This is a genomic window from Sneathiella sp., assembly GCF_029233945.1.
Lineage (GTDB): Bacteria > Pseudomonadota > Alphaproteobacteria > Sneathiellales > Sneathiellaceae > Sneathiella.
This window is the reverse complement of record NZ_JARGOQ010000007.1, coordinates 16,684-59,618: the sequence shown is the minus strand read 5'-3', so window position 1 is coordinate 59,618 and position 42,935 is coordinate 16,684. Positions and strand designations below refer to the sequence as shown.

General features: G+C 53.5%; 46 protein-coding genes. 10 read left to right on the top strand and 36 right to left on the bottom strand.

All coding sequences use genetic code 11. The features are described 5' to 3' along the window. From P1U71_RS03975 to ffh, 12 genes are all read right to left on the bottom strand, one after another. A partial coding sequence (locus P1U71_RS03975) for a MaoC family dehydratase (protein WP_301104256.1) occupies positions 1-854 on the bottom strand: 854 nt, incomplete at its 3' end. A 14-nt stretch (positions 855-868) separates the two neighbouring features. After that, positions 869-1,744: a CoA ester lyase gene (locus P1U71_RS03970; RefSeq protein WP_301104255.1), complete on the bottom strand. Its 876-nt coding sequence runs from the start codon at positions 1,742-1,744 to the stop codon at positions 869-871. 141 nt (positions 1,745-1,885) lie between these two features. Then, the gene (locus tag P1U71_RS03965; protein ID WP_301104254.1) at positions 1,886-3,190 is read right to left on the bottom strand and encodes a right-handed parallel beta-helix repeat-containing protein; all 1,305 of its coding nucleotides are present in this window, start codon (positions 3,188-3,190) and stop codon (positions 1,886-1,888) included. Positions 3,191-3,330: 140 nt separating this feature from the next. Then, a complete protein-coding gene (locus P1U71_RS03960; RefSeq protein WP_301104253.1) occupies positions 3,331-4,353 on the bottom strand; it encodes an aspartate-semialdehyde dehydrogenase in 1,023 nt (340 codons plus the stop codon). Between the two features lie 70 nt (positions 4,354-4,423). Further along, entirely contained in the window at positions 4,424-5,536 is a 1,113-nt protein-coding gene (leuB, locus tag P1U71_RS03955; protein ID WP_301104252.1) for a 3-isopropylmalate dehydrogenase, read from the bottom strand. A gap of 32 nt (positions 5,537-5,568) precedes the next feature. Further along, positions 5,569-6,174: a 3-isopropylmalate dehydratase small subunit gene (gene leuD / locus P1U71_RS03950; RefSeq protein WP_301104251.1), complete on the bottom strand. Its 606-nt coding sequence runs from the start codon at positions 6,172-6,174 to the stop codon at positions 5,569-5,571. Between the two features lie 12 nt (positions 6,175-6,186). Further along, positions 6,187-7,593, bottom strand: coding sequence for a 3-isopropylmalate dehydratase large subunit (leuC, locus tag P1U71_RS03945; RefSeq protein WP_301104250.1), 1,407 nt, complete (start codon positions 7,591-7,593; stop codon positions 6,187-6,189). Between the two features lie 67 nt (positions 7,594-7,660). Then, positions 7,661-8,047, bottom strand: a complete 387-nt coding sequence (gene rplS, locus P1U71_RS03940; protein WP_301104249.1) for a 50S ribosomal protein L19 — start codon at positions 8,045-8,047, stop codon at positions 7,661-7,663. A 16-nt stretch (positions 8,048-8,063) separates the two neighbouring features. Beyond that, positions 8,064-8,765: a tRNA (guanosine(37)-N1)-methyltransferase TrmD gene (gene trmD, locus P1U71_RS03935; protein WP_301104248.1), complete on the bottom strand. Its 702-nt coding sequence runs from the start codon at positions 8,763-8,765 to the stop codon at positions 8,064-8,066. Between the two features lie 31 nt (positions 8,766-8,796). After that, entirely contained in the window at positions 8,797-9,351 is a 555-nt protein-coding gene (rimM, locus tag P1U71_RS03930) for a ribosome maturation factor RimM (protein ID WP_301104247.1), read from the bottom strand. A 12-nt stretch (positions 9,352-9,363) separates the two neighbouring features. Next, the gene (gene rpsP, locus P1U71_RS17985) at positions 9,364-9,855 is read right to left on the bottom strand and encodes a 30S ribosomal protein S16 (RefSeq protein ID WP_367281113.1); all 492 of its coding nucleotides are present in this window, start codon (positions 9,853-9,855) and stop codon (positions 9,364-9,366) included. 34 nt (positions 9,856-9,889) lie between these two features. Beyond that, positions 9,890-11,251: a signal recognition particle protein gene (gene ffh / locus P1U71_RS03920; RefSeq protein ID WP_301104246.1), complete on the bottom strand. Its 1,362-nt coding sequence runs from the start codon at positions 11,249-11,251 to the stop codon at positions 9,890-9,892. A gap of 238 nt (positions 11,252-11,489) precedes the next feature. Here ffh and dapF point away from each other — a divergent pair, with 238 nt between their 5' ends. The 5 genes from dapF to P1U71_RS03895 are packed head-to-tail and all read left to right on the top strand — an operon-like array spanning position 11,490 to position 15,984. After that, on the top strand, positions 11,490-12,329 hold the full coding sequence (gene dapF / locus P1U71_RS03915; protein ID WP_301104245.1) for a diaminopimelate epimerase: 840 nt from the start codon (positions 11,490-11,492) through the stop codon (positions 12,327-12,329). Next, positions 12,329-13,606, top strand: coding sequence for a tRNA (N(6)-L-threonylcarbamoyladenosine(37)-C(2))-methylthiotransferase MtaB (gene mtaB, locus P1U71_RS03910; protein ID WP_301104244.1), 1,278 nt, complete (start codon positions 12,329-12,331; stop codon positions 13,604-13,606). The genes dapF and mtaB overlap by 1 nt, the downstream gene beginning before the upstream one ends. Then, a complete protein-coding gene (gene ftsY / locus P1U71_RS03905) occupies positions 13,603-14,544 on the top strand; it encodes a signal recognition particle-docking protein FtsY (RefSeq protein ID WP_301104243.1) in 942 nt (313 codons plus the stop codon). Before mtaB ends, ftsY begins: the two co-directional genes overlap by 4 nt. A 16-nt stretch (positions 14,545-14,560) precedes the next feature. Further along, the gene (locus P1U71_RS03900; protein ID WP_301104242.1) at positions 14,561-15,139 is read left to right on the top strand and encodes a septation protein A; all 579 of its coding nucleotides are present in this window, start codon (positions 14,561-14,563) and stop codon (positions 15,137-15,139) included. After that, positions 15,136-15,984, top strand: a complete 849-nt coding sequence (locus P1U71_RS03895) for a DUF3445 domain-containing protein (protein ID WP_301104241.1) — start codon at positions 15,136-15,138, stop codon at positions 15,982-15,984. The genes P1U71_RS03900 and P1U71_RS03895 overlap by 4 nt, the downstream gene beginning before the upstream one ends. Here P1U71_RS03895 and P1U71_RS03890 read toward each other — a convergent pair. The 11 genes from P1U71_RS03890 to ccmA all read right to left on the bottom strand — a co-directional run bounded on the left by P1U71_RS03890 (position 15,981) and on the right by ccmA (position 24,576). Beyond that, positions 15,981-16,739 carry a DUF4197 domain-containing protein gene (locus tag P1U71_RS03890; protein ID WP_301104240.1) on the bottom strand — a complete coding sequence of 253 codons (759 nt, stop codon included), beginning with the start codon at positions 16,737-16,739 and terminating at the stop codon, positions 15,981-15,983. The genes P1U71_RS03895 and P1U71_RS03890 overlap by 4 nt on opposite strands. Positions 16,740-16,763: 24 nt before the next feature. Continuing rightward, positions 16,764-17,327 (bottom strand): NUDIX hydrolase, encoded by a 564-nt coding sequence (locus tag P1U71_RS03885; RefSeq protein WP_301104239.1) that lies wholly within the window; start codon positions 17,325-17,327, stop codon positions 16,764-16,766. Positions 17,328-17,363: 36 nt separating this feature from the next. Next, on the bottom strand, positions 17,364-18,752 hold the full coding sequence (gene ccmI, locus P1U71_RS03880; protein WP_301104238.1) for a c-type cytochrome biogenesis protein CcmI: 1,389 nt from the start codon (positions 18,750-18,752) through the stop codon (positions 17,364-17,366). After that, entirely contained in the window at positions 18,749-19,246 is a 498-nt protein-coding gene (locus tag P1U71_RS03875; RefSeq protein WP_301104237.1) for a cytochrome c-type biogenesis protein, read from the bottom strand. Before P1U71_RS03875 ends, ccmI begins: the two co-directional genes overlap by 4 nt. Next, positions 19,243-19,776, bottom strand: coding sequence for a DsbE family thiol:disulfide interchange protein (locus tag P1U71_RS03870; protein WP_301104236.1), 534 nt, complete (start codon positions 19,774-19,776; stop codon positions 19,243-19,245). The genes P1U71_RS03875 and P1U71_RS03870 overlap by 4 nt, the downstream gene beginning before the upstream one ends. Positions 19,777-19,780: 4 nt before the next feature. Continuing rightward, a complete protein-coding gene (locus P1U71_RS03865; RefSeq protein WP_367281117.1) occupies positions 19,781-21,778 on the bottom strand; it encodes a heme lyase CcmF/NrfE family subunit in 1,998 nt (665 codons plus the stop codon). Further along, positions 21,778-22,218, bottom strand: coding sequence for a cytochrome c maturation protein CcmE (gene ccmE, locus P1U71_RS03860; protein ID WP_301104234.1), 441 nt, complete (start codon positions 22,216-22,218; stop codon positions 21,778-21,780). The genes P1U71_RS03865 and ccmE overlap by 1 nt, the downstream gene beginning before the upstream one ends. Beyond that, complete coding sequence (gene ccmD / locus P1U71_RS03855; protein ID WP_301104233.1) at positions 22,215-22,427, bottom strand: heme exporter protein CcmD; 213 nt, start codon at positions 22,425-22,427, stop codon at positions 22,215-22,217. Before ccmD ends, ccmE begins: the two co-directional genes overlap by 4 nt. A gap of 114 nt (positions 22,428-22,541) precedes the next feature. Further along, the gene (locus P1U71_RS03850) at positions 22,542-23,276 is read right to left on the bottom strand and encodes a heme ABC transporter permease (RefSeq protein WP_301104232.1); all 735 of its coding nucleotides are present in this window, start codon (positions 23,274-23,276) and stop codon (positions 22,542-22,544) included. 26 nt (positions 23,277-23,302) lie between these two features. Continuing rightward, positions 23,303-23,968 (bottom strand): heme exporter protein CcmB, encoded by a 666-nt coding sequence (gene ccmB / locus P1U71_RS03845; protein WP_301104231.1) that lies wholly within the window; start codon positions 23,966-23,968, stop codon positions 23,303-23,305. Then, positions 23,965-24,576 (bottom strand): heme ABC exporter ATP-binding protein CcmA, encoded by a 612-nt coding sequence (ccmA, locus tag P1U71_RS03840; RefSeq protein WP_301104230.1) that lies wholly within the window; start codon positions 24,574-24,576, stop codon positions 23,965-23,967. Before ccmA ends, ccmB begins: the two co-directional genes overlap by 4 nt. A gap of 263 nt (positions 24,577-24,839) precedes the next feature. On the opposite strand from ccmA, the gene acnA reads away from it, so the two are divergent. The 3 genes from acnA (at position 24,840) to P1U71_RS03825 (ending at position 29,264) form a co-directional block, all read left to right on the top strand. Beyond that, positions 24,840-27,533 (top strand): aconitate hydratase AcnA, encoded by a 2,694-nt coding sequence (gene acnA, locus P1U71_RS03835; protein WP_301104229.1) that lies wholly within the window; start codon positions 24,840-24,842, stop codon positions 27,531-27,533. 119 nt (positions 27,534-27,652) lie between these two features. Then, entirely contained in the window at positions 27,653-28,387 is a 735-nt protein-coding gene (locus P1U71_RS03830; protein WP_301104228.1) for a thioredoxin family protein, read from the top strand. Positions 28,388-28,454: 67 nt separating this feature from the next. Beyond that, entirely contained in the window at positions 28,455-29,264 is an 810-nt protein-coding gene (locus tag P1U71_RS03825; RefSeq protein WP_301104227.1) for an NUDIX hydrolase, read from the top strand. Here the strand turns inward: P1U71_RS03825 and P1U71_RS03820 are convergent, their stop codons facing one another. From P1U71_RS03820 to htpG, 3 genes are all read right to left on the bottom strand, one after another. Next, complete coding sequence (locus tag P1U71_RS03820) at positions 29,265-29,591, bottom strand: hypothetical protein (RefSeq protein ID WP_301104226.1); 327 nt, start codon at positions 29,589-29,591, stop codon at positions 29,265-29,267. Next, positions 29,581-30,684: a hypothetical protein gene (locus P1U71_RS03815; RefSeq protein ID WP_301104225.1), complete on the bottom strand. Its 1,104-nt coding sequence runs from the start codon at positions 30,682-30,684 to the stop codon at positions 29,581-29,583. Before P1U71_RS03815 ends, P1U71_RS03820 begins: the two co-directional genes overlap by 11 nt. Before the next feature lie 141 nt (positions 30,685-30,825). After that, positions 30,826-32,703: a molecular chaperone HtpG gene (gene htpG, locus P1U71_RS03810; protein ID WP_301104224.1), complete on the bottom strand. Its 1,878-nt coding sequence runs from the start codon at positions 32,701-32,703 to the stop codon at positions 30,826-30,828. Between the two features lie 326 nt (positions 32,704-33,029). Here htpG and P1U71_RS03805 point away from each other — a divergent pair, with 326 nt between their 5' ends. Next, entirely contained in the window at positions 33,030-33,758 is a 729-nt protein-coding gene (locus P1U71_RS03805; protein WP_301104223.1) for a UTRA domain-containing protein, read from the top strand. Positions 33,759-33,783: 25 nt separating this feature from the next. Here the strand turns inward: P1U71_RS03805 and P1U71_RS03800 are convergent, their stop codons facing one another. Next, complete coding sequence (locus tag P1U71_RS03800; protein WP_301104222.1) at positions 33,784-35,286, bottom strand: AAA family ATPase; 1,503 nt, start codon at positions 35,284-35,286, stop codon at positions 33,784-33,786. Positions 35,287-35,562: 276 nt separating this feature from the next. On the opposite strand from P1U71_RS03800, the gene P1U71_RS03795 reads away from it, so the two are divergent. Then, positions 35,563-36,096, top strand: a complete 534-nt coding sequence (locus P1U71_RS03795; RefSeq protein WP_301104221.1) for a hypothetical protein — start codon at positions 35,563-35,565, stop codon at positions 36,094-36,096. Between the two features lie 6 nt (positions 36,097-36,102). On the opposite strand, the gene P1U71_RS03790 is transcribed toward P1U71_RS03795, so the two are convergent. The 9 genes from P1U71_RS03790 to P1U71_RS03750 form a co-directional block, all read right to left on the bottom strand. After that, on the bottom strand, positions 36,103-36,465 hold the full coding sequence (locus P1U71_RS03790; RefSeq protein ID WP_301104220.1) for a hypothetical protein: 363 nt from the start codon (positions 36,463-36,465) through the stop codon (positions 36,103-36,105). Positions 36,466-36,551: 86 nt separating this feature from the next. Continuing rightward, entirely contained in the window at positions 36,552-37,709 is a 1,158-nt protein-coding gene (locus P1U71_RS03785; RefSeq protein WP_301104219.1) for a M14-type cytosolic carboxypeptidase, read from the bottom strand. A 90-nt stretch (positions 37,710-37,799) separates the two neighbouring features. After that, complete coding sequence (locus P1U71_RS03780) at positions 37,800-38,771, bottom strand: zinc transporter ZntB (protein WP_301104218.1); 972 nt, start codon at positions 38,769-38,771, stop codon at positions 37,800-37,802. Next, positions 38,768-39,730, bottom strand: a complete 963-nt coding sequence (locus P1U71_RS03775; protein WP_301104217.1) for a mechanosensitive ion channel domain-containing protein — start codon at positions 39,728-39,730, stop codon at positions 38,768-38,770. The genes P1U71_RS03780 and P1U71_RS03775 overlap by 4 nt, the downstream gene beginning before the upstream one ends. 101 nt (positions 39,731-39,831) lie before the next feature. Further along, positions 39,832-40,227 carry a type II toxin-antitoxin system MqsA family antitoxin gene (locus P1U71_RS03770; protein ID WP_301104216.1) on the bottom strand — a complete coding sequence of 132 codons (396 nt, stop codon included), beginning with the start codon at positions 40,225-40,227 and terminating at the stop codon, positions 39,832-39,834. A 119-nt stretch (positions 40,228-40,346) separates the two neighbouring features. Next, a complete protein-coding gene (gene ureG, locus P1U71_RS03765) occupies positions 40,347-40,961 on the bottom strand; it encodes an urease accessory protein UreG (RefSeq protein ID WP_301104215.1) in 615 nt (204 codons plus the stop codon). Next, positions 40,958-41,641: an urease accessory protein UreF gene (locus P1U71_RS03760; protein WP_301104214.1), complete on the bottom strand. Its 684-nt coding sequence runs from the start codon at positions 41,639-41,641 to the stop codon at positions 40,958-40,960. The genes ureG and P1U71_RS03760 overlap by 4 nt, the downstream gene beginning before the upstream one ends. Further along, positions 41,634-42,107, bottom strand: coding sequence for an urease accessory protein UreE (gene ureE, locus P1U71_RS03755; protein WP_301104213.1), 474 nt, complete (start codon positions 42,105-42,107; stop codon positions 41,634-41,636). The genes P1U71_RS03760 and ureE overlap by 8 nt, the downstream gene beginning before the upstream one ends. A gap of 3 nt (positions 42,108-42,110) precedes the next feature. Next, positions 42,111-42,935, bottom strand: an 825-nt coding sequence (locus tag P1U71_RS03750; protein ID WP_301104212.1) for an urease subunit alpha, incomplete at its 5' end; no start/stop codon positions are given.

The following is a 42,935-nucleotide window of genomic DNA, read 5'->3' as shown; positions in this document are numbered from 1 at the left end:
CCGGCAAATGTCGGAGCCGTATGGGACCCGCCATTGATCGCCCCGATAAGCTGGGCATTGCCAAGGCCATTGAAGGAGAGTGCGCGCGCGAGGCTGATGATATGACCACCATAGATCAAGCGACGACCAAAACGGTCATTCTGCATCTGATGCTGGTTAAAATGGACCTTGGCGGTGTTCTGATACAGCCGGGTCGCCATCATATGCTCGGCTTCCTCGATCGTCATGCCGTCCACGTGATCAATCTTCTCGCCAACTTCGTAATCCTCGAAATAATGAGGAGACCCGGCAAGCGTCGCATCATAGCCGGAGAAATCAATCCCCTGCGGCAGGGAAATCTGCACGGGATCCACACGATCCGGCAACTCCGGTACAACGGCTTCCGGTGCGGGTGCATTTTCATCCTTTTTGCGGACCATAACCCAGCGGACATAATCAAGAACGATGGCGCCCATCTGGTTGGTTCCAGTGGAACGGACATAGACGACACCCGTTTTACCGTTTGAGTTTTCCTTAAGGCCAATCACCGTTGAACTTGTCCTGACCGTATCGCCCGGGAAAACCGGCGCCTTGAACTGCACATCCGCATAGCCGAGATTCGCAACGGCATTCAGGGAGACATCGGGAACCGTTTTGCCGAAGACGATATGAAAAACCAGAAGATCGTCAATCGGTGCGGCCTCAAGGCCACATTCCATGGCAAAGCTGTCCGCCGATTGCAACGCAAAGCGCCCGCCATAAAGCGCGGTATAGAGAGAGACATCCCCTTCGGTAATGGTCCGCGGTGTTGCATGATCGAGCACCTGTCCGATCTTGAAATCTTCGAAGTAATTTCCGGGATTGGTTTTGCTCATCAAATTCCCTCTCCTTACTCGGCCGCGGCCGCAATGGCATCGGCCATGGCGACCTTTGCTTTTGCAATTTCAACATGGAGGTTTTCGACAAGCTTGCCGTCGACCAGAACAACGCCCTTGCCTTCTTTCTCGGCGGCTTCAAACGCCTCAATAACTTTTCGGGAATGCGCCACCTCTTCTTCCGAAGGAGCGAACACCTCATTCGTCGGGGCGAGCTGTTTCGGATGGATCAGGGTCTTCCCATCGAAGCCGAGTTCCAGCCCCTGCACACAGGAGCCGTGGAATCCATCCTCATCCGCGAGGTCGAGATAAACACCATCCAGAACGGTAAGGCCATAGGCACGCCCCGCAAGCAAGCAAAGGCCAAGAGAGGTAATAACAGGTAGGCGCATCGGTGTATGCTGTGCCTGAAGATCCTTCACAAGATCGGAGGTGCCCATAACGAAGCAGTCAACACGCGGGCTTGCGGAAGCGATTTCTTCTGCTTTCAGAATACCGAGCGGCGTTTCCATCATGCACCAGATTGTCGTTGTCTCCGGCGCGCCAGCCTCCATCATGATTTTTTCGAGCATCTGGACTTGCGCGGCGCTTTCAACTTTGGGAAGCAGGATCGCATCGGGGCCCGCTTTGGCTGCCGCGATAATGTCATCCTTCCCCCACGGGGTATCAAGTCCGTTGACCCGAATGATGATTTCGCGATTGCCGTAGTCACCCGAGGCCGCGTTAGCGCAGACGATTTCGCGGGCGTCTGCCTTCGCGTCCGGCGCAACCGCATCTTCAAGATCAAGGATTAGCGCATCTGCGACAAGTGTCTTTGCTTTTTCCTGGGCGCGGGCGTTAGAACCCGGCATATAAAGAACCGAACGGCGGGGGCGAATGTTTTTTGTCATTGTTAGTCCCTCGGGCGCGACGCCCTATTCAAATAACTTCAGCAAATTAAGAGATGCGGGGCGCATCATAAAGGGTTTTTATTGCGACGCAACAACAAGGGACAAAAATGCTTGCGTTTCACATGCCGATGGATCGATGCTTCATTGCTGCAACTCCACGGCACCCACATCCAGTCCCTTTCCTGACGGCCGCGGGTTGCCGAAATAATCAACCGTCATCTCCGGATCCGGCTCTCCATTGTCGATGGCCTCACTATCCTCGGGCAGACGAAGATCTCCATCATCGATATCAACAAACACATCATCAAGGTCGTCAATTTCTATATTGCCGAAACGCTCAACGCCCTCCCCTTCGATTTTTATCTCATTCGCGACGTTATTGGCAACAAGGCTGGCATCTTCCGGATCGCCTTCTGAGACAGAGATGATTGTGATTGTGGCTGGGCCCGGCGGGAAATAGTCGATATCCATCACCGTGTTGTTCTTTATCCGGACATTCCGCGCGCCGAAAACCGATATTCCATGCCAGTTATCGACAGCGATAATATTATTCTCAATAGTCCAGTCTTCATAGACACCATCAAAAAGCCCAATCCCCTCCAGCTTACAGACGTAGGGCTGATAAAAATCCTCAAAATTCAGGATCAGGTTACGGCGAAAGGTCACATCTTTTATCACGCCGGTTCCGGGACGCCCGTCCGCGCCAGTTGACCATGACTGAAATCCGTCTGAATGATTTGAGTTTACCTGATAGCAGTTCTTTACGACATTTTCCTCGAATAAGCTGTGATCGCCCAGCCCGCGCAAGCCATCACCGGAGAAATTCTTCACCTCATTCCGTGCGACAATGCTATGCTTACCGAGCGTCGAAATCCCGAAATTTACATTCCTGATCTTGTTATTGCGAATGTCCGCATGTTCCGCCTCAGAAAATATGCCATCCAGCGCCTTCTCATTCCAGTCATCGGTGGACCAGTCAGAAATATCTTCAACCGTATAAATGGTGAAGCTGTCTATGTTGATATGATGGGAATTCTTGTCGATACGGACATGATATCTTTCGTCCGGCTCTCGAAATCCTTCCGACGTCACCGTGAAGCCCGTTAGAGCCCAATTGGCACTCCCCTTGATCTCAACATTCTCGAATGTCGCCTGCTGATCGTCGGAGACAACGACCGATGTCATTTCGGACATTTCCCTGTTCTGAATGACAAGGCGGCCATAATCTCCGCCTTCCAGCATCACCCGATCTCCGGCTTTAACAATATCATCGTCTAGAATCGATTGCAGGCTTTTCCAGGGCGACTCCTTGCTGCCGTCAGCTCCATTTACAGGGGCTTGCGGATTAACAAAAATATCCCGCGCCATTGCCGGAGAGATTACCGCCAGCATTGCCGCCAGACAGATAAGAAGTGATGCGGAGAATTTCAGAGTATGTGCCGTCATAACGACCTCCGGAGATTGCAAACAGCCGACCGGCTGTTCTTATATCCTGAAAGACTATGACAACGGCTAAAAATGAACAAGCCAGCCTGACGCTTATTTTAATTGCGTCAGGCTGGCTTGATTAAATGTCTTTGGAGCGACTAGGCCGCTTTTTTCAAATATTCGCGCCCAACCAGTTCCGCAATCTGAACTGTGTTAAGCGCCGCGCCCTTACGAAGGTTATCCGAAACACACCAAAGGTTGATGCCATTCTCAATTGTCGCATCGTCGCGAATACGCGAGATAAAGGTAGCGTAGTCACCGACACATTCGACGGGTGTTACATAACCATTTTCTTCGGGGTTATCGACAACCATAATGCCCGGAGACTCACGCAGGATTTCCCGCGCGCGATCCGCGCTCAACTCGTTCTCAAACTCGATATTAACAGCTTCGGCATGACCGACGAATGTCGGCACGCGCACGCAAGTAGCCGTAAGCTTGATCTTCGGGTCGACGATCTTCTTGGTCTCGACCATCATCTTCCATTCTTCCTTGGTGTAACGGTCGTCCATGAAGACATCAATATGCGGGATCACGTTAAAGGCGATCTGCTTGGTGAATTTTGATGGTGTCGGCGTATCGTTTACATAGATGCCCTTGGTCTGGGTGAACAATTCATCCATCCCCTCATTCCCCGCACCCGAAGTCGACTGATAGGTAGAAACCACGACGCGCTTGATCGTTGCTACGTCATGCAACGGCTTCAACGCCACAACAAGCTGCGCGGTCGAGCAGTTCGGGTTCGCGATAATGTTCTTCCGGGTATAACCAGCGGCATCCTGTGGATTTACTTCCGGGACAACCAGCGGCACATCCGGATCCATCCGGAAATGCGAGGAATTGTCGATGACAATCGCACCTTGCGCGGCCGCAATCGGAGCGTATTTTGCAGATACAGTTCCGCCTGCGGAAAAGAGAGCAAAATCTATCCCTGTGAAATTAAAATCATCCAGTGCCTTCACCTTCAGCGTCTTATCACCAAAGGAGACCTCGCGCCCGACAGAACGTTTTGAGGCGAGCGCGATAACTTCCGTCACCGGAAATTGTCTTTCATGCAAAATATTCAGCATTTCGCGGCCCACATTCCCGGTGGCACCGACAACCGCAACTCTGTATCCCATGATCTTAATCTCTTCTATTTCCCGGCATCTCCGCACCGGGGGTTAAATCAATCGCGCAATATATCAGGAATTAGCCGTTTGCCTTGTCCAACTCACGGATAATAGCGTCGCCCATTTCCGTGGTCGACACCTGCGTCATGCCCGCTGACATGATATCGCCAGTGCGAATACCACTTGCAAGCACTTTTTGCACTGCCGCTTCCACAAGATCCGCTTCACTGCCCATATCGAAGCTATAGCGCAACGCCATGGCATAAGAGAGGATGGTCGCGATGGGGTTCGCGATATTCTGGCCCGCAATATCCGGGGCTGACCCATGGACTGGCTCATAAAGCGCTTTGCGGCGTCCCGTCTCATCGACATCGCCTAAGGAAGCCGACGGCAGCATACCAAGGGAACCGGTCAACATTGCCGCACAGTCGGAGAGAATATCACCGAACAGGTTGTCGGTAACGATCACATCAAACTGTTTTGGCTTGCGGACAAGCTCCATCGCCGCCGCATCCGCATACATATGGCTGAGCTCGACTTCCGGGAATTCCGTTTCGCCAATTTTCGTGACTTCCTCGCGCCAGAGAACGCCTGATTCCATAACATTGGCTTTCTCGCTGGAGCATACGCGGTTATCACGCTTCTTCGCCAGTTCAAAGGCGACACGCGCAACACGGTGAATTTCCGGCGTCGTGTAGACTTGCGTATTCACGCCCCGACGGATACCGTTCCCGAGATCCTCAATCCCGCGTGGCTCCCCGAAATAAACGCCGCCGGTGAGCTCACGAATGATCATGATGTCGAGACCGCTTACCAGTTCCGGCTTCAGGCTGGATGCATCCACCAGCGCATCAAAACAGACCGCCGGACGGAGGTTCGCGAAAAGCTCCAGATCCTTGCGAAGGCGCAAAAGGCCGCGCTCCGGCTTGATTGAAAAATCGAGATTATCCCATTTCGGCCCGCCAACTGCGCCGAGCAGGACCGCATCCACATTCTGCGCTTTCTCAACGACTTCATCCGTAACCGGAATGCCGTGCTTGTCGATAGATGAACCGCCGACGAGATCTTCGTCAACATCGAAGGAAACAGCGCGGTTATCTTCCATCCAGTTTACGATGCGGCGCACTTCGCCCATGGCTTCCGGGCCGATGCCGTCGCCGGGCAGGATCAACAGGGATTTATTTGATGTCATAACAATTCACTCTCTAATTACCGGAACTCAGATTACAGCCAGGGCTGCTGCATTTTGCGGGTTTCTTCATATTCCGCGACCTTGTCTTCCTTCTTCAGGGTAAGGCCAATTTCATCAAGCCCCGTCAACAGGCAATGCTTGTTGAATTGGTCAATCTCAAAATGAATGACACCGCCGTCTGGTCCCCGGATTTCCTGAGCCTCCAGATCAATAGATATGGTCGCATTGGCACCGCGCTCCGCATCTTCCATCAATTTACTGAGATCTTCTGGCGATACTTCAATTGGCAAAATTCCATTGCGGAAGCAGTTATTGTGGAAGATATCGGCAAAGCTTGTTGAAATCACACAACGGATCCCGAAATCGAGCAACGCCCAAGGCGCATGCTCCCGACTCGACCCACAGCCGAAATTATCGCCCGCCACAAGGATTTCGGCGTTGCGATAGGCTGGCTGATTAAGGACAAAATCCTCTACTTCAGTACCATCATCATTATAGCGCATTTCAGCAAACAGGTTTTTTCCGAGGCCTTTGCGCTGAATGGTTTTCAAATACTGCTTGGGAATGATCATATCGGTATCAATATTGACCAAAGGCATGGGCGCGGCGACCGCTGTCAGCTTATTGAATTTTTCCATTTTCTTTTTCCCTTAATCCAATTCCCGCACGTCCGTCAGATGTCCGGTCACTGCGGCGGCGGCGGCCATCGCCGGGCTTACCAGATGGGTCCGTCCGCCCTGTCCCTGACGCCCCTCAAAGTTTCGGTTGGAGGTCGACGCACAACGATCCCCCGGCGCCAGCTTGTCCGGGTTCATGGCCAGGCACATGGAGCAGCCCGGCTGACGCCATTCAAATCCAGCGGCCTCGAATATCTTGTCGAGCCCTTCATCTTCTGCCTGAATTTTGACCAGTCCGGATCCCGGCACAATGATCGCATTCACCGTGGATTTGACTTTCTTGCCTTCGATGATCTTCGCAACGGCGCGCAAGTCCTCGATCCGGCCATTGGTGCAGGAGCCGATAAAAACATGGTCGACTTCGATATCGGAAAGCTTCATGCCCGCCGTCAGGCCCATATATTTAAGCGCCCGTTCCGCAGCTCCGCGCTTGCCTTCATCGGCAAAATCACTTGGCGCAGGGACTGAGCCAGTAATTGGCAACGCATCTTCTGGGCTGGTCCCCCAGGTCACATAGGGAATCAATTCACTCGCATCGAGTTCGACTTCGGTGTCAAATTTTGCACCTTCGTCAGAGTTCAGCGTCTTCCAGTACGCGACGGCCTGTTCGAACGCGCCGGCCTTCGGGGCGTAAGGACGACCCTTGATATAGTCGAAAGTGGTTTCGTCCGGCGCAATCAGGCCGGCGCGCGCGCCCGCCTCGATCGTCATATTACAGAGCGTCATCCGCCCTTCCATGGAAAGGGCACGGATTGCATCCCCCGCATATTCAATAACATGGCCTGTGCCACCGGCCGTTCCGATTTTGCCAATAATGGCAAGGGCAACATCTTTCGCCGTCACTCCGGGAGGGAGGTCGCCATGCACGGTCACCCGCATGTTTTTGGCTTTTTCCTGAACCAAGGTCTGGGTCGCCAATACATGCTCAACCTCGGAGGTTCCGATGCCATGCGCCAGAGAGCCAAACGCCCCATGGGTTGAGGTATGAGAATCACCACATACGATCGTCATGCCCGGCAGGGTCAACCCCTGCTCCGGCCCGATGATGTGGACAATTCCGCGCCGGTCATCGGTCATGGAGAAATAGGGAACGCCGAATTCCGCAGTATTGGCCTCAAGCGTGTCCACCTGAAGCTTGCTTTCGGGGTCGGTAATTCCCTTTTCGATATCCTTGGTCGGGACGTTATGGTCGGCAACCGCGAAGGTCGCGTCGGGGCGACGAACTTTCCGCCCCGCGATCCGCAATCCTTCAAAGGCCTGCGGACTGGTTACTTCATGAACAAGATGACGGTCGATGTATAAAATATAGGCTTCGTCTTCCAGTTGATCGACAACGTGACTATCCCAGATTTTATCGTACAAGGTTCTAGGGGTTCCCATTTTCTATCCTCGCAAATCGTCAGTTTTTCTTATTCATTCATTTCCCGCAGGCGCGCCAATCGGCCGACTATTCGCCGCTCTTGTTCCCGTAGCGGTCTTCACGACGTTCGCGGATACGAGCCTTCTTACCACGCAGTTCGCGCAGGTAATAAAGCTTCGCCCGGCGGACAACGCCCTGACGGATCACTTCAATATGGTCAATACGCGGGGAATAGAGCGGAAAAATACGCTCAACGCCTTCGCCGTAGGAAATTTTCCGAACCGTGAAGTTCGCATTGATGCCGCCGCCATTGCGGGCAATGCAGACACCTTCAAAGGCCTGGATACGCTCACGCGTGCCTTCAACAACCTTTACATGCACCCGGAGAGTATCTCCTGCACGAAACTCAGGCACAGGACGTTCTGCTGTGAGTTTCTCGATTTGCTCTTGCTCTAGCTTTTCAACCGTATTCATGGCTTTCACCCTTTTATCAAAAATTACGCTTCCGACGGTCCCACAGGTCCCGCCTTCGTTCCTTGGTCAACTCTTCAGACTGGCGTTTTCGCCATTCCTTGATTTTCTCATGATGCCCCGACAGCAGAACTTCCGGGACTTCCCGGTCTTCCCAGACCGGTGGGCGGGTGTAATGGGGATATTCCAATAACCCGTCCGCAAAACTTTCTTCCTCCAGCGACTCGCTGTTCCCGGTCACACCGGGCAGCAGGCGAACCACCGCATCCAATAGCGCCAGCGCCGCAATCTCGCCGCCGGACAGAATGAAGTCGCCAAGGCTGACTTCTTCCACATTGCGGGTTTCCAATACCCGCTGATCGACCCCTTCGAAGCGACCGCATACCATAATAGCCCCCGGGCCCTCCGCCAGCTCCCGAACAAAAGCCTGATCGATGACCCGGCCACGGGGACTGAAATAGATCACCCGCTTAACTTCCTCAGACGTAGCAAGAGCCGCATCAATCGCGGGCCCCAGCACATCCGGCCGTATCACCATTCCGGCGCCGCCACCAAAAGGACTGTCATCAACATTGCGATGCTTGCCGATGGCAAAATCGCGAATGTTCCTGACCGTCAGGTCCCAGGCTTTCTCTTCAAGTCCCTTGCCCGCCAGACTTAAGCCCAGCGGCCCCGGAAACATCTCCGGGAAAAGGCTTAAAATATGAGCGGTCCAAACCATCCGCTATTCCCTTTTCCCATCTCGATCCGCGTTACGGCTTCGCCGCACTCTCCGGGTTTTCCGGAACTTCAAAGAAGTCCTCACCTAACTCAACCACGACCCGGCCGCCTGAAACATCCACCTCCGGCACCATCTCGACGGTGAAGGGAACCAAGACCGCAGCCTTCTCGCCTTTTCCCTCCGGTACAATCTCCAGCATATCCCCTGCGCCAAAATCATGCAGGCGCAGAATGGTGCCGAACTTCGTTCCGTCCTGAAAGAATACCGGCAAACCGATCAGGTCCGCATGGTAGTATTCTTCCGCTTCCTCTGTTTCGGGCAATCTGTCCCGCGACACATAAAGCTCCGTCCCTTTCAGGGCCTCGGCCGCGTTGCGATCTGATATACCCTTAATCCGCGCCACCGGCAAACCTTTGCTTAGGCCAACGACCTTCAGAGTGAAGGCCGTTTTTCCCGACGCATCCATCAAAGGGCCATAGGCAGCTACATCCTCCGGGTTTTCAGTGAAGCTTTTGATCTTCACTTCACCCTTGATGCCCTTGGCCCCGACGATGACGCCCATCAGCAGCATTCCGACCTCAGGCACGGGAGTACGTCCTTAGGCCTCAGCCTTCTGATCCGCATCCTCAGCAGGAGTCTCTTCAGCAGCGGCTTCCTCAACTGGAGCTTCTTCCGCTTCTGCAGCTGGCTCTTCTGCCGGCGCTTCCTCTTCAGCAGGCGCGGCCGCAGCTTCCGCCTCAGCTTCCTTAGCTGCCTGACGTGCCTCTTCCTGCTCCTTCAACCGTTCCTGTGCCTTGGCTTTTGGCTTGGCTTTTTCCGGGTTGTTGCGAACCGGCTTTTCACCGAGACCTGCGCTCGCCATCAAATGGGCCACACGATCCGTTGCTTTCGCGCCATTGCCGATCCAGTGCTGGATACGCTCCCCGTTCAGGGACACGCGGTTTTCATCATCCTTCGGGAGCATCGGGTTGTAGGTGCCCAGACGCTCGATATACCGTCCATCACGGGGGCTGCTGGCTTCTGCAACAACAACGCGATAGAAGGGACGCTTTTTCGCGCCCTGACGAGTAAGGCGAATTTTAAGTGCCATATTACGCTCTTTCCTTTAACAAACTCAATTTCGATTAAAACTTCATTCCTGGCGGCAAAAGCCCCTGCATGCCTCCGCGTGCAATGCCTTTTTTGCCAAGCTTCTTCACTTTTTTCATCATGCCTGCCATCTGCTTATGCTGTTTGAGCAGACGGTTGACATCCTGAACTGACATGCCCGATCCCGCCGCAATACGTTTCTTGCGGGAGGCGGCAATAATTTGCGGGTTGCGCCGTTCCTTCGGCGTCATCGACTGGATCATCGCTTCCTGACGGACCAGCAACTTGTCATCAAGATTGGCGCTGTCCAGCTGTTTCTTCATCTTGCCAACACCGGGCAGCATACCAACAAGGCTGCTCATGCCACCCATTTTACGCATCTGACGCAGCTGGCTCGCCAGATCATCAAGGTCAAACATGCCCTTCTGCATCTTAAGGGCAAGTTTTTCGGCCTCGTCCTTCTCGATTGTCTCGGCAGCCTTTTCGACCAGCGAGACAATATCGCCCATGCCAAGAATACGATTGGCAATACGGTCCGGGTGGAAAGCCTCCAACTCATCCAGCTTTTCGCCGGTACCTAGGAGCTTAATCGGGCAGCCCGTGACTTCGCGCATGGACAGGGCCGCACCGCCGCGCCCGTCACCATCAATCCGGGTCATGACAATACCAGTGACATCAACGCGCGATTTGAACTGCTCGGCCACATTGACCGCATCCTGACCGGTCAGGCTGTCAACAACCAGCAAGGTTTCCGTCGGACGACTTTCCTTATGGACGGCGTCCATCTCCGCCATCAGGGATTCGTCTACATGTAACCGGCCCGCGGTATCGAGCAAGACCACATCGATGCCCTGCAGCTTCGCCGACTGAACGGCGCGCTTCGCGATATCGACCGGCATTTGCCCTTCGATGATCGGCAGGGTCGCGATATTCGTCTGCTCACCCAGAATCTTGAGCTGTTCCTGAGCGGCCGGGCGACGCACGTCGAGAGAGGCCATCATGACCTTCTTGCCCTGCTTCTCCGTCAGCCATTTAGCGATTTTCGCGGTCGAGGTTGTTTTACCGGAACCTTGCAGGCCGACCATCATATAGACAACCGGCGGAACCGCGACGAGGTTAAGCTCCTGCTGTTCCGATCCCAGCATTTCGATCAGCTGGTCATGGACAACCTTGATCACCATCTGCGCCGGGTTGACGGACTTCAGAACTTCCGTACCCACCGCTCTGGTCTTGACGCGTTTGACAAAGCTTTTGACAACGGGCAGCGCAACATCCGCCTCAAGGAGAGCAACGCGGACTTCGCGCAATGCTTCCGTGACGTCTGCTTCCGTGAGTGCGCCGCGCTTGGTCAACCGCCCAAGTACATCACCCAGTCTGCCTGTCAAACTTTCAAACATTCGGCCTTAAACCCGTTCAAAACCCTAATTCTGACAACCGAACCAAACAACGCAAAAAACGCCAGGGCGCGAAACTCGCGGGCTGGCGGATACCGGTTACGGCACTTCTATGTTGCGACTCGGTTGTCGTGATTGGCCGGAATTAGCCATAGACCCCGTCATAAGTCAAGCAGAACTCACCAATCCACAGTGATAAATATGCTGGACCGGACGCGCCGAAACGCCTATATCGCGGGTTATGGAACAGATACCGTTCATAAAGATGCATGGCCTTGGCAATGATTTCGTCATTATTGACGGACGCACAGCGCTGCCCGATCTCCCAGGACCAGCGTTCCGTGCCATTGCGGACAGGCATCGGGGCGTGGGTTACGACCAGTTAATCGTTATGGAACCGACGGCGAATAATGCTGACATCTTTATGCGTATCTATAACGCCGATGGCAGCGAGGCAGAGGCTTGCGGCAACGCGACCCGCTGCGTTGCCCATCTCCTCATGGAGGAGGCGGATAAGAATGCCGTCACAATAGAGACGCGAGCAGGATTTCTTGCTGGAACAACGGAAGACCGCCAGCATATCGTGATCGATATGGGAGTTCCGAAACTGAGCTGGAACGACATCCCCCTCTCCCGGGAGGAGGATACGGAACATATCAACCTCACCATTGGGCCGCTCAGTGATCCGGTTGGCGTGAACATGGGCAACCCCCATGCGATCTTCTTTGTCGAAGACGCCGAAGCTGTTGACCTTGAAAAATGGGGTCCCCTTGCAGAGACAGACCCTCTCTTTCCCGAGAAAGCCAATATCAGCGTTGCCAGTAAATTGGCCAATGGTGATATCCGCTTGCGTGTTTGGGAACGCGGTGTTGGCATCACGCTCGCCTGCGGATCCGCAGCCTGCGCCACTATGGTGGCCGCAAATCTAAGAGGCGTAACAGGAAAAGAAGCAACATTGCGCCTGAACGGTGGCCCGCTCAATATGCGGATCGGCGACAATGGGCATGTTTTCATGGGCGGCCCTATTGCGACATCCTATCACGGCGTGCTTGGCCCGGATCTTTTAAAAGGGGCAGCGTGATGGGTGAGATCAAGCCGCTTGCTGCGCCCGAAATTATCACCTTCGGTTGCCGCCTGAATACATATGAATCCGAAGTAATGCGCGGACATGCGATGTCGGCGGGACTGACCAATGCGGTCATCATCAATAGCTGTGCCGTTACGAACGAAGCAGAACGCCAGGCCCGGCAGGCTGTCCGTAAAGCCCGACGGGAGCATCCCGGCGCCAAGATCATCGTTACCGGCTGTGCCGCGCAAACCAAGCCCGAGCAATTCGCCAATATGGCAGAGGTTGACCAGATTCTCGGCAATATGGAGAAGCTGGAGCCGCAATCCTTCGGTCTGGAGCAGGCGGAGCGGATGCAGGTCAATGACATCATGTCAGCCGAGGAGACGGCGGGGCATCTTATCGAAGGATTCGATGGCCGTGCCCGTGCGTTTCTGCAAATTCAGAATGGCTGCAACCATCGCTGCACCTTCTGCATCATTCCTTATGGTCGCGGGAACAGCCGTTCCGTGCCGATGGGTGCAATTGTCGATCAGGCCCGCTCCCTCACCGGGAATGGCTATAAGGAATTTGTCCTGACCGGCGTGGATATCACCGCCTATGGGGAGGATTTGCCAGGCACCCCAACTCTCGGTCAGATGTGCCGCCGTCTTCTCGCCGCCGTGCCAGAAATGGAGCGGCTTCGCCTCTCCTCCCTCGATCCGGTGGAAGTGGATGATGATCTCTGGCGATTGATCGAGACGGAACCGCGCCTGATGCCGCACCTGCATATCAGCCTCCAGGCAGGCGATGATATGGTCCTGAAAAGGATGAAACGGCGGCATCTTCGCGACGACGTCTATACTTTCGTTGAAAAGGCCCGACGGCTCCGCCCGGATGTTGTCTTTGGCGCGGATATCATCGCGGGATTCCCGACCGAAACAGACGAGATGGCGGCCAACAGCCTCAAGCTGATTGAGGAATGTGACATCGCCTATATGCATGTGTTCCCCTATTCGGCCCGTCCCGGTACACCGGCCGCGAAGATGCCGCAGATTCCGGGAGACATCCGGAAAGCGCGCGCCGCTGATCTTCGGGCCGCTGGCGACCTTAACCTTGCGCGCTTCCTGAAAAGCCTCGTCGGGACTGAGCAATCCGTCCTCGTTGAGAATGAAACAACGGGCCGGACGAGCCATTATGCGCCGGTTGAACTTGAGTTCACGGCAATCGGCGGTGAGATCATTCCCGTCCGAATAACCGGAACAGACGGCAAAAAAGTCTTTGCAGCACCTGCCGAGAATAAAGGCCAATGAGCGAAACAAAAGAGAAAAAAGGCTGGTTCAGTCGCCTGCGGGACGGGCTTAAACGTTCCTCTTCCGCGATTTCCGGTGGGATCACCGATATCTTTACCAAGCGCAAGCTCGACGATGATGTCATCGAGGAGCTGGAGGAACTTCTTATCAGCGCTGACCTTGGTGTGGCAACATCCGCACGGATTGCCGCCAATATTGCAAAAACCCGCTATGACAAGGAAATCGCACCGGAGGAAATCCGCGCGGCGCTTGCGGAGGAAGTCACCGCAATCCTTGATCCGGTGGCGGCTCCCTTCCTTCTTGATGAGAACTGCAAGCCTCACGTCGTTTTGGTGGTCGGGGTCAATGGCTCAGGCAAGACAACGACGATCGGCAAGTTCGCCAAGCAATATCGAGCGGCAGGCAAGAAAGTGGTTCTCGCCGCGGGGGATACCTTCCGCGCGGCAGCGGTGGAGCAGCTTCAAATCTGGGGACAGCGCACAGGGTGCGACGTGGTCACCACGAAGGTGGGCGGCGATGCGGCTGGCCTCGCCTTCAGCGCACTTGAAAAAGCAAAAGCCGATGGGGCGGACCTGCTTCTGATCGATACAGCCGGGCGGCTCCAGAATAAATCCGACCTGATGGCCGAACTTGAAAAAATTCTTCGGGTCATAAAAAAGCTCGAACCCGACGCGCCGCATTCCTGTCTTCTCGTGCTGGATGCCACAACGGGCCAGAATGCTTTGAACCAGGTGGAGATTTTCGGCAAGGTCTGTAACGTCACCGGTCTGGTGATGACAAAACTGGACGGGACGGCGCGGGGCGGCGTACTAGTCGCAATCGCCGATAAATTTGGCCTGCCTGTTCATGCCATTGGCGTTGGCGAAAGCGAAGATGATCTGCAGCCCTTCGCCGCGAATGAATTCGCCCGCGCCCTCTCAGGCGCCGGGGACATCTAAGAAGGACCATATCAAGATGGCGACGACTGAAAGAGCAATGCCGAAGGGACTAAAACCAGCGACGGAATTGGGGCCGATACTGGTTTTCTTCGCCGCCTATTATTTCGGCGATCTCTTCGTTGCGACAGGCGCCATCATGATCACCACGTTGATCGCCCTCGCCGTATCCTACTACTACACCCGGAGCCTCCCCATGATGCCGCTGGTCACTGCGGTTGTCGTGATGGTTTTCGGCGGGCTGACGCTTTACCTGAACGACGAAACCTTCATCAAGATGAAACCGACGATCATTTACGCCATTTTCTCCATCATCCTGTTCGCCGGGCTGATTCTTGGAAAGTCCTTTGTCAAAGTCCTGTTCGATAATTTCTGGGATCTTGATGATGACGGCTGGAAAAAACTGACCATACGCCTCGCCGCCTTTTTTCTTCTCATGGCTGTCGCCAACGAAATCATCTGGCGCAGCTTTTCGACGGAACTTTGGGTAAATATCAAGGTATTCGGCTTTACCGCGGCAACCTTCCTCTTTTTCGTCGCGCAGGTCCCCATGATCACACGACATATGAATCAGGATAAACCCGATACAGACGCATGACAGCCCGCTATTTCCCTCTCGATGGCACGGATTTCCGCCTGACCATGGGATTGCAGGCCTTGAGAAACCGATCCTTTCTCGATATCGATAGCCAATATGTGCAGGATATTACGGAAAAGCACCGCCTGCTGAATGACCATCGCGATCATGTTTTTGCTGAGACCGACGGTACAGACGCAGCACAACAGCATATATACCATCTGATTTCCGGCGAACTCACCAAGCATCATTCCGAAACTCCGCAACCAGAAAAATCAGACGGAGAAGCAAGCCCGCTTGTCCGGGCCGCCTTAATTGTTCAGGAAGATCTCGTCCTGATGCGCGAGGCGCCCGATGGCTATATCCTGGCTGCCGCCTGTGTTTGCTTCCCGACCGGTTGGAACCTTGTAGAGAAAATCGGCCGTCCCATGCAAACCATCCACCAGCCCGTGCCCGGATTGAATGACCGACTGGGAAGCCCGATTGACCGATTTTTCCGAAACCTGAGGCCCGGCAAGAAGGTGGAGCGATTTAACTGGGGGCTCTATGACAGCAATGTCCTGTTTCAGCCCGGCTGGTGGCGTCACGACCGGGCCGTCGATACCTCAATAACATCAAAAAATATTGGCGATAAGATATTCTTCCGCGTGGAAAGGCAAACCTTGCAACGTCTTGAAGACAGCATGGATATCCTCTTCACAATTCGTATTTTCAACAACAGCCTTGCGGAAATATGCATGGACCTCAGTCGCGCCGAACGGCTGCTCCATGGACTTCAAACCATGGGTCCGGACATGCGCGGTTATAAATCGCTACCCCGTTATCAGGCGCTGATCATGGATTATCTGGAACGGACGCTCGCCTAGTTTCCAAACACCGTCGTCAGAATTTCCGTTGTCCGCTTGACCGGATCATTGCGTATGGCCGCCTCTTCCTGTGCAATATAATAAAACAGACCCTCCAGCGCCATTTCCGTCGCATGGCCGGTCAGATCTGACTTGATATCCGGCACGAGCGGATAGGTTTTATATTGCGACACAAGATTATCATAGGCGGTCATCGCGCCGACATCCTGCAATGACTGTTCGATAATCGGGCGAACCGTCTCCGTCAGGTCCGCGGTGGAGACTTTGCGAAAATACTGGGTTGCCGCATCATCTGGCCCGTTATATATCCCTTGCGCATCTTCAAGCGTCATGTCGGAAATGGCAGTATAGATGATTTCCTTGGTCTTTGGGGCCGCGGCTTCCGCCCCCCGATTGAGCCGCTCTTCCAACTCATCCGCCATGCCGGAGAGACCAAACTTCTTCAGCAATGACTGAGCCTGCTGCATTTTTTCGGGCAGCGGGATATGGATCGCCGGATCGCCATTGTATCCATCCGTTGTGCCAATCTGGCCAACCACCGTTTCTGTGCCGACCCGGAGAGCCTCCTTCAGCCCCTCGACAATTTGACCAGTTGACAGATCGCTCACCCCACTGCTGCCGGATCCACCGGACGAGGACGAAGTCGTATCGGTAATCGTCTTTTGCAGCTTATCGAGCAAGCCCGCCTGCGAACTCGCCGTACCGGCAAGCACCAGCGCGGCTCCAATTGCAGCCACTGTCAATATCTTGTTCATAATATAATTCCTCAAATGAGCCTGTTAGCGCCGCAAAATTTCGTATGATTTATCAAGCATCTCCCCGGACGCATTGGCGAAGGGAGCGAAATATTCCATATCTTTTATCTGTTGATACTGATGTAGGGCCCAATAGACCGTAGGAAAAGCAAGATCGTTCCAGGGAATATCCTCCCATTCGAAAAGATGCACTTCCAGCGATTCCGGTCCGGCGGAAAATTCCGGCTTATCGAGCACCGCACGATACATGATCTGCACCTGGCTGATATGGGTCACACTATAAACCGCGAGAAGGTCACGGATGCGGATATTGGCATTTGCCTCCTCGAACGCTTCCCGGGTTGCGCCATCCGCCGTGGTCTCGTTCTGCTCCAGAAAGCCCGCGGGCAAAGTCCAAAAATCTTTGCGCGGATTGATCGCCCGTTTGCAGAGCAGAAACTTATCTTCAAATGTAACAACGGACCCCACGACTACCTTTGGATTATCATAATGTACCCAGCCGCAATCGGTGCAGACATGTCGTTCCATATTATCGCCTGCGGGGACCTTCCGCTCAAATGCATAATCGTCGGGATTTGTGGACGTCACGGGTTATTTCTTTCCATCCGTTAAAGGATAACGGTATCAATTTTTATCCGCACCGGAAAGGCTCTTTATCGCCTCCGTCGCGGCTGTGTTCACGGCACTTCCCAGTTCCGTCACGGCCTGAAGCCGGGTCCAGAGCTTGATAGCCTCCCCATTATTCCCGCCCGCTGCTTCGGCAACCCCTAGATACCAGAGAGCTTGAGGATGATCGGGATTTCGATCAAGGACTATCCGGTATAGTTCAATAGCAGAAGTAGGTGGCACTCCGGCATTGCCTGCCGCCTGAACGTGAGAGAGCGCCTCCGCCTGAAGAGCCGCAAAATCGTCCGGTTTCAACGCGCGAGCTCGGGCGTAGGCATTTGCTGATTCTTCATATTTCTGCAATGTGCCATAGGCTTGGCCAAGTCGCATGAGGCCCTCATAATCCGGGGTTTCCTCCATGCGCACAGCCAAGCCCGCCACCATGGAATTGATCATCTCCTGGCGTTCTTCCGCTGACATATTCGCGGCAGCGGCAATATCCTCGGAACTTGGCCCCGCCGGTTCGGAGGATGTTGTTTTTCGCTCGATCAGATCGCCAATATCCGTGCCGGTTTCTTCTGCCGTCTGCTCAATACGGCGCGCGAGAACCGGCATGAAGGGGGCATCTGCCGGGCTTTCTTCATAGAGTGCGATCCAGTTTTTGAGTGCGCCAGACAGATCCCCCGCTTGCGCATCGCGAAGCGCCAGATAATAGCGGGCACCCGGGTTATCAGGATCGATCGCATCTGCCTGCTCGAACGCTTTTTCTGCCGCCGACGTAATTACCCCTTCCGCCGCGAAATAGTAATTTTCACCCGCGCCAATAAAAAGCTCCGCCGAGTTTGGCGCGAGCAGGGTCGCCTTCATATAGGTCTCTGCGGCCTCATCATATCGCTCCAGCCGGCTTAACGTCCGGGCAAGCAGGACCCAGCCATCCAAATTATCCGGTTGCGCCTTCAGCGCATCGACAAGCCGTTGGATCAGGGAAGCAACATCCTGTGTCTCAAGTGCCGTTCTCTCCGCCTCTATATCCCGCGCCGCCAAAGGTCGTGCGGGGGAGTCTGGAGAGCCCATATCTACATAGAGCGCAATGGAAATCGCCGGAATTGCAATGATAAGAATGACGGCAATCTGCCAGCTGGTCTTCTGTCCCGAAGACTGGGCGGCCTTTCCGCTCTGCCGCTCCATGCGAAGCATGCGCCGCTTGATTTCTGTCTCCATCGCCTCGGCCTCGGCCTTGCCGACAACACCGCGCGCCACATCGGAGCCAAGTTCATCTAGTTGCTGTCTATAGACTTCCAGTTCTTGATCCGCATGAGCGCGGGTTTGTCGCCCCGTCCGGACAAATGGCCAGACGAGCACAGCCACTACCACAAACAGGATTATCGAAAACACAATCCAGATCATGAATTCTTTCCGGGTTTGTCCGGCTTTAACAGCTGCTCAATCTCCACCTCTTCCTTAGCGGACAATCTGGCAGTGCTTTCTCCTTCAACACTCCGACTGCGATTTCGAAGGAAGACAATCATCGCGAAGGCGCCAAAAAGGAAAATCGCTGCGGGGCCAAGCCAAAGGAAAAGGGTGGTCATCTTGAACGGCGGGTTAAGCAGAACCCAGTCGCCATAGCGTTCAACCAGATAACTGCGCACTTGATCATCCGTATCGCCAAGAGATATCCGTTCCCTCACGATCTGCCGAAGGTCTTTCGCAAGGTCCGCGTTGCTGTCGAGGATAGACTGGTTCTGGCATACCAGGCAGCGGATTTCGCCAGAGATTTCACGCGCCCGTGCCTCCTGTGCCGGATCATCAAGTTTTTCCTCGATGAAAACGGATGCAGCGGAGAGAACAATAAATGGCGCGAGCAATAAGGCCAGCGCCAGCGGGCGAAAAATTGATGTCACGATCCCGCCCCGTTTAACAGCGGCCGGATACGGGCATCGAACATATCCTCGCTGACCGGCCCAATAATCTTATCGAGGATTTTACCGTCTGGGCTGATAACGAAGGTTTCCGGAACGCCATAAACGCCAAAATCGATACCGACGCGGCCCTTCAGGTCCACGCCGGTCCGTTTGTAGGGATTGCCATGACGCGCGAGCCATTGGGCCGCAGCGTCCGGCGTATCCTTATAGTTGAGGCCATAGATATCAACCGTATCCTGCGCCTTCAGCTTCATAAAAAATGGATGCTCCGCCATGCAGGCAACACACCATGACGCAAAGACGTTCAGCAAAACAACCTTGCCTGTTGCAAGATCGCTTTGCGCCAATCCCGGCCCGTAGCCCGGCACCGGCTCCAATGCGAATTCCGGCGCGGGCTTATTGATCAGTTCGGTGGGAATTTCCGTAGGGTTCAGGTTGAAAAGCGCATACCACATCACGACAGCGATGCCGGCAAAGGCCAGGACAGGGGTCAGAAACCGGAACCGCATCATTCTATCCTTTCACGCCGGACAAATCCGTCGCAACAGCTTTCTGCTGACGAGTCCGTCTCGGTGCCCCAAGGCGCAACCGCCGATCGCTCAAGCTCAATGCCCCACCGAAGAACATGACGAAGGAACCAATCCATATCCAGGAAATGAAAGGCTTGTGATATATGCGGACAGCATAGCCACCAGTTCCATCTTCCTCACCGATGACGACATAAAGATCCGCGCTCAGCATCGGACGGATGGCCGCCTCGGTCGTTTCCATGGGAGGTGTGGTATAGCGCCGCTGTTCCGGATAGAGATAATCACCCTTGTTACTGCCCGTCGAGGCAAGGAAAGTGCCACGGACAGCTTCATAATTGGGTCCGGCAATCGTCTCCGCACCATCAAAGCGGAAATCATATCCCCCGACGGAGACAATTTCCCCCGGTCGCATAACCCCGAGATGCTCCGTCTGCCAGGTTTCCGACGCCGTTATCCCCAGAACAACCAGGGCGACACCGATATGCGCGACGGTCATGCCATGGGCACTTCTGGGAACTTGTTTCATACGTCGCCAACTGCTCGACAGAGGCCCTCGAAAGAGCTTTATTCTATCCGACCATTCCAGCAGCGATCCAATCAAAAGCCAGGCGAAAAGACCCATTCCAACGAACGCCATTACCGGCGCATCCGTCTGCTGCCACCAGATAAATCCGACCAGCAAAAGCGACAAAAAAAGCCCGAATTTAAGCCTAGAAATCACACCAGCAAGATCTCCCCGCTTCCATGCGAGGAAGGGACCGAACGCCATGGCGATAACGAGCGGAATGGCGAGGGGAAGGAAGGTTGCCTCGAAATAGGGCGGCCCCACAGAAACCTTGGCACCAGTGAAGGCATCCAGAAAAATCGGGTACAGCGTTCCCAGCAAGATTGTCGCCGTCGCAGTGGAAAGCAGCAGATTATTGAGAACCAGAGCCCCCTCCCGGCTGATCGGAGCGAAAAGGCCTCCGCCCTTCATCTGCGGAGCGCGAATCCCATAAAGCAGCAGCGACCCACCAATCACAACGATCAAAAAGATCAGGATAAAGACACCGCGCGCCGGGTCGGAGGCAAAGGCATGCACCGAATTGAGCACGCCAGAACGCACAAGGAAGGTGCCGAGAAGACTTAAACTAAAGGCGATAATCGCAAGCAGTATCGTCCAATTTTTGAGAGCATCACGCTTTTCTACAACAATGGCAGAGTGCAGCAGAGCCGTCGCTGCAAGCCACGGCATGAAGGATGCATTCTCAACCGGGTCCCAGAACCACCAGCCGCCCCAGCCGAGCTCATAATAGGCCCACCAAGACCCGAGAGCGATACCTACGGTAAGAAAACCCCAGGCCGCAAGCGTCCAGGGGCGCACCCAACGCGCCCAGGCAGGATCGACTTTTCCTTCAATCAGCGCCGCAATGGCAAATGAGAAAGTCACCGACAGACCGACATAGCCGAGATACAGAAACGGCGGATGAAAGGCAAGACCGGGGTCCTGCAACAACGGGTTAAGCCCACTCCCGTCCAGCGGCGCGGGATCAAGCCGTTCAAACGGGTTGGAGGTAAACAGGATGAACATCAAAAAGCCAACGCCGACAAGCCCCTGAATGGACAGGACGCGAGCTTTCAATGTATCCGGCAAGTTGCGCCCGAAAACTGCAACGGCCAGACCGAACAGCGCCAGAATTAGACTCCAGAGCAGGAGCGATCCTTCATGATTTCCCCAAACACCGCTTATCTTGTAAAGCATGGGTTTAAGGGAATGGGAATTGTTTGCCACATTGAGAATTGAAAAATCGCTGGTGACGTACCCGACTGTGAGACAGATAAAGGCAGCGGTGACAGCCAGAAACTGAACAAGCGCCGCATTACTCGCAAATCGCATCATGGGTTGGCTATTCTGCGCCGCGCCGATGAGCGGAAAGACACCCTGAAAGATCGCGGTTATCAGCGCCAGGATAAGAACGAACTGACCAATTTCCGCAACCATCAGCCGCCCCCCTTCGGCTTCCATTGCCCGGCTTTCTTGAGCGCGTCCGCTACTTCCGGCGGCATATAATTTTCATCATGCTTGGCAAGAACATTTGTTGCGATGAACACACCCTCCTCATTAAAGGAACCTTCCGTAACCACGCCCTGCCCCTCACGGAACAAATCCGGCAGCAGCCCTTCAAAAGAAACGGGGACGGCCTCGCTTAGATCAGTAACCTTAAAGCGGATGAGGACACCGTTTTTCTCGACACTGCCCTCCTCCACCAGCCCGCCAAGGCGGAAGTTACGGCCAGGCTCGATTGGTTTCTCGACAAGATCGGAGGGACTTCTGAAGAATACGAGGCTGTCCTCAAATGAGGTCAGGACGAGCGCCGCAGCGATGCCGAGAACACACATCCCCGCAAGGACGAAATATAGTCGCCGTTTCTTGCGGGTCATGGCAGGCTTTCTCCTGTTGAGGCAGAAACCCTTCGCCCGCCTTGTTTTTGACGGCGGCCCTCAATCACGGCAAGCTTCTGCTCTACTGCTTTCAGGCGGCGGCGGCTTGAGATATAAAGAGCCAGCAGCACAAGAGCGGAAATAGCAAAGCACGACCAGATAAACAGCCCGTATCCGCCCATATCAAAATATGTTGCAACCTGATCCAATATGATCCTCAAAGTCTTTTATTTGCGGCGAATATAGTTGTTTTCCGCCAAAAATACATAACGGAACGGTCATTCTGCGTCACAATGCCGCGATCCGTTAGACGCGCTCATTTCCTAACTCTCCCTGAGTTCCGCAATCTGGAGAACACGCAGGCGGCGCTTAAGAATTTCGGCCTTCACCCGGATAATCAGCACCATGACGAAAAAGGCCGTATAGGCAAGCCCCATGACCAGCAGCGGAATAAGGATGGTGGTGTGAATTTTCGGGCCATCCATCGTCGCCACGCTGGCGGGCTGATGCAAGGTATTCCACCAATCGACCGAGAAACGGATGATCGGGATATTGATCACCCCGACCAGCGCGAGAATGGCCGCCGCCTTGGCGGCCTTGGCCGGATCGTCAAAACTTTCCCAGATTGCCATATAGCCCAGATACAGGAACAAAAGGATCAGCATGCTTGTCAGCCGTGCATCCCAGACCCAGAAAGTCCCCCACATCGGCTGCCCCCAAAGCGACCCCGTCACCAAGGCGAGAAAAGTAAAACAGGCTCCAATCGGCGCCGCTGCCTTCGCCGTCAGGTCCGCAACCGGATGCTTCCAGATTAGACCCACTGCCGAGCTGACGGCCATCAGGGTATAGATCATCAACGCCATCCACGCCGCTGGAACATGAACGAACATGATGCGAACCGTATCCCCCTGCTGGTAATCCGGCGGCGCAACGAACAGGCTGAGATATAGCCCGCCGAGCAGCAAAATTACGGTCAACCAGACACTCCACGGGTAAATCGCCGACGTGATTGCCAGAAACCGCTTGGGGTTGGCATACTTATGTAAATCGATGGCCATGACTTCAATCAGTTCCTAAATGTTCCTCACGACAGAGACAGCCTCAATCCGGCTGCGGCCGCCAGCGGTCCAACAACCAGCGCCCCCAGCGACACGCCGCCAAGCAGCAAAAGATGGGGCGCCGCCGATAGCTGGGCGATTGAGGCATCCACAGCGGCAACACCAAAAATCAATACCGGAATATATAGCGGAAGTATCAAAAGTGACAACAAAACACCACCGCGCCGCATTCCAACAGTAAGCGCGGCGCCCACCGCTCCGATCAGGCTCAAGGTCGGCGTTCCGACCAGCAAAGCGCCTGTCAGGGCGACAATACTGTCACCCGGGAGGTTAAGGGAGAGGCCCAGAACCGGCGCAATCACGATAAGCGGCAGAACCGACGTCAGCCAATGTGCAATAACCTTGGCAAGTACCAGCATTTCCGTTGGCATCGGCCCGATGATCAGAAGATCAAGCGAGCCATCCTCGAAATCGGCCTGAAACATCCGATCTAGCGTCAGGAGGCAGGCAAGCAACGCCGCGACCCAGAGCACACCGGGGCCGATCCGGGCCAGCACGGCAAGCTCCGGGCCGACACCGAGAGGAAACAGGACGACAACAATCACGAAAAAGGAAAGGCTGAGCGTAATGGCACTTCCCTGGCGGAAAGCGAGCCGGATATCACGACCAATAAGCTGGAAAAAGCGGCTCATAAGGCTGTCTCATCAAGATTGAGGATATTCACCGGCTCCAACTCAATATCCTGATGAGTCGCAAACAGAGCCATGCCTCCCTCCGCCAAATGTCGGCGAAGTCTTTCCCTGAACAGAGCAATATACTGCTGATCCAGTGCACTTAGAGGCTCGTCCAGTATCCAGAGCTTTGCAGGCGACGCCACAAGCCGCGCAAGGTTAGTTCGTTTTTTCTGTCCTTGAGAAAGCATACCCGCCGGCATATCCGCCAGTGCCTGAAGCTCGAACTGTTCCAGCGCAAAATCAACATTGGGGCTTCCGTGGAAGCTGGCCCAGAACTCGATATTCTCGCGAACTGTGAACGCATGCTTCAAGGCATCCAGATGACCGAGATAATGATACTCGCCGATATAAATATCATCGTCCTTGAAAATATCCTCTCCCTGCCATTCAACATGCCCGCTTAAGGGCGAGAGCAGCCGGGCGCATATTCGGAGCAGTGATGATTTTCCGGCACCGTTCCGGCCCTTGACCCATATCGCCTCGCCGGGAGACAACGAAAAGGAAACGTCCTTAAAAATCAGCTGGTCGGCCCGCTGGCAGGCAAGATTTTGGGCGACGAAACTCATTTTGGCGGTATCTCACTCCAAAGAGACAGGGAACAGGGCATCAGCCTGTTTCCCTGACTACAGCATGAAAGTCGGATTCGCAAATAATAGAGCCTTCTTTTGCGGGCCAATCGCGCATCACATACAAGATAATGATGCCTGAAACGCCGGTTCCGCAGCTTTGTACTTGAGAATTTTTCAAATTTAAGGCACATAACGCACATTATGAACCGGTGCCGCAAATCCGGCATTGCCCGTTCCCCCTACCTTCAAGGAGCGATACGTTGACGACAACTGGTCACGACAGCCTTAACATTCGCCGCACACTCGATGTCGATGGCGACAAATACGACTATTACAGCATCCCGGAAGCCGAAAAAGCCGGTCTCGGCGATGTTTCCCGCCTTCCCTTTTCCCTGAAAGTCCTGCTTGAAAATCTGCTGCGCCACGAAGATGGCCGCACCGTCACGTCAGAAGATGTGAACGCAATGGCAGGATGGCTGAAAGACCGCAAGGCGGATCGTGAAATCGCCTATCGCCCGGCCCGCGTCCTGATGCAGGATTTCACGGGTGTGCCAGCCGTTGTCGATCTTGCCGCAATGCGTGACGCCATGGTGTCCCTCGGCGGGGATCCAGAAAAGATCAACCCGCTGGCGCAATGTGATCTCGTGATTGACCATTCCGTGATGGTCGACAAATTCGGTACCGCAGCCTCCTTCGGCCAGAACGTGGAGCTGGAAATGGAGCGGAACGGCGAACGCTATGCGTTTCTTCGCTGGGGTCAGAAAGCCTTTAACAATTTCCGTGTTGTGCCTCCCGGAACCGGCATCTGCCATCAGGTCAATCTTGAGTATCTCGCGCAGACAGTCTGGACTACAAATGACCAGAACGGTGCCGAAGTCGCGTATCCGGATACATTGGTCGGCACAGATAGTCACACGACTATGGTCAACGGCCTGGCCGTGCTTGGCTGGGGCGTTGGCGGGATCGAGGCCGAGGCCGTTATGCTTGGCCAGCCGATTTCCATGTTGATCCCCGAAGTTGTCGGTTTCAAACTGACTGGCAAACTGAAAGAAGGGACGACGGCGACCGACCTCGTTCTGACAGTGACCCAAATGCTCCGCGCGCAGGGCGTTGTCGGCAAGTTCGTTGAATTCTATGGTCCCGGCATCGCCGAACTAGGCCTCGCTGACCGGGCAACCATTTCCAACATGGCACCGGAATATGGCGCAACATGCGGCTTCTTCCCAATCGACGCCGAAACCATCAATTATCTCAACTTCACCGCACGCGATCCAAAACGGGTCAAGCTGGTCGAAGCCTACGCCAAGGCACAAGGCATGTGGCGTGACAATGACACGCCGGACCCTGAATTCACTGCGACGCTGGAACTTGATATTTCAACGGTTGAGCCAAGCCTTGCCGGTCCAAAGCGGCCGCAGGATCGCGTTTTGTTAGCAGACGCAGCCAACGCCTTCCAGGGCGCCCTGCCGGAACTGGCCGGAACAAGCAGCGATCTGGATAAACTGATCCAAGTAGCAGGCGAGGAATACAAAATCGGCCATGGTAACGTCATCATCGCGGCGATCACGTCCTGCACTAATACTTCCAATCCGAATGTGATGCTGGCCGCCGGTCTGGTCGCACGTAATGCGCTCGCAAAAGGCTTGACTGTTAAGCCATGGGTGAAAACATCTCTCGCCCCGGGTTCAAAAGTGGTCACGGATTATCTTGAAAAGGCAGGCCTTCAGGATGATCTGGATGCACTCGGGTTTAACTTGGTCGGCTACGGCTGCACGACCTGTATCGGTAACTCCGGTCCCGTGGCTCCGGCAATTGCCGATGCCATTGCCGAGGGCGAGCTTGTCGCCTGTTCGGTTCTTTCCGGAAACCGTAACTTCGAAGGCCGGGTCAGCCCGCAGGCAAAGGCAAACTATCTGGCGTCTCCGCCACTGGTTGTTGCCTATGCAATCGCGGGATCGCTCAATATCGATATCACCAAAGATGCGCTGGGCAATGACAAGGACGGCAATCCGGTTTACCTGAAGGATATCTGGCCAAGCAACGCGGAAGTGATTGAAACGGTCCGCAAAGCCGTCGCGCGCGATATGTTTGTAACCCAATATGCGGATGTTTTCTCAGGTGACGACACCTGGAAATCGATTAAGACTGCGGAAGGTCAGACCTATACATGGGATAGCACCTCGACCTATGTTCAGCATCCACCTTATTTCGAAGGGATGCAGAAGGAGCCGGGCGCGTTCGAGGATATCAATGGCGCGCGCGTTCTCGCACTTCTCGGTGATTCGGTCACGACAGACCATATCTCGCCCGCAGGCGCTATCAAGGCCGACGGCCCGGCCGGGGAATATCTGAAATCGCATCAGGTCGCGCAGAAGGACTTCAACTCCTATGGGTCGCGACGTGGCAACGATCAGGTCATGACCCGCGGTACCTTTGCCAATATCCGGCTTCGCAACGAAGTAGCACCCGGCACCGAAGGCGGTGTCACCAGGCATATGCCGGATGGGACGCAGATGTGGATCTATGATGCGGCTGAGAAATACCGCGAAGAAGGTACGCCACTGGTGGTCTTTGCCGGTAAGGAATATGGTACCGGCTCCAGTCGTGACTGGGCTGCCAAGGGTACTCTCCTCCTCGGGATCAAGGCCGTCATCGCCGAAAGTTTTGAACGCATTCACCGATCCAACCTCGTTGGCATGGGCATTCTGCCTCTCCAGTTCCCGGAAGGCGTTACCCGCAAGACACTCAATCTCGATGGCAGCGAAGTGGTTGATCTTGTCGGCATTGAAGGCGGCATCACACCGCGTATGACTGTCGCTTGCAAGATCACGCGCTCCGACGGCTCATCGCAGGAAATCGACCTGCTTTGCCGTATCGATACGCTCGATGAGGTCGAATATTACCGCCACGATGGTATCTTGCAGTATGTGTTGAGAAATCTGTCAGCAAGTTAATATCCAGATAGCAAGCGGATGTAGGAAACGGCGGTTCGAAAGAGCCGCCGTTTTTTGTTCACCTCCCTCTCACTCACAGGTGATTTGTCTGTGATGGCGGAATAAGCTATCTAGGAACTATGAAAAGAAATCGCCTCGCCATACTGGCTGTAAGCTGTCTCTCTGCCGTCATGATGATTGTCGGCGCCCAGTCGGCCAGCGCCCAGAGTGCACATCAACCCTCTACCGTGGTTGAGCTCTATACCTCGCAGGGGTGCAGCTCCTGCCCTCCTGCGGATGAACTGCTTGGCGATCTCATCAAGGATGAGAAGGTAATGGGCCTCTCCTTTGCCGTAACCTATTGGGATTATATCGGCTGGAAGGACATATTCGGCAGCGCTGCCAACGACGACCGCCAAGTTGAATATCGTGGGCGTTTTAATTCACGCTATGTGTATACGCCACAAATGGTTGTTGGCGGGAAAGCCCATGTCGTCGGCTCAGACCGGAGCAGTGTGAACGCGTTAATCGAAAAGCACACGGATCACGCAAAAAACCTTCCGCTTGAATGGGCATTTAACGGCGATATACTCGATGTGAACCTGCCGGCGGGATCCGGCGCCGCTACCATTTGGCTCGTTGATATTGACCGCATAAAAGATGTGGATATCCGGCGGGGCGAAAATACAGGCCGAATCATTACCTATCATAATGTGGTACGCAAAATCCGATCCCTCGGGGAATGGTCGGGCGACGCAAAAACCATTTCTCTAGACCTCAATGAGATGCGGACAGAAGGCAGAGATGGCTGCGCATTGATCATCCAGCAGGAGGGTTATGGCCCCATTCTCGCGGCGTTGGAAGTAATGCTGTAAAAGCATTTAGTTGATACTCCCGTCACTCTCGGGCACAATGTTCGAAAAAGAACAAGAATGGTGCTCTATGACTGACAAAAATGTTCCCCTCAAACCTGCCGCGACGGTCTTGCTGGTCCGGGACTGTGAAAAGATAAACGATAAAATCGAAGTCTTCATGGTAGTCCGGCATCACCAGATCGATTTTGCCTCCGGCGCCCTGGTCTTTCCAGGCGGCAAGGTAGATGAAGGTGATATGGACCCGGCACTGCTCGATCACTTGCCTGAAAGTGAGCGAGGGGAAGATCCTTTACGCGACTTTAAAATTGCCTCAATCCGCGAAAGTTTTGAAGAAGCCAACATCCTTCTTGCGCGCAATCGGGAGACGGGTGCCCTTGTCACCCATGACCGGCTGGAAGCCCTTGCCGCGAAATACCGAATGCCTCTCCAGAATGGTGAGTTGCCAATCCTGGATATGGTGAGAGCCGAAAATCTGGAACTTGCGACCGATCTTATGGGTCATTTTGCGCACTGGATTACACCAACGCATATGCCAAAGCGCTTCGATACCCATTTCTTTATCGCCAAGGCTCCGCCACATCAGCTCGCGGCGCATGACGGCGAAGAATCTGTGGATTCTGTCTGGGTTGGTCCCCAGGAAATTATGGAAGAGGCCGATAAGGGAAATTACACGGTGATCTTTCCAACCCGCATGAATGTGGAAGCTTTGAGCAAGTTCGACTCCAGTGAAGACGCTGTTGCAAATGCGCATGGAACAGACACCTTCACGGTACTTCCTGAGATGGAATTGACGGACGAAGGAAAGTTTCTCCTTATCCCGAAGGAGGCCGGGTACAGCGTCACCCGCCGACGCATTGATGAGATTATGGATAAATAGCTACATAAGCAGGGACAGCGCAATACTGACACCCTTGGCAAGCGTCGAGAAGAGAGCATGGTCTCGTGCCTCTCTCGCCGAGACCCAGTTCGACAGATCAGCAAGTTCCGCTTTACAATCTTGGAATTCAGTGGTGACCGCCGCATAATTTCCATCGCGATCCGCAATCTGCTTCGCCTGAAGCGCCTGTATCTCGCCATATATGGCGGCTTTCGACCTTTCAAGATTCACAAGCTGCGTGGCAGGAAGACCAGAAACATCCTGGACATTCAGTGCCGACTGCGCCTTTTCCAGCTGCGCGAGCGCGTCTTTATAGCTATTTGTCATCACTTTCTCCGCTTGCCGTTTGGGGGAAGGTCATCGATTTAAAATCCCGGCTCGTCGTCGGGCTGCCGGAGAGGGGCGCCAATGCGGCTTGAACGGTCGCCATCGTTTCCAGGAGCCCGCGCAGTTTTCCGTGAAAGAGGAGAGAACTGACCGTTGCACTAACGGGCGGGCTGCTTGATTTCCCCGCATCTTGCAGGGTGACTTCAAGTGTCTCATGCGCCTTGACCATGGCGATAAGGGTGGTCTGCGTTTCATTAAGCAGCTTATCCATGCTTTGACCGAGCTTCTGTATGGAAACAAGGCGCTCAATCGCGGCATTTCGCTCAGTGGCGGTATCCTTGCCTTGTGCCTTCATGTAACTCAGCTTGTCTTTCCAGATGTTCGTATCGAAACTGATTGCGTTACTCACGATCGATCGAAGTCCACCTTTGCAAAGGCGCAAGCTGGACATATCGGCATCAAGGTTGTTCTTGGGGTATGTATAGCTGCATTTGCTGGATTGATCAGATACGGCCCCCATATCGAAATAAAGAAGAACTGCCATTTTTTTTAATGCCGTCCCTCCCTTTTCAACAATGGGCAGCAACCTTTTATCGCGCTCAGGCAGGATAAACAGCTTGTCAAAGAGGCTAAGGTCATTCACCAGCTGGTTTGACTCCAGCAAAGAAAGGGAATGCGTAAGATTGAAACTCTCCGCGCTTACCAGCTTCAAGTTCTCTGCGGTTCCAGCCAGCTCAGCATATTCAGAGGAGAGTGATTTGCCCGAGGCAACCGCTGCCAGCGTCTCTACATACCCATTTAGCCCAGATAAGAGACTCTGACGCGCAGCGATGTCGGAGGCATTGAATAAGGGCTTTAGATCAGTATCGGGATTTCCGCCAAGCTCAAGCTGAAACCTTAAATTATCCGTAAAGCCAATCGTATTGACCTCCTCGGCAAGCGAAAATTCCTTGGTAATAATAGCGGAAAGGGCAACAACACTGCGGGAAAAATCGCCAACCTCTTCAGTCAGGAGCATGTCATCGACAATGCTGCAGGCAGAAAAGCCGGACAGAAAGCCAATGAGGACAAAGATTTGGAGCAACCGCTGCATGTGCCAACACGATAGTTATTGGTTCGGATTACAGCTTATTTGTATATTGAGTGTATTAATTACAATATAAAATACTTTAAGTTGTGTATCAAAGCGAAAATCATTTCACTCTCAGGATGGAGGCTTTCGCCTCCTACTCCATTAGTTGGAAATACTGTTCGCCATGAAATCGGCCATGCGCTTCGAGAAGGCAACCGGGTCGGCGACGGGATCTCCCTCTACGATATGCGCCTGATCGAGAAGGAGCAGAGCCGCGTCATTCACGGCGTCTGAGGCGCCATTTTTCTGCGCATTTGCCGCCAGCTTCTTGATCAGCGGATGCTTGGGGTTCAATTCCAGAATGCGCAAGTTCTCAGCCGCGCCGAACTGCTTGTGCGCTTTGAGCAGTTTTTCCAGATGGATATCCATATCCCCATCGTCGGCGACAAGGCAGACAGGGCTTCCGGTTAGACGGGCGGAGACCCTGACGTCCTTCACCTTGCTTTCAAGCACGGTTTTGAACAAAGCAATCAGGCTATCCATCTCTCCATCCGGCGTTTTCTCAGCCTCTTCGCTTTTTGCTTCTGCATCCGCGACCTTGTCGAGGTCCGCCGCGCCCCGGGTTACAGACTTGAAAAGCTTTCCATCAAACTCGGTCATCTTGCTCAGCCAGAAGCTGTCCACGGCGTCGGCGAGCAACAGGACTTCAATGCCCTTGGCCGCAAAACCTTCCAGCTGAGGGCTCGATTTCAGTGCTTCGAGGTCTTCACCGGTGATGTAATAGATCGCGTCCTGACCGTCCTTCATCCGACCGAGGTAATCGGTAAGGTTAGTGCGTTCCTCTTGTCCAGTACTGTTGAACAGCGACATCTTGAGAATACGCTCCCCATTGACGGTATCCTCATAAATTCCCTCTTTCAGAACCGCACCGAAGTTATCCCAGAATTTGGCGAAATTCTCTCTATCCTTGGTCGATTTCCTTTCAAGCTCGCCAAGAACTTTCTTGATCAACCCGCTGCGGATTTTCTGCAGGACCGGATTATGCTGCAACATCTCGCGGCTGACATTGAGCGGCAGATCTTCGGAATCCACAACGCCGCGCAAGAACCTAAGATATGCCGGGATAAGCTCTTCGCAGTCATCAGTAATAAAGACACGCTTTACATAGAGCTTAAGCTGCGACTTCCGCTCGGGATTGAATAAATCAAACGGCGGCTGCTCCGGTACAAACAGGAGCATCGTATATTCGATACGTCCTTCGGCCCGGCTGTGTATCGTCAGCCAGGGCGTATCGAATGCCTGTCCGACATGGTGATAAAATTCGGTATATTGCTCCGGCGTGATCTCTGATTTCTGGCGTGTCCATAAGGCGCTCGCGCTATTAAGCGTTTCGTCCTCCTCACCTTCCGTGGTGGATTTCAACACGACCGGAATTGCGATGTGATCCGCATATGTCTTGATAATCCGGCGAAGGCGAGCAACCTCCAAATATTCTTTTGCCTCTTTACGCATGTGCAAGACAATTTTTGTACCGCGCTTTTCCTTTGTGCCAGACTCAACCGCGAACGATCCATGCCCTTCGGAAGACCAGACCGTTGCCGTCTCTTCCCCGGCACGGCGACTGGTCACCGTCACTTTGTCCGCCACCATAAAGGCCGAATAGAAACCGACACCAAACTGGCCGATCAGGGTCACATCCTTTGCGGCATCGCCGGTCAACTGTTCCGAAAACCGGGAAGTGCCCGAACGAGCAATCGTGCCCAAATTCTCGATCATGTCCTGCTCAGACATGCCGATACCATTGTCCTCAATCGTCAGGGTTCCGGCTTTGTCATCTATCGAAATGGTGATTTCGAATTCCGGATCATTTTTTGTGAGTTCCGGTTGGGTCAAAGCTTCATAACGGAGCCTGTCGCAGGCATCGGAAGCGTTAGAGACAAGCTCTCTTAGGAAAATTTCCTTTTCACTGTAGAGGGAATGCGTCACAATATCCAAAAGCTTGGCGACTTCCGCCTGAAATTCGTGCATTTGCTCTGTCATCTACGTCTCGTACCTCAAAAAAAATTTCCTCTGCCGTCTATATGACCAATGAGACAAATTCATTCAAGGTATAAAAGGAGGATTTTATCAGGCTGGAAGTGAAGTCGGCCCACCCCGAGGGGCGCAGAAAATCGGGGCAGGCCATTCACAGATCAACAACATATTTGCGTAGATGGAGGTGATCAGTACCCAATCATATATTTAATTGGAACGATCGTTCAAGTATTATTTTTGAATTTTTTTCGTGATGGCCAAGTCGTGAATTCACATCCGGGCGAGATGTGACGTCCTCCTGTATATGCTAACAGAGAAGACGGACTTCGCCGATGCCCCATTTTAAGTCGCAAAAAGATGACCGCCCCTATTCCCCGCCCAAGCCACTGTATGAACAGGTCAAATCCTATGTGTTGAAGAATATGGAGTCCGGGGAATGGCCCGCCTATTTCCAGCTTCCCTCCGAACATACTTTGGTGCGGGAGATGGGAATTTCCCGCATGACGATACACCGCGCCCTTCGCGAGCTAACGCAAGCCGGTTATCTGGAGCGCATTCAAGGCGTCGGCACATTCGTTGCCGCCCCGAAAAAACAACCCAAAACGCTGGAACTTCGGGAAATCGAGGACGTTATTAGCGGTCACGGCGGGCGCCATCAGTGCGATGTTCACTTCCTGCAAGAGGAGCCCATCGAGAAAGACGCAGCCGCATTGATGGCCATGACACCGGGCAAGGGCGTCTATCGGTCCTATTTTGTGCATCGTGATAACGGATTACCGGTCATGCTGGAAGACAGATATGTAAGCCCGCAATTCATGCCGGAATATCTGGAGATGGAGTTTACGCATATGACGGCTGATACTCACCTGAGCCGTAAGTTCGCGCTGCTTTCCCATTCACATGTGATCCAGGCCGCTGTATCCAATGCCGAGATCAACCATTTTCTTGAGCTGGAGGCCACCACTGCCTGCATCGTCATAAACCGCAAGAGTTGGCTGGGTGAAGATGTTGTTTCCGCTGCCCGTCTCGTTTTTCCGGGCAACAGAATTCAACTCACGTAAAAAATTTATGTGTCCGCGAACCTGATCAGACGGCCGCAACGACCGGTTTGGATTGGTCTCTGTTCGCCGATTTCGCAGCCGTTTTCCCGGCCCCTTTTGCGGAGGAAGTATAAAGATTTTTAAGCGCGTCAACGACGAGTTCTTTATCAATATAGGGATCCGAGCCCTGATACTTACAGGCAGAGATAATCTGGTCCACGATAAATTTCGGTTGATAGCAGGCCAGATCGAAACTGTTATTCACCTGCAGTTCCTCGATGACGGTATCAAGGATCTCTTCCGATATCTCCAACCCGCGGGCTTGGCCCACCATTTTGAAAATCTCGAAATACTGTTCGCGGGAAGGACCGATCGTTTCCAGCTTATAGGGAATACGCCGCAGGAATGCGGGATCCATCAGATCGTCCGGTGAGAGGTTGGTCGAAAAGATCACCAACTCGTCAAAGGGTAGCGAGAAGCTTTTACCGGTGTGCAGCTTGAGAAAGTCTATCCGGCTTTCAAGGGGAACAATCCATCGGTTCAACAGGTCTTCCGGGCTAACCAGCTGACGACCGAAGTCGTCGATAATGAAGGTGCCGTTGGAGGCTTTTACATGCAGCGGCGCTTCATAATATTTTGCATGAGCGTTAAAGCTGAGATCAAGCATTTCCAGCGTCAATTCACCGCCGGTGATAACAACCGGTCGTTCGCAAGGGACCCATCGGCCGTCAAACTCTTCACGGCGCAAGCCGGAATTTTTCTTTTTATCCGTTTCGCTGCCGAATCTCGGCATGTGGATGGCCGGGTCAAAAACCTTGACAATCTGGCCATCCACTTCGAAACAATAAGGGACATAAATAATATTGGCGAAAATCTCCGCGACTTTCTCCGCGACCGTCGTTTTACCGTTTCCGGGAGGGCCGTATAGAAGAATGCTCTTGCCCGCATTCACGCCCGGCCCAAGGCGGCGGACAAAATCTTCTGAAATGACCAGGTTTTCGAAGCTCTTCTCAATTTTCTCCTGCTCAACCCGCTCATTGGTAATTTTCTGCTGATTGATCCGCGCCTGATAATCAGTAAGGGACACCGGCGCCGGTCCGACATACTGGTTCTGCTCCAACGCTTCAATGGCGAAACGTTTTCCCGCCTCCGTCATCACATAACGGGTTTCGGAAAAGGTTGACTGATCTGTATTTCCCAATGATTCAAGGAATTTCCGATCACCCGCTTCCTGAATAAGGCGATTAACAACACCAATCGGCAGCTTGATCGCCGCAGACAGCTCCGAGGCCGTCTCAAGAGTATTGGAATACATCAGCTTCAGAAGAATTCGCAGCAAGTTACCGCTTGGAATACCTGTATCCTCAATGGTTTTCGGTGCCCGAGGAGCCTCATAGATTGCCCGGTCGAGCTGTTCCTGAGTCAGGGCGCCAAGCGCAACGAGATTCTCGCCAAGGCGGCCCCCATTCTCCTTTTGGCGATGAAGGGCAATTTTTATATCCTCTGGCGTTACCAGATTTTGCGCCAACAAGATATCACCGATGAGCATTCATTTTCTCCAGTTCTGTTTCCGTCAAACAGCGCATTCAAAACACGGAATTACGGCAGCGTTCTGCCAGTTAGCTCCCAAGACATACCTGATTTTCGTTAACGCAAGGTTATCCAAGGCAAGAAAAGTTAAAATAGGCGCTTTATTTTTTCTCTTTCCGTCGATGATTTTTGGGAATACCCACAGGAAAGCCGTAAAATGGTTGTTGAAATGGCACGAAGGTAGTAATTCTGTTGCCTCATCACTAAGTCAGAGCCGAATTTCGCGAGCAACGCCATGTCAAATTATAAAGCGCTTTTATCCGTTTTTTCGAAAGATCGTGTGGGACTGATTTCCCTTGTTACAGGGCATCTTTTCGACAAAGGGATCAATCTTGGAGATACGTCCTTTGCGGTTCTTGGAAAAGGCGGCGAATTTACCAGCGTGATTGATATTCCGGCTGATGTCCCGGAATCGGAACTGATTGACGAGTTGCACACACTGGAAGGGATGAAGGACGCGGATATCGATGTCCGGCGCTTTGCCTTCGGGGACGGCGATACTCCCCCCACCGACATCACCCATCACATCCTTTGTGAAGGGCCGGATCAGCCGGGCGTTCTTGCGCGGTTATCGGAGGTTTTTATCGATTTTGATGCCAATATCGTACGCCTGAAATCCGATCAGACCGACCGAGGGGGGCAAACGGTTTTCACCACCCGCTTTTCCGTTTATATCCCGCCGGCGCGCGCGGACAACTGCCTCGCCGCGCTTGACAACACGGCAAGTGTCCTTGGTCAGGCATTGACGTCCGAACGTTCGACGATCTGACTATATTCAGGCGTTTTTAAAAAACAGGAAGGCGAACAAGGCCATATTAAAGAGCGCGATCAGCGACGAAATGATGGCAATGGGTTCATATTCGACCATGCCCGCATAGAGCAATCCGACCCCAATTGACAACCCAATGACAGTAATATGGGCTAGCCAGTAGGTCAGCTTGGCAAGCTTGACCTCCGCGACGGCAGGCCAGTTTTTATAGACAAGCCCCATAATTCCCATCGTCACCCAACCCAGCAAATTGAGATGCGCATGGGTCGGCGTTTGGGTGTGGTCTTGGGAGGCCGCCATATAGATTCCCAAAATCATTCCAAGGATAATATATACAGCGGCCGACTTGATAAATTTTTCTGCAAGCATTGTTTGTCCCCCTGAATATAGCCGCATAACTTTCCATTTTGCCAAATAAGCAAAATACATATTTCTATTATGTGCAACCGATATTTCTAACCCGGGGAGTTATCAGGCGCGTCACTCTGCAGGCGGTCAAACAGCTTATATATAACATCCAGAACCGACGCCCCGAGCTTGCCAGAGCGGGCCGGAGACCAACCATTTTTAGGATCAGGCCGGTCTGCCGTATCCTTGAACGGCATTTCCAATGTCATCGCGAGACACCCAAAATACTCGCCGACGTGGTTTACGCATAAAGTCATATTCCCCTCTCCCTTTTTGGCAATGGGGTAGCCATGGTGGGTTTGGAAATCGGGGTTTACCTGCTGCCAGGTTCGCTTGAAATCCGTGAGCAGCATGTCTTTCTGCGCATTCCAGCTTGGAATGCCCTGCGCGCCAGCAATAAAGTTATGCGGCAAGCCCTCATCCCCATGGACATCGAGGCAGAAATCAACGCCTGTCTCCCGCATCTTCTCCCGCACGAGATAAACCTCGGGACTCCTGTCCATATCCGGTTCCTGCCATTCCCGGTTTAGATTTGCGCCAGCCGCATTGGTCCGCAGATGCCCGCTGCGGCTGCCATCCGGATTCATATTCGGCACAACATGAAATGCCGCTCTGCCCAGCAATGCGTTCGAAATGGCGTCATCGGGATCAAGCAGTCGGTCCAGAAATCCTTCCATCCACCATTCCGCCATGGTCTCTCCCGGATGCTGACGCGCAATCAGCCAGAAATTCTGTTTATTGCCCGGCGCCTCCCCGACAGTCAGGAGGTCCATGTCCTGCCCGTCAACCGTTTGCCCGATCACAGAATGCGTCACCCGTGGGGATTGGCCGGCATGCGCGATAAGGTCCGCATGCCGTTCCATGGAATAGGGGGCAAAATATGCGTAATGGACAGAGTCAAATTCCGGCCGATGCCGCAGTATCAGTTCTCCGTTCTGATATCGGCTATCAATTCGGAACCAGTTTTCCCGATCATAGGAAGCCACCGCGCGATATCCTTCCCATCCTCGGGTATAGGACGAGTCCTTCGCGTTGGTGAGCCGAATTGTACAATCCTCATCTCGCGCGCCGCTCAGGCGGAAATAGAACCATTGAAAAAAATCGGCTTTCGTATCGGGCCGGATGCGCAGACGGATGTCATCCGGTCTCTCACTTGAATCACAGATAATGTTCCCGCCATCGAAATTGCTGCTAACTTGGATCATGATGTAGTTCCAGACGTTATCGTTTCGCGAGCGGCGCAATAGGCCCGCCACCCATCATATTCTGTAATTTCCTGCTGGCCTTACCGTAAATCAGAACCATTTGAGCTTTCTGAATAACAGGACTTGCAGGATCACGATGATCACAAGGAAACCTGAAAATATATAAAAGGCATAAGGATTATCAACACCGGGGATGCCGCCGACATTTATGCCGAGCAATCCGGTCAGGAACCCGAGCGGCAGAAAGATCGCCGCAATGACGGACAGCACATAGAGGTTCCGGTTCAGTCGATCCGCAATAATATTGGCAAGTTCGTCCTTGACGATCTGCGCCCTTTCGCGAATGGCGTCGAGATCCTCAACATAACGGAGCAAATGATCGAAGTTTTCCTGCAGATGCCGCTTGTGTCCGGCATCCAGCCATGAAAACTCACATAGCCGCAATTGGGCAATGGCATCCTTTTGCGGTGCCATGTATCGACGCAGGACAATTGCCTCTTTGCGAATATCGATGATTTTCTCGCGGAACGCTGTATCAGGATTTTCGAGGATTTTTTCCTCGACATCATCCGTGGCATCATCAAGCTCAATCAGGACATTGGCCATTCTTTCCGACAGACGGGCCAAAAGCATATTGATAAAGTCACCGGAGTTTTTTGGCCCCTTGCCGGCCTTGATCCTTTCCTCGATATCAAGAACCGCTTTCAGCTGACGCCGCTGAACGCTGATAATCCGTTCCGCATCAATCCACAGACGAATGGAAACCATATCTTCCGGGTCCGCATTCTCATTCAGGTTAACACCGCGCAGTATGATCAGCGCACCCTCTCCGATTTCCGCGACACGCGGGCGCGTTTCCTCCGCCACCAATGCATCGACGACGAAAGGATCCAGATAGGAAATCTTTTCATGCAGCCAAGGCTTCGTATCCGGATGGCTTAAATCCAGATGCACCCAGGCAAGGCTTTCGTTCTTCAATTCGCGGGCAATCGCCTTGTCGCTAACCGACTTCCCCCCGCCTTCCCCGTCAAAATCGAATGCCAGTAAAATCGGGCTGGTCATTTCAGAGCCTCCGGGTTTTTAAGATGCAGGTCGCGCTGCGGGAAGGGGATCTCGATCTTGTTCTCCCCAAATTTCCGCCAGATTGTAAACAGGACATCACTCCGGGGACGTATCCTCCCCTCGGTCACATTTTCAATCCAGAAATAAAGCGTGAAGTTCACCGAACTGTCCGCAAAATCCACGAGAAAGCTCTCGGGCGCAGGCGTGTCCATACACCGCGGATGCTCCTTTGCGGCCTCAACAATTAATTTCGAAGCCAAATCAAGGTCGGTCCCATAGGCCACGCCGATATTGATATCCACGCGTGTGCGGGAATTGCTGAATGTCCAGTTCGTAACGCGATTTGTGATGAAATCTTCGTTCGGAACCATGGTTTCATGTCCCTCAAAAGTCTCGATCCGGGTATAGCGCGCGCCCGTCTCCCGAACGAAGCCTATAATGCCATCATTCAGCTCTATCAAATCGCCTTCCTCAACGGATTTTTCGAACAGGAGGATAATCCCGCTAATGAAGTTTGAAGCAATTTTCTGAAGTCCGAAACCAATACCGATGCCCACTGCACCACTGAAGACAGTAAGTGCCGTCAAGTCGATGCCCAGCACGCCCAGCACAAACAGGAAGGCCAGGAAATAGATAACGATCTGGATCGCCTTGATGATGAGCGCCTTGTTGCTCGATTTAATTCGGCTGATCGACTTGATGCGGTTTTCCAGCACTTCCGACAAAATGCCGACCAACCAGAAGAGCAGGATGATGATGATAATTGCCTTGACCAGCAGATAGGCAGAAAAGCGTATTTCACCGATCTTAAATGCGAAATTGTCAGAGTCGAGAAATTCCCTGATCGGGTCAAGATAGCCTAAGTACCCAAATGCCGCGAAACCGACAATTACCAATAGCAACAGCAGCTTGGCCACCCACGCACGTGGTTTAAACAACAAGGTCCAGAATTTAGCCATATGTGACGCGTTACTCCCGCAATTCCTATGGGGAATAATACTGTAGATGCATCATTTGGCTATTTTTTTCTGCGAATGGTGCGGCTAGCCGGCTTTAGATGTCAGCGTTGCAATTCGACCATCAACTCCGGATATTTGGCAACCAGCCGGAGCAAGTTGTTCATCGGCTTGGAAATCGTCACCTTTCCCGTTTCATATTTCTGAAACGCATTTGGCCCACCGCCAAAAATCTGCCCCGCACGCCGTTGCGACAGATTGAGGTCAACACGGACTTCCCTGATCTTCTCCGGCAGCATAACTCCCAGATATTCCGCCTTCAAATCAGCTTTGATCCGTTCAACGTCATGCCACGCACTCTCCTCCACCATGCCTTCTCCGCAATCGGCATTGCTGCAAAAAAGGCCGGGAAGATCGGCATAGCTTTGCATATGCTTATATTTAATTTCATATGTGCGAATTTGACGCTCGACATCGCCGCCACAGAGGGGACAGGCCATACTTATCCTCAGAAAAATAATGAATTATAGAAATACCAACAAAGAACCGCGTCTTTAGCAGCAGACTATGGCACCATTATGGCGCCTGCATGTTACAGCGACTTTTCATCGGCAACCAGCTACAACCCACCTTTGTCGATAATAAAATCCGCGACGCCGGAAACGCCATCCCCCGCCTTTATATTGGTGAAGATGAAAGGCCGCTCGCCTCGCATTTTTTTTGAGTCTCTGTCCATCACACCCAGATCGGCGCCGACATAAGGCGCGAGGTCAATCTTATTGATAACCAGCAAGTCAGAGCGCGTGATACCCGGGCCGCCTTTGCGCGGAATTTTATCGCCCGCCGAAACATCGATGACGTAAATCGTAATATCGGCAAGCTCCGGGCTGAACGTTGCCGCAAGATTATCCCCACCGGATTCAATCAAGATTAGCTCCAGCCCCTCAAATTTCTCCGAGATATCCGCAACGGCGGCAAGATTAATCGACGCATCCTCGCGAATGGCAGTATGCGGGCAGCCCCCCGTTTCAACCCCAACAATCCGATCCGGTGATAGCGCGCCAGAGCGGGTCAGAAACTCCGCATCCTCGCGGGTGTAGATATCATTGGTGATCACCGCGATATTATAATCCTCACGCAGATGCTTGCAGAGCGCATCGGTAAGCGCCGTTTTCCCGGAGCCGACCGGGCCCCCAATGCCAACACGCAGGGGCCCGTTATGTACTGACGTCATGATCTGAATAACCTCGTATACTGTGTTTCATGTGAAGCGGAGCACCAGTCGACCATCAAGGTTGCGGAACCCAGTTCGTCAAGGGATGTTTCCAACGCATGGGTGGTAACCCGATCAACCTCGTCAGCAAGAGCGGCAATCGCCCGCTGCCCATCCGTCTGGCCAAGTGGCACAAGGCGGACAGCGGCCGAGACAAGGTTGGAGACAAAACCGTGCAGATAGGCGGTGAGTGTTTCGTTCAAAGGAACCCCGTGATCTGCGGCAACAATGCCAACCGCAACCGGATGGATGAGCGGGCCGTGCCAGTCTTCTGCCAACGCGGCCAGCGTCTTTGCCTCAGCGCTAACATTGCCAATAACGCTCACGAAAGCACGGCCCTGCTGCGTTGTTTCAAGCGCGATTTCCTTTGTCGGCGCGAAGGCATTGCCGATCTCGGTAATTTCTTTCAACGCTTCTAAATTATGACCCTGCGTCGCCCTGTAAGCGGCTGCTAGCAGGATACCGTCCGAAGTGCCGCTGCCATATTCAAGAATATCGGCGATCCATGGCACCAGATCATCAAGGCTGGTTACCAATCCCGCCTCTACCGCATATTCAATGCCATGACTGTAGGTATAGGCGCCAATCGGATAAGACGGCGACATCCATGACATCAGGTTAAACAGCGCACGATTATCCATGATGATGTCCGTGACTATGACCTTCAGTTTCCCCATGCCCGTACGCGCCGCCTTCTGGATTAAACGGCCCTTCCAGCCGGGTCACCGTCGCGCCGAGCTGTGTCGCCATCTTCTCAATCACATGGTCCTGCCGAATGCGTAGACGATCCCCCATTAGTTCCGTTGGCAAGTGACGATTTCCAAGATGCCAAGCGACGCGTACCAGATGCGCCAAATCCTTGCAGCGGATATCGGCGACCGGCTCGTTTCGGGCGAGAACACCTATTGCCGATCCATCTTCCAGAAGCAGGATATCACCATCCCGGAGGGTTTTCAGCTCCGGCAGGTCCAGGAGGAACGCCGTACCCTTGTCTGTCTCAAGCTTCAGCCTGCGCCGTCGCCGATGATCAAAATCGAGCGTCACCGTATCACCGATCACGCCGTCAAATGGCGTGGTGGAGGTGTGAATAGCGTGTGCGTGCTTCATGGTCTAATACATAAAATAGCGCTGGGCCATGGGAAGTTCCGTTGCCGGATCGCAGGTGAGCAGTTCCCCATCCGCGTGAACCAGATAGGTTTCCGGATCGACATCGATTTTCGGCGTTGCGCTGTTATGGATCATTGACGCCTTGCCAATACCAGAACGTGTATTTTTCACCGGCAAGAGATCGCGATCCAGCCCCAACTCTCCCTTGAGGTCATATTGAAGCGACGCCTCACTCACGAAAGTGACCGAGCTTGCCGTCAGGCTCTTGCCGAATGCGCCAAACATCGGTCGGTAGTGAACCGGCTGCGGTGTCGGGATGGAGGCATTCGGATCGCCCATCGGCGCCGCAACAATCGTTCCGGATTTTAAAACAAGGTCGGGCTTTACACCAAAGAAGGCGGGCGACCAGAGAACCAGATCGGCGAGCTTGCCTGCCTCGACAGAACCAACATAAGTATCAATGCCCTGTGCGATCGCCGGGTTGATCGAGTATTTCGCAATATAGCGTTTAACGCGGAAGTTATCATTCTCCCCCGTCTCTTCCGCAAGCCGTCCACGTTGCTTCTTCATCTTGTCGGCCGTTTGCCAGGTGCGGATCAGAACCTCCCCCACGCGGCCCATGGCCTGACTGTCGGAGGCAATGATGGAAAACGCCCCCATATCATGCAAGATATCTTCGGCGGCAATCGTCTCTTTTCGAATACGGCTTTCAGCAAAGGCCACATCTTCGGGAATATTCGGATCGAGATGATGACAGACCATCAACATATCGAGATGCTCATCAATCGTATTGACCGTGAACGGCCGCGTTGGATTGGTGGAGGAGGG

Excerpts from the sequence above, each read along its gene's own strand:
- P1U71_RS03970 (WP_301104255.1), bottom strand. The coding sequence starts at position 1,744 with ATGACAAAAAACATTCGCCCCCGCCGTTCGGTTCTTTATATGCCGGGT.
- P1U71_RS03965 (WP_301104254.1), bottom strand. The coding sequence starts at position 3,190 with ATGACGGCACATACTCTGAAATTCTCCGCATCACTTCTTATCTGTCTG.
- P1U71_RS03960 (WP_301104253.1), bottom strand. The coding sequence starts at position 4,353 with ATGGGATACAGAGTTGCGGTTGTCGGTGCCACCGGGAATGTGGGCCGC.
- leuB (WP_301104252.1), bottom strand. The coding sequence starts at position 5,536 with ATGACATCAAATAAATCCCTGTTGATCCTGCCCGGCGACGGCATCGGC.
- leuD (WP_301104251.1), bottom strand. The coding sequence starts at position 6,174 with ATGGAAAAATTCAATAAGCTGACAGCGGTCGCCGCGCCCATGCCTTTG.
- leuC (WP_301104250.1), bottom strand. The coding sequence starts at position 7,593 with ATGGGAACCCCTAGAACCTTGTACGATAAAATCTGGGATAGTCACGTT.
- rplS (WP_301104249.1), bottom strand. The coding sequence starts at position 8,047 with ATGAATACGGTTGAAAAGCTAGAGCAAGAGCAAATCGAGAAACTCACA.
- trmD (WP_301104248.1), bottom strand. The coding sequence starts at position 8,765 with ATGGTTTGGACCGCTCATATTTTAAGCCTTTTCCCGGAGATGTTTCCG.
- rpsP (WP_367281113.1), bottom strand. The coding sequence starts at position 9,855 with ATGGCACTTAAAATTCGCCTTACTCGTCAGGGCGCGAAAAAGCGTCCC.
- ffh (WP_301104246.1), bottom strand. The coding sequence starts at position 11,251 with ATGTTTGAAAGTTTGACAGGCAGACTGGGTGATGTACTTGGGCGGTTG.
- dapF (WP_301104245.1), top strand. The coding sequence starts at position 11,490 with ATGGAACAGATACCGTTCATAAAGATGCATGGCCTTGGCAATGATTTC.
- mtaB (WP_301104244.1), top strand. The coding sequence starts at position 12,329 with ATGGGTGAGATCAAGCCGCTTGCTGCGCCCGAAATTATCACCTTCGGT.
- ftsY (WP_301104243.1), top strand. The coding sequence starts at position 13,603 with ATGAGCGAAACAAAAGAGAAAAAAGGCTGGTTCAGTCGCCTGCGGGAC.
- P1U71_RS03900 (WP_301104242.1), top strand. The coding sequence starts at position 14,561 with ATGGCGACGACTGAAAGAGCAATGCCGAAGGGACTAAAACCAGCGACG.
- P1U71_RS03895 (WP_301104241.1), top strand. The coding sequence starts at position 15,136 with ATGACAGCCCGCTATTTCCCTCTCGATGGCACGGATTTCCGCCTGACC.
- P1U71_RS03890 (WP_301104240.1), bottom strand. The coding sequence starts at position 16,739 with ATGAACAAGATATTGACAGTGGCTGCAATTGGAGCCGCGCTGGTGCTT.
- ccmI (WP_301104238.1), bottom strand. The coding sequence starts at position 18,752 with ATGATCTGGATTGTGTTTTCGATAATCCTGTTTGTGGTAGTGGCTGTG.
- P1U71_RS03870 (WP_301104236.1), bottom strand. The coding sequence starts at position 19,776 with ATGCGGTTCCGGTTTCTGACCCCTGTCCTGGCCTTTGCCGGCATCGCT.
- P1U71_RS03865 (WP_367281117.1), bottom strand. The coding sequence starts at position 21,778 with ATGGTTGCGGAAATTGGTCAGTTCGTTCTTATCCTGGCGCTGATAACC.
- ccmE (WP_301104234.1), bottom strand. The coding sequence starts at position 22,218 with ATGACCCGCAAGAAACGGCGACTATATTTCGTCCTTGCGGGGATGTGT.
- P1U71_RS03850 (WP_301104232.1), bottom strand. The coding sequence starts at position 23,276 with ATGGCCATCGATTTACATAAGTATGCCAACCCCAAGCGGTTTCTGGCA.
- ccmB (WP_301104231.1), bottom strand. The coding sequence starts at position 23,968 with ATGAGCCGCTTTTTCCAGCTTATTGGTCGTGATATCCGGCTCGCTTTC.
- ccmA (WP_301104230.1), bottom strand. The coding sequence starts at position 24,576 with ATGAGTTTCGTCGCCCAAAATCTTGCCTGCCAGCGGGCCGACCAGCTG.
- P1U71_RS03830 (WP_301104228.1), top strand. The coding sequence starts at position 27,653 with ATGAAAAGAAATCGCCTCGCCATACTGGCTGTAAGCTGTCTCTCTGCC.
- P1U71_RS03825 (WP_301104227.1), top strand. The coding sequence starts at position 28,455 with ATGACTGACAAAAATGTTCCCCTCAAACCTGCCGCGACGGTCTTGCTG.
- P1U71_RS03820 (WP_301104226.1), bottom strand. The coding sequence starts at position 29,591 with ATGACAAATAGCTATAAAGACGCGCTCGCGCAGCTGGAAAAGGCGCAG.
- P1U71_RS03815 (WP_301104225.1), bottom strand. The coding sequence starts at position 30,684 with ATGCAGCGGTTGCTCCAAATCTTTGTCCTCATTGGCTTTCTGTCCGGC.
- htpG (WP_301104224.1), bottom strand. The coding sequence starts at position 32,703 with ATGACAGAGCAAATGCACGAATTTCAGGCGGAAGTCGCCAAGCTTTTG.
- P1U71_RS03805 (WP_301104223.1), top strand. The coding sequence starts at position 33,030 with ATGCCCCATTTTAAGTCGCAAAAAGATGACCGCCCCTATTCCCCGCCC.
- P1U71_RS03800 (WP_301104222.1), bottom strand. The coding sequence starts at position 35,286 with ATGCTCATCGGTGATATCTTGTTGGCGCAAAATCTGGTAACGCCAGAG.
- P1U71_RS03795 (WP_301104221.1), top strand. The coding sequence starts at position 35,563 with ATGTCAAATTATAAAGCGCTTTTATCCGTTTTTTCGAAAGATCGTGTG.
- P1U71_RS03790 (WP_301104220.1), bottom strand. The coding sequence starts at position 36,465 with ATGCTTGCAGAAAAATTTATCAAGTCGGCCGCTGTATATATTATCCTT.
- P1U71_RS03785 (WP_301104219.1), bottom strand. The coding sequence starts at position 37,709 with ATGATCCAAGTTAGCAGCAATTTCGATGGCGGGAACATTATCTGTGAT.
- P1U71_RS03780 (WP_301104218.1), bottom strand. The coding sequence starts at position 38,771 with ATGACCAGCCCGATTTTACTGGCATTCGATTTTGACGGGGAAGGCGGG.
- P1U71_RS03775 (WP_301104217.1), bottom strand. The coding sequence starts at position 39,730 with ATGGCTAAATTCTGGACCTTGTTGTTTAAACCACGTGCGTGGGTGGCC.
- P1U71_RS03770 (WP_301104216.1), bottom strand. The coding sequence starts at position 40,227 with ATGGCCTGTCCCCTCTGTGGCGGCGATGTCGAGCGTCAAATTCGCACA.
- ureG (WP_301104215.1), bottom strand. The coding sequence starts at position 40,961 with ATGACGTCAGTACATAACGGGCCCCTGCGTGTTGGCATTGGGGGCCCG.
- P1U71_RS03760 (WP_301104214.1), bottom strand. The coding sequence starts at position 41,641 with ATGGATAATCGTGCGCTGTTTAACCTGATGTCATGGATGTCGCCGTCT.
- ureE (WP_301104213.1), bottom strand. The coding sequence starts at position 42,107 with ATGAAGCACGCACACGCTATTCACACCTCCACCACGCCATTTGACGGC.